54 protein-coding genes, 2 rRNA genes and 2 pseudogenes are annotated in these 57,231 nt (G+C 47.2%); 37 read left to right on the forward strand and 21 right to left on the reverse strand.

Going from position 1 to position 57,231, the window contains the following annotated elements; genetic code table 11:
* Positions 1–286: 286 nt before the first annotated feature.
* The 3 genes and pseudogenes from Q0101_RS09670 to Q0101_RS09680 all read left to right on the forward strand — a co-directional run.
* Positions 287–3,224, forward strand: a 23S ribosomal RNA gene (locus Q0101_RS09670).
* 410 nt (positions 3,225–3,634) lie between these two features.
* Positions 3,635–3,751 (forward strand): 5S ribosomal RNA (rrf, locus tag Q0101_RS09675).
* A gap of 1,136 nt (positions 3,752–4,887) precedes the next feature.
* A pseudogene (locus Q0101_RS09680) lies at positions 4,888–5,127 on the forward strand (helix-hairpin-helix domain-containing protein); the annotation flags it as partial.
* Positions 5,128–5,912: 785 nt separating this feature from the next.
* Here Q0101_RS09680 and Q0101_RS09685 read toward each other — a convergent pair.
* A pseudogene (locus tag Q0101_RS09685) lies at positions 5,913–6,335 on the reverse strand (EamA family transporter); the annotation flags it as partial.
* Positions 6,336–6,807: 472 nt separating this feature from the next.
* Between Q0101_RS09685 and Q0101_RS09690 the strand changes: the two are divergent.
* Both Q0101_RS09690 and Q0101_RS09695 read left to right on the forward strand, forming a co-directional pair.
* Positions 6,808–7,191 (forward strand): DUF4878 domain-containing protein, encoded by a 384-nt coding sequence (locus Q0101_RS09690; RefSeq protein ID WP_297944937.1) that lies wholly within the window; start codon positions 6,808–6,810, stop codon positions 7,189–7,191.
* Complete coding sequence (locus tag Q0101_RS09695) at positions 7,173–7,784, forward strand: YiiX/YebB-like N1pC/P60 family cysteine hydrolase (protein WP_297944940.1); 612 nt, start codon at positions 7,173–7,175, stop codon at positions 7,782–7,784. Before Q0101_RS09690 ends, Q0101_RS09695 begins: the two co-directional genes overlap by 19 nt.
* 284 nt (positions 7,785–8,068) lie before the next feature.
* Here Q0101_RS09695 and nusA read toward each other — a convergent pair whose 3' ends face one another.
* On the reverse strand, positions 8,069–9,196 hold the full coding sequence (gene nusA / locus Q0101_RS09700) for a transcription termination factor NusA (RefSeq protein WP_297944943.1): 1,128 nt from the start codon (positions 9,194–9,196) through the stop codon (positions 8,069–8,071).
* Positions 9,197–9,355: 159 nt separating this feature from the next.
* On the opposite strand from nusA, the gene Q0101_RS09705 reads away from it, so the two are divergent.
* The 4 genes from Q0101_RS09705 to Q0101_RS09720 are packed head-to-tail and all read left to right on the forward strand — an operon-like array spanning position 9,356 to position 12,326.
* Positions 9,356–9,598 (forward strand): HP0268 family nuclease, encoded by a 243-nt coding sequence (locus tag Q0101_RS09705; RefSeq protein WP_005870077.1) that lies wholly within the window; start codon positions 9,356–9,358, stop codon positions 9,596–9,598.
* Positions 9,595–10,890, forward strand: coding sequence for a tRNA (N6-isopentenyl adenosine(37)-C2)-methylthiotransferase MiaB (gene miaB, locus Q0101_RS09710; RefSeq protein ID WP_297944946.1), 1,296 nt, complete (start codon positions 9,595–9,597; stop codon positions 10,888–10,890). Before Q0101_RS09705 ends, miaB begins: the two co-directional genes overlap by 4 nt.
* Entirely contained in the window at positions 10,871–11,524 is a 654-nt protein-coding gene (locus Q0101_RS09715; RefSeq protein ID WP_297944948.1) for a lysophospholipid acyltransferase family protein, read from the forward strand. The genes miaB and Q0101_RS09715 overlap by 20 nt, the downstream gene beginning before the upstream one ends.
* Positions 11,525–11,570: 46 nt before the next feature.
* Positions 11,571–12,326, forward strand: coding sequence for a hypothetical protein (locus tag Q0101_RS09720; protein ID WP_297944950.1), 756 nt, complete (start codon positions 11,571–11,573; stop codon positions 12,324–12,326).
* A gap of 227 nt (positions 12,327–12,553) precedes the next feature.
* Here the strand turns inward: Q0101_RS09720 and Q0101_RS09725 are convergent, their stop codons facing one another.
* Genes Q0101_RS09725 through panC form a run of 4 tightly spaced genes read right to left on the reverse strand, consistent with a single transcriptional unit; the run spans position 12,554 to position 16,542 of the window.
* A complete protein-coding gene (locus Q0101_RS09725; RefSeq protein WP_297944952.1) occupies positions 12,554–13,210 on the reverse strand; it encodes a metallophosphoesterase in 657 nt (218 codons plus the stop codon).
* Positions 13,207–14,208, reverse strand: a complete 1,002-nt coding sequence (gene tilS, locus Q0101_RS09730; RefSeq protein WP_297944955.1) for a tRNA lysidine(34) synthetase TilS — start codon at positions 14,206–14,208, stop codon at positions 13,207–13,209. The genes Q0101_RS09725 and tilS overlap by 4 nt, the downstream gene beginning before the upstream one ends.
* The gene (locus Q0101_RS09735) at positions 14,205–15,719 is read right to left on the reverse strand and encodes a MiaB/RimO family radical SAM methylthiotransferase (RefSeq protein ID WP_297944958.1); all 1,515 of its coding nucleotides are present in this window, start codon (positions 15,717–15,719) and stop codon (positions 14,205–14,207) included. Before Q0101_RS09735 ends, tilS begins: the two co-directional genes overlap by 4 nt.
* Before the next feature lies 1 nt (position 15,720).
* Entirely contained in the window at positions 15,721–16,542 is an 822-nt protein-coding gene (panC, locus tag Q0101_RS09740; protein ID WP_297944961.1) for a pantoate--beta-alanine ligase, read from the reverse strand.
* A gap of 164 nt (positions 16,543–16,706) precedes the next feature.
* Here panC and Q0101_RS09745 point away from each other — a divergent pair, with 164 nt between their 5' ends.
* The 5 genes from Q0101_RS09745 to Q0101_RS09765 all read left to right on the forward strand — a co-directional run bounded on the left by Q0101_RS09745 (position 16,707) and on the right by Q0101_RS09765 (position 19,462).
* Positions 16,707–17,006 carry a DUF883 domain-containing protein gene (locus tag Q0101_RS09745; RefSeq protein WP_297944964.1) on the forward strand — a complete coding sequence of 100 codons (300 nt, stop codon included), beginning with the start codon at positions 16,707–16,709 and terminating at the stop codon, positions 17,004–17,006.
* Between the two features lie 259 nt (positions 17,007–17,265).
* Positions 17,266–17,502: a hypothetical protein gene (locus Q0101_RS09750; protein WP_297944967.1), complete on the forward strand. Its 237-nt coding sequence runs from the start codon at positions 17,266–17,268 to the stop codon at positions 17,500–17,502.
* Positions 17,503–17,560: 58 nt separating this feature from the next.
* Entirely contained in the window at positions 17,561–18,658 is a 1,098-nt protein-coding gene (gene prfB / locus Q0101_RS09755; protein ID WP_297944969.1) for a peptide chain release factor 2, read from the forward strand.
* Between the two features lie 20 nt (positions 18,659–18,678).
* Positions 18,679–19,014: a type II secretion system protein gene (locus Q0101_RS09760; protein ID WP_297944972.1), complete on the forward strand. Its 336-nt coding sequence runs from the start codon at positions 18,679–18,681 to the stop codon at positions 19,012–19,014.
* A 10-nt stretch (positions 19,015–19,024) separates the two neighbouring features.
* The gene (locus Q0101_RS09765; protein ID WP_297901918.1) at positions 19,025–19,462 is read left to right on the forward strand and encodes a hypothetical protein; all 438 of its coding nucleotides are present in this window, start codon (positions 19,025–19,027) and stop codon (positions 19,460–19,462) included.
* 176 nt (positions 19,463–19,638) lie between these two features.
* On the opposite strand, the gene Q0101_RS09770 is transcribed toward Q0101_RS09765, so the two are convergent.
* Together Q0101_RS09770 and uvrA are read right to left on the reverse strand one after the other, a co-directional pair.
* Positions 19,639–20,664, reverse strand: coding sequence for a hypothetical protein (locus Q0101_RS09770; protein ID WP_297944975.1), 1,026 nt, complete (start codon positions 20,662–20,664; stop codon positions 19,639–19,641).
* A 23-nt stretch (positions 20,665–20,687) separates the two neighbouring features.
* The gene (gene uvrA / locus Q0101_RS09775; protein WP_297944978.1) at positions 20,688–23,534 is read right to left on the reverse strand and encodes an excinuclease ABC subunit UvrA; all 2,847 of its coding nucleotides are present in this window, start codon (positions 23,532–23,534) and stop codon (positions 20,688–20,690) included.
* Positions 23,535–23,609: 75 nt separating this feature from the next.
* Between uvrA and Q0101_RS09780 the strand changes: the two genes are divergently transcribed.
* The 10 genes from Q0101_RS09780 (at position 23,610) to Q0101_RS09825 (ending at position 32,283) form a co-directional block, all read left to right on the forward strand.
* Positions 23,610–24,794 (forward strand): hypothetical protein, encoded by a 1,185-nt coding sequence (locus Q0101_RS09780; protein ID WP_297944983.1) that lies wholly within the window; start codon positions 23,610–23,612, stop codon positions 24,792–24,794.
* Between the two features lie 104 nt (positions 24,795–24,898).
* Complete coding sequence (locus Q0101_RS09785; RefSeq protein WP_297944986.1) at positions 24,899–25,372, forward strand: hypothetical protein; 474 nt, start codon at positions 24,899–24,901, stop codon at positions 25,370–25,372.
* 73 nt (positions 25,373–25,445) lie between these two features.
* On the forward strand, positions 25,446–26,705 hold the full coding sequence (locus Q0101_RS09790; RefSeq protein WP_297944989.1) for a spore photoproduct lyase family protein: 1,260 nt from the start codon (positions 25,446–25,448) through the stop codon (positions 26,703–26,705).
* Between the two features lie 342 nt (positions 26,706–27,047).
* The gene (locus Q0101_RS09795) at positions 27,048–27,716 is read left to right on the forward strand and encodes an SDR family oxidoreductase (RefSeq protein ID WP_297944991.1); all 669 of its coding nucleotides are present in this window, start codon (positions 27,048–27,050) and stop codon (positions 27,714–27,716) included.
* Positions 27,703–28,185, forward strand: coding sequence for a hypothetical protein (locus tag Q0101_RS09800; RefSeq protein ID WP_297944993.1), 483 nt, complete (start codon positions 27,703–27,705; stop codon positions 28,183–28,185). The genes Q0101_RS09795 and Q0101_RS09800 overlap by 14 nt, the downstream gene beginning before the upstream one ends.
* 34 nt (positions 28,186–28,219) lie before the next feature.
* Positions 28,220–28,711 (forward strand): hypothetical protein, encoded by a 492-nt coding sequence (locus tag Q0101_RS09805; protein ID WP_297944996.1) that lies wholly within the window; start codon positions 28,220–28,222, stop codon positions 28,709–28,711.
* A gap of 88 nt (positions 28,712–28,799) precedes the next feature.
* Positions 28,800–29,315, forward strand: a complete 516-nt coding sequence (locus Q0101_RS09810) for a hypothetical protein (protein ID WP_297944999.1) — start codon at positions 28,800–28,802, stop codon at positions 29,313–29,315.
* A complete protein-coding gene (locus Q0101_RS09815) occupies positions 29,302–30,297 on the forward strand; it encodes a hypothetical protein (RefSeq protein WP_297945002.1) in 996 nt (331 codons plus the stop codon). The genes Q0101_RS09810 and Q0101_RS09815 overlap by 14 nt, the downstream gene beginning before the upstream one ends.
* A gap of 100 nt (positions 30,298–30,397) precedes the next feature.
* Positions 30,398–31,444 (forward strand): hypothetical protein, encoded by a 1,047-nt coding sequence (locus Q0101_RS09820; protein WP_297945004.1) that lies wholly within the window; start codon positions 30,398–30,400, stop codon positions 31,442–31,444.
* Positions 31,445–31,566: 122 nt separating this feature from the next.
* On the forward strand, positions 31,567–32,283 hold the full coding sequence (locus Q0101_RS09825) for a hypothetical protein (protein WP_297945007.1): 717 nt from the start codon (positions 31,567–31,569) through the stop codon (positions 32,281–32,283).
* A 161-nt stretch (positions 32,284–32,444) separates the two neighbouring features.
* Here the strand turns inward: Q0101_RS09825 and Q0101_RS09830 are convergent, their stop codons facing one another.
* The 3 genes from Q0101_RS09830 to galU form a co-directional block, all read right to left on the reverse strand.
* Positions 32,445–32,837 (reverse strand): VOC family protein, encoded by a 393-nt coding sequence (locus Q0101_RS09830; RefSeq protein ID WP_297945010.1) that lies wholly within the window; start codon positions 32,835–32,837, stop codon positions 32,445–32,447.
* A 234-nt stretch (positions 32,838–33,071) separates the two neighbouring features.
* The gene (locus Q0101_RS09835; RefSeq protein WP_297945013.1) at positions 33,072–34,334 is read right to left on the reverse strand and encodes a glucose-6-phosphate isomerase; all 1,263 of its coding nucleotides are present in this window, start codon (positions 34,332–34,334) and stop codon (positions 33,072–33,074) included.
* Positions 34,321–35,157, reverse strand: coding sequence for a UTP--glucose-1-phosphate uridylyltransferase GalU (galU, locus tag Q0101_RS09840; protein WP_297945016.1), 837 nt, complete (start codon positions 35,155–35,157; stop codon positions 34,321–34,323). The genes Q0101_RS09835 and galU overlap by 14 nt, the downstream gene beginning before the upstream one ends.
* Positions 35,158–35,227: 70 nt before the next feature.
* Between galU and Q0101_RS09845 the strand changes: the two genes are divergently transcribed.
* A complete protein-coding gene (locus Q0101_RS09845) occupies positions 35,228–35,836 on the forward strand; it encodes a YigZ family protein (protein ID WP_297945019.1) in 609 nt (202 codons plus the stop codon).
* 229 nt (positions 35,837–36,065) lie between these two features.
* Here the strand turns inward: Q0101_RS09845 and Q0101_RS09850 are convergent, their stop codons facing one another.
* A complete protein-coding gene (locus tag Q0101_RS09850) occupies positions 36,066–37,274 on the reverse strand; it encodes an MFS transporter (protein WP_297905081.1) in 1,209 nt (402 codons plus the stop codon).
* Between the two features lie 162 nt (positions 37,275–37,436).
* Here Q0101_RS09850 and Q0101_RS09855 point away from each other — a divergent pair, with 162 nt between their 5' ends.
* The 3 genes from Q0101_RS09855 to Q0101_RS09865 all read left to right on the forward strand — a co-directional run bounded on the left by Q0101_RS09855 (position 37,437) and on the right by Q0101_RS09865 (position 39,510).
* Entirely contained in the window at positions 37,437–37,808 is a 372-nt protein-coding gene (locus Q0101_RS09855) for an HIT family protein (protein ID WP_297881567.1), read from the forward strand.
* Positions 37,805–38,623 (forward strand): cache domain-containing protein, encoded by an 819-nt coding sequence (locus Q0101_RS09860; RefSeq protein ID WP_297894242.1) that lies wholly within the window; start codon positions 37,805–37,807, stop codon positions 38,621–38,623. Before Q0101_RS09855 ends, Q0101_RS09860 begins: the two co-directional genes overlap by 4 nt.
* A 125-nt stretch (positions 38,624–38,748) precedes the next feature.
* Entirely contained in the window at positions 38,749–39,510 is a 762-nt protein-coding gene (locus tag Q0101_RS09865) for a hypothetical protein (protein WP_297945023.1), read from the forward strand.
* A 90-nt stretch (positions 39,511–39,600) separates the two neighbouring features.
* On the opposite strand, the gene Q0101_RS09870 is transcribed toward Q0101_RS09865, so the two are convergent.
* The 6 genes from Q0101_RS09870 to Q0101_RS09895 all read right to left on the reverse strand — a co-directional run bounded on the left by Q0101_RS09870 (position 39,601) and on the right by Q0101_RS09895 (position 46,528).
* A complete protein-coding gene (locus Q0101_RS09870) occupies positions 39,601–40,719 on the reverse strand; it encodes a HAMP domain-containing sensor histidine kinase (protein ID WP_297945025.1) in 1,119 nt (372 codons plus the stop codon).
* Positions 40,712–41,365, reverse strand: coding sequence for a response regulator transcription factor (locus Q0101_RS09875; protein WP_297945028.1), 654 nt, complete (start codon positions 41,363–41,365; stop codon positions 40,712–40,714). Before Q0101_RS09875 ends, Q0101_RS09870 begins: the two co-directional genes overlap by 8 nt.
* Before the next feature lie 26 nt (positions 41,366–41,391).
* Positions 41,392–42,375: an NrfD/PsrC family molybdoenzyme membrane anchor subunit gene (nrfD, locus tag Q0101_RS09880; protein ID WP_297945031.1), complete on the reverse strand. Its 984-nt coding sequence runs from the start codon at positions 42,373–42,375 to the stop codon at positions 41,392–41,394.
* Complete coding sequence (locus tag Q0101_RS09885; RefSeq protein WP_177387548.1) at positions 42,368–42,934, reverse strand: 4Fe-4S dicluster domain-containing protein; 567 nt, start codon at positions 42,932–42,934, stop codon at positions 42,368–42,370. Before Q0101_RS09885 ends, nrfD begins: the two co-directional genes overlap by 8 nt.
* Positions 42,935–42,945: 11 nt before the next feature.
* On the reverse strand, positions 42,946–45,210 hold the full coding sequence (gene phsA, locus Q0101_RS09890) for a thiosulfate reductase PhsA (RefSeq protein WP_297945034.1): 2,265 nt from the start codon (positions 45,208–45,210) through the stop codon (positions 42,946–42,948).
* 85 nt (positions 45,211–45,295) lie between these two features.
* Positions 45,296–46,528, reverse strand: coding sequence for an MFS transporter (locus tag Q0101_RS09895; RefSeq protein ID WP_297945037.1), 1,233 nt, complete (start codon positions 46,526–46,528; stop codon positions 45,296–45,298).
* 156 nt (positions 46,529–46,684) lie between these two features.
* On the opposite strand from Q0101_RS09895, the gene Q0101_RS09900 reads away from it, so the two are divergent.
* Entirely contained in the window at positions 46,685–47,251 is a 567-nt protein-coding gene (locus tag Q0101_RS09900; RefSeq protein WP_005870765.1) for a PAS domain-containing protein, read from the forward strand.
* Positions 47,252–47,419: 168 nt separating this feature from the next.
* On the opposite strand, the gene recO is transcribed toward Q0101_RS09900, so the two are convergent.
* Positions 47,420–48,034 (reverse strand): recombination protein RecO, encoded by a 615-nt coding sequence (recO, locus tag Q0101_RS09905; protein WP_297945040.1) that lies wholly within the window; start codon positions 48,032–48,034, stop codon positions 47,420–47,422.
* Positions 48,035–48,127: 93 nt separating this feature from the next.
* Between recO and accD the strand changes: the two genes are divergently transcribed.
* The 4 genes from accD to Q0101_RS09925 are packed head-to-tail and all read left to right on the forward strand — an operon-like array spanning position 48,128 to position 50,849.
* On the forward strand, positions 48,128–49,027 hold the full coding sequence (gene accD / locus Q0101_RS09910; RefSeq protein WP_297945043.1) for an acetyl-CoA carboxylase, carboxyltransferase subunit beta: 900 nt from the start codon (positions 48,128–48,130) through the stop codon (positions 49,025–49,027).
* Positions 49,027–49,479, forward strand: coding sequence for a 23S rRNA (pseudouridine(1915)-N(3))-methyltransferase RlmH (locus Q0101_RS09915; protein ID WP_297945046.1), 453 nt, complete (start codon positions 49,027–49,029; stop codon positions 49,477–49,479). The genes accD and Q0101_RS09915 overlap by 1 nt, the downstream gene beginning before the upstream one ends.
* A 9-nt stretch (positions 49,480–49,488) precedes the next feature.
* Complete coding sequence (gene dksA, locus Q0101_RS09920; protein ID WP_005872423.1) at positions 49,489–49,845, forward strand: RNA polymerase-binding protein DksA; 357 nt, start codon at positions 49,489–49,491, stop codon at positions 49,843–49,845.
* Positions 49,846–49,847: 2 nt separating this feature from the next.
* Positions 49,848–50,849: a LapA family protein gene (locus Q0101_RS09925; RefSeq protein WP_297945048.1), complete on the forward strand. Its 1,002-nt coding sequence runs from the start codon at positions 49,848–49,850 to the stop codon at positions 50,847–50,849.
* 150 nt (positions 50,850–50,999) lie between these two features.
* Here the strand turns inward: Q0101_RS09925 and Q0101_RS09930 are convergent, their stop codons facing one another.
* Positions 51,000–51,206: a hypothetical protein gene (locus Q0101_RS09930; RefSeq protein ID WP_297945052.1), complete on the reverse strand. Its 207-nt coding sequence runs from the start codon at positions 51,204–51,206 to the stop codon at positions 51,000–51,002.
* A gap of 180 nt (positions 51,207–51,386) precedes the next feature.
* Here Q0101_RS09930 and Q0101_RS09935 point away from each other — a divergent pair, with 180 nt between their 5' ends.
* The 3 genes from Q0101_RS09935 (at position 51,387) to Q0101_RS09945 (ending at position 53,603) form a co-directional block, all read left to right on the forward strand.
* The gene (locus tag Q0101_RS09935; RefSeq protein ID WP_297945054.1) at positions 51,387–52,313 is read left to right on the forward strand and encodes a tRNA-dihydrouridine synthase; all 927 of its coding nucleotides are present in this window, start codon (positions 51,387–51,389) and stop codon (positions 52,311–52,313) included.
* Positions 52,314–52,335: 22 nt separating this feature from the next.
* Positions 52,336–52,773, forward strand: coding sequence for a hypothetical protein (locus Q0101_RS09940; RefSeq protein ID WP_297945057.1), 438 nt, complete (start codon positions 52,336–52,338; stop codon positions 52,771–52,773).
* Between the two features lie 98 nt (positions 52,774–52,871).
* The gene (locus tag Q0101_RS09945; RefSeq protein WP_297945060.1) at positions 52,872–53,603 is read left to right on the forward strand and encodes a metallophosphoesterase; all 732 of its coding nucleotides are present in this window, start codon (positions 52,872–52,874) and stop codon (positions 53,601–53,603) included.
* 120 nt (positions 53,604–53,723) lie between these two features.
* Here Q0101_RS09945 and Q0101_RS09950 read toward each other — a convergent pair whose 3' ends face one another.
* On the reverse strand, positions 53,724–54,554 hold the full coding sequence (locus tag Q0101_RS09950; protein ID WP_297945063.1) for a prephenate dehydrogenase: 831 nt from the start codon (positions 54,552–54,554) through the stop codon (positions 53,724–53,726).
* A gap of 81 nt (positions 54,555–54,635) precedes the next feature.
* Here Q0101_RS09950 and bamA point away from each other — a divergent pair, with 81 nt between their 5' ends.
* The gene (gene bamA / locus Q0101_RS09955) at positions 54,636–56,891 is read left to right on the forward strand and encodes an outer membrane protein assembly factor BamA (protein ID WP_297881641.1); all 2,256 of its coding nucleotides are present in this window, start codon (positions 54,636–54,638) and stop codon (positions 56,889–56,891) included.
* Positions 56,892–57,231 lie beyond the last annotated feature (340 nt).

The following is a 57,231-nucleotide window of genomic DNA, read 5'->3' on the forward strand; positions in this document are numbered from 1 at the left end:
GTAACAAGGTAGCCGTACCGGAAGGTGCGGCTGGATCACCTCCTTTCTAGGGAGCACGCCCCCGCGGGGGCGATGGGGCGCGGGCGATCCCGCCCGACCCCGCTGAGGCTTGCCTCTCGCCGCGCCCGGCGCGCAGTGTCCGGTCCCGAGGGCTCGCCCTCGCCGTACCCTGAGAGCCGCATAGCGTGACAAAGACGAAAAGTTTTCTTTTTTCAAGAAGATCGCATCTGATCGCGCCGGGGGCGAAGGCCCCGGGCGCAACGTATGTGTACGTACGAGGCCATCGAAGAGAAGATGGTAAGCGCACACGGTGGATGCCTTGGCACAGGAAGCCGACGAAGGACGTGACAAGCTGCGATAAGCCGCGGTTAGGGGCACATGCCCGCCAGACCCGCGGATCTCCGAATGGGCGAACCCGCCGGGACCAGAGGCCCGGCACCCCGCGCCGAACACATAGGCGCGGAGGAGGCAACCTGGGGAACTGAAACATCTCAGTACCCAGAGGAAGAGAAATCAACCGAGATTCCCCCAGTAGTGGCGAGCGAACGGGGAAGAGGCCAAACCGGCGGGCGCTTCGGCCCCGCCGGGGTTGTAGGGCCGGTCGTCGCGCAGTGACAAATCCCCGCGGGAGCGGAACGGCCTGGGAAGGCCGGCGAGACAGGGTTAGAGCCCCGTACGCGAACCCGCAGGGACTGCCGACCGGTTCCTGAGTACCGCCGGACACGTGAAACCCGGTGGGAAGCTGGGGGGACCACCCTCCAAGCCTAAATACTCTCCTGTGACCGATAGCGGACGAGTACCGTGAGGGAAAGGTGAAAAGCACCCCGGGAGGGGAGTGAAACAGTACCTGAAACCGTGTGCGTACAAGCAGTCGGAGCGCCCCTCGGGGCGTGACGGCGTGCCTTTTGTAGAATGAGCCAGCGAGTTACGGTGTGCGGCGAGGTTAAGCTTTGAAGCGAGCCGCAGCGAGAGCGAGTCCCAACCGGGCGCTTGAGTCGCGCGCCGTAGACGCGAAGCCGGGTGAGCTATCCGTGGGCAGGCTGAAACGGGGGTAAGACCCCGCGGAGGGCCGAACCCACCTAGGTTGAAAACTGGGGGGATGACCTGCGGATAGGGGTGAAAGGCCAATCAAACCCGGAGATATCTCGTTCTCCCCGAAATAGCTTTAGGGCTAGCCCCGGGCGTTTGCCTGCGGAGGTAGAGCACTGAATGGGTGCGGGGGCCTCACCGCCTACCAAGTCCAATCAAACTCCGAATGCCGCAGGCCCAGAGCCCGGGAGTCAGAACATGTGGGCTAAGCCGTGTGTTCGAGAGGGAAACAGCCCAGACCGCCCGCTAAGGTCCCCAAGTCCGTGCTGAGTGGCAAAGGATGTGCGTTTGCTCAGACAACCAGGATGTTGGCTTAGAAGCAGCCACCCATTCAAAGAGTGCGTAACAGCTCACTGGTCGAGTGGACATGCGCCGACAATATACGGGGCTAAGCACGGTACCGAAGCGGCGGACCCGCGCGCGAGCGCGGGTGGTAGGGGAGCTTTCCGTCCGGGGCGAAGCGAGGGGGCGACCCCCCGTGGACCGGCCGGAAGTGAGAATGCTGGCATGAGTAGCGAGAGGGGCGTGAGAAACGCCCCCGCCGTAAACCCAAGGTTTCCTGGGCAAGGCTAATCCTCCCAGGGTCAGTCGGGTGCTAAGGCGAGGCCGGAAGGCGTAGCCGACGCGCAGCAGGCAGACATTCCTGCACCCCCGACGCGGCGCCATCACCGACGGGGTGACGGAGAAGGGTAGCTCAGCGGGGTTCTGGACGTCCCCGTGAGGCCACGTAGGCCGGGCGGCTGTGAAACGCGCCGCCCGCGAGGGCTGAGGTGGCTGACGAAGCGACTGGGTGAAGTGAGTGAGCCCATGCTCCCGAGAAAAACCCCTAGGGATGCCGCGCGGGGCCCGTACCGCAAACCGACACAGGTGGGTGGGTAGAACATACCAAGGCGATCGGGAGAACTATGGTTAAGGAACTCGGCAAAACTGCCCCGCAACTTCGGGAGAAGGGGTGCCGCCGCCGGTGGAGGGGCTTGCCCCCCGAGCTGGTGGCGGCCACAGTGAAGAGGTCCAAGCGACTGTTTATCAAAAACACAGGACTCTGCTGAAGTCGTAAGACGACGCATAGGGTCTGACGCCTGCCCGGTGCCGGAAGGTCACGAGGAGCCGTCAGCGAGAGCGAAGCGGCGAATCCAAGCCCCGGTAAACGGCGGCCGTAACTATAACGGTCCTAAGGTAGCGAAATTCCTTGTCGGGTAAGTTCCGACCTGCACGAAAGGCGTAACGATTTGGACGCTGTCTCAACCATAGACCCGGTGAAATTGCACTAGTCGTGAAGATGCGACTTACCCGCGGAAGGACGGGAAGACCCCGTGAACCTTTACTGCAGCTTGACATTGGCTGCCGGTTCGTCGTGTAGAGGATAGGTGGGAGACGCCGAACCAGGGACGCCAGTCCCTGGGGAGTCACCCTTGGAATACCACCCTCGACGTTCTGGCATCCTAACCCCGCGCCGTGATCCGGGCGGGGGACCGTGTCAGGTGGGTAGTTTGACTGGGGCGGTCGCCTCCTAAAGAGTAACGGAGGCGCACAAAGGTCTGCTCAGCCTGGTCGGCAACCAGGCCGCTGAGTGCAAGAGCGCAAGCAGGCTCGACTGCGAGGCCCACGAGCCGAGCAGGGACGAAAGTCGGTTCTAGTGATCCGGCGGCCCAGAGTGGAATGGCCGTCGCTCAACGGATAAAAGGTACTCCGGGGATAACAGGCTGATCTTCCCCAAGAGTCCACATCGACGGGAAGGTTTGGCACCTCGATGTCGGCTCATCGCATCCTGGGGCTGGAGCAGGTCCCAAGGGTATGGCTGTTCGCCATTTAAAGCGGTACGCGAGCTGGGTTCAGAACGTCGTGAGACAGTTCGGTCCCTATCTGCCGTGGGCGTAAGAAGATTGAGGAGAGTTGACCCTAGTACGAGAGGACCGGGTTGAACCGACCACTGGTGTACCGGTTGTTCTGCCAAGAGCACCGCCGGGTAGCTAAGTCGGGATGCGATAAGAGCTGAAAGCATCTAAGCTCGAAGCCGACTCCAAGATGAATCTTCTTTTAAGAGCTCTAGTAGACTACTAGTTTGATAGGCCGGATGTGTAATGGATGAAAGTCCTTTAGCTGACCGGTACTAATAGCTCGTTTGCTTATCTTTTAAGCATTACTTCCTTGTTAAGGATAAAATTGATTCCTAATTTTTCACTATGCTTCGTTAAACTTCGCTGCAGACTTCGGTCACATACCATACGTATGCTCCCTTGTCTTTGCTCGTTTGCCTCGCCTAGCAAAAAATTAGTTCTCAATTCGAAATAGTAAATTTTTACTATACCTTATCAACCTTTGTTTTTATAAAACAAGATCTGGCTTTAACGATGAACGCAGTGTTAAATAAGAGATTATAAAAGATATCCGTAATCTACGATTAATCTAAGTTTTAGATTACGACGAAGTATTTTTAAATATGAGGCGAATAGGTAAGAACGAGTAAAGCTTGTATGCTACAGGGCTAATTCGTAACTATTTCAGTACCGCTTCAAACAACAAAAGCAATCCCTTATTTAACACTGCCTGTGGCTATACAGACGAGGAAACGCCTTGCTCCATCTCGAACCAAGAAGCTAAGCTCGTCCTGGCTGATGATACTATCCGTTACTCGGACGGGGAAAGTAGGTCGCTGCAGGCTTTGTTAAAATTCCATAACTTTCCATACAATTTTCAATTTAAATTCTATTCCGGCATCTTTGGATTATCGCTTTTTTAGCCAATAAATATTGCTTGATAAATTTAAAATTCTATAGCCTTTTAGAATTTTAGAACCTTCTGCAAATACAAATTTTAAATCTAGCCCTCCATCATTACAAAATCTCAAAACTCTGCATTAAATTTGACTTATATTGAGTGAAAAATGATACGGATTGAAATTTTTCTATAATACTTGCTTGTTCGTATCGTTTTTAATACTATCTGTTGCGTTTACTTTTTAACTTCTATGGCGCGGCCGCCTTTCTAGCCTCTCCTAGCCTCATTTATATTAATTTATATTTATCCATTCGTTCGTTTTTAATACATTGCCGCGCTTTTATATCTAAATTATAAAGCCGCCGGCAACTTATAAGGCTTTCGTATGATTTAAACTATATGCCAAATAAAGCTTGGCAAGCGCTGTTACTTAGTATAATGAAGCGTCCCATAAGCAGATAAAACCCTATTAAAAATCAAGCCCAGAAAAGCATGTCCTACAAAAGCAAGCTTACGAATGCGGCTAAATTTTATGAAGATTGCTCGTCTAGCTTTGCACGTAAGGTATCCGTGCCCTTTCATAACACCAGTATCCCGTGTCGCCGTATGCGTCTAGTATTGCACGTAAAAAGTCTCCGTGCGCGGTAAGGTAGGGCTAAATTTCATAAGTACCGCCGCTTAGCTTTTTACATGATTTAAATCCAAATCCAGTTTCAATGCTTGCGGTATTAAATTTAATATATCTAGCTTTATCCTTTTCGGTCTCCAAAGAGAAGCAAAAAAAGCGCTGTTAAATTTAATCTATCTAGCTTTATCGCCTATCTGCTTTTTAAGATCAAGCTAAAATTTAACGTATTTATTTAATAAAACGATCGAAGCAGATAAAATTTCAATATATCTCTTAAATTTATCTCCCTTTAAGCCCTGCGTAAATATAATTCTTACCGTATTGCAAGGTAGCGTAATAGCATATGGGCGCATTCCTTTTCTAGCACTGGCGCGGGATAGGTATGCAATACGCTCAACTCTAATAGACGTTTTATTTGGCAATACAGATATCTTAACCTCAAAGGACTTTTAATGAAAAACCTATTTAAATCCGCACTATTTCTATCGCTTCCTGCATTTATGCTAGCAGCAGTAAATTTAAACACTGCAAGTAAAGAGGAGCTTATGGCGCTTCCGGGCATCGGAGAGGCAAAAGCTCAGGCTATTATAGATTACCGCAAGGATAATAAATTTAAAGATATCGAGGATATCAAAAACATTAAAGGCATAGGCGATAAGAGATTTGAGCTTATTAAAGATGATCTTGCCGTAAGCGGACAGACCGACATTAGTGATCTAAAATCTGCCAAGAAAAAAGCAAGTAAAAAAGCTAAAGATACCGCCAAATCTGCTAAGGCTAAAGCAAATACCAAATCAGAAAAGATGCAAGAGAGAATGGATGATAGCATGGATAAGGCTATGAATGAGGATGGTAAAGTAAAAAGCTCTACGGCTAAGTTGAAAGACGAAGCTAAAGAAGAGGGATCATCTAAGGCTAAAGGTAAGAGGGGTAAGAAGGGTAAGGGAGAGTAAAATTTCTCCCGATCTTAGCTTATTATTCTATATTGCGACAAATGTATGATCTACGTAGCAAGTATATAGATTTAGGCGGAGCTATGGAAGTGTGCAAGATTTTAATTCGAATCTTGCGTAATTAGCTTGTGATCGACTATACTGTAGATTTAGAAGTTTACAGTTCGATTTAAACTTGCGGATGCAATTTTATTTTATGGTACGGCGAGCCGATATTTTTTGGAATTTTAAGGTGTAAATTCTTGATTTTTCATAAATTTTAATCTCACTGCTTTTAAGCAGAACTAAAATTACCCTAAAGACCGCCTAACTATAGCAAGGTATCGGCAAATCGATTACCGACGCGTTTCAGCTAATGCCTAGAAATCGTGTAGGCTAAATGTCAAGCCATAAGAGATCATAGCGGTTTAGGGTGGCAATTTTGCAGAAGCGGCAGTGGGTTTATCTGACGACAAAGCGTATGGCGTAACGCGAGCGTGGCGGTTAAAAAGACTACAAGAGATAGGTTTAAAGCAAATTTTACCCTGTTTAAACGCCAACATCATCACGCCTGCGCCGATGAGTGCTAGTGCGAGCCATTCGCGAAGACTCGGGCGCTCGCCTAAAAATATCACGGCTATGATTACAACGAGTACCACGCTTAGTTTATCGATCGGTACTACTTGATAAGCTTTGCCGATTTGCAGAGCTTTGAAATACGCTAGCCATGATGCACCCGTAGCTAATCCGCTTAGTATCAAAAATACCCAGTTGCGAGGGCTCAGACTAGATAGCGGCTGCCAGGCTTTAGCGTAGCGCAGGAACACGGCGAGACACAGGGCGATGATGATCGTGCGAATAAAAGTCGCGAAGTGGGAGTTGATGCCTTCAAGCCCGATTTTTGCAAATATCGCAGTCAGCGCCGCAAATACCGCCGACGCGAGCGCCCAAGCCACCCAAGTTTCCATGGTCTTCCTCTGTGAAATAAATTGTTAGATTATAGCCCTATTTGGGTAAAATTTGCTTATAATTTTGTGGGCGTCGCGATAAAAAGCAAAATCACAAGCGATCGACACGACAAAGGCGACAATCAAAATTTTAAAATTTCACTGCAAAACGGGGCTTAAATTCCGGTTTCATTAGACTAAGATGCGATTTTGATGCGACTGGGGCGAGTTTCAACCGAATGCGATCCCTAGTGCTATAAAACACAGCGCGTAGATAGTTGGGTAAAATTTCGCTTTAGCGAGATAAAATTTTATTCGAGAGAGTAATCTTGTTCGTGAATGTGAAAATTCTATTCTAATACAGCAAAAGCGCCGTAAAATAGATTTTCTGAAAAATTCAGTGCGATGAAAATTTGCCAGAGCGGGCGGGCTCAAATTTAAAAAATATTTACTGCTCATATATAAAATTCCAAGATTTCTACAAGGAGAGCCTATGAAAAAATTTCTACTCGCGCTCATTGCGATATTCGTTCTAGCGGGCTGCGGCAGCGACCCGAAAGGCGTAGCCGAGGACTTCATCAGAGCCCTATACGAGGGCGATTCTAAGACTTTGGTGGATGCTATAGATATACCCGATAAGGACAGATCGGACGATGGCTCTATGCAGATGATAAACGGCAAACTGATGCAAATGGCGGGTGCCGGCAAGGAGGAGGCCTCCAAGCGCGACGGGTTAAAAGGCGTCTCGGGCGAGCTGCAAAATAGCGACGAGAAATCGGCGCTCGTAAAAGTCGTCGTGTCTTTTAAAAACGGCACGAACCGCACCGAGAGCGTTAAACTCGTCAAAAAAGACGGCAAGTGGAAAGTCTCGCTTTAGCGAAAAAGTTTCTCATCTGCTTGATATTTGCCACAAGCGGGCTTGGCGAGCTTTGGATGCTCACGCGCGCATCTGCCGCAAAAGAGCCGCTACGGGTACCGGATGAAATTTTATCAAACCTACGCACGGGCGATCTCGTCTTTCGCCTAGGCGACGTCACCGACAGCCGCATAATCGCGACCGCGACGGATTTTAAATACTCGCACGTAGGCATGATCGTGCGCGAGCGCCCGCTTTTGGTGGTGCACGCGGTAACGGGCGAGGGCGGGCTAGACGGCGTCGCGGCTGTTTCGATGCGCGAGTTCTTGGCGCATGCGCGAGACTTCGGCGCGGTGCGGATGAAATTTTTAAGCGAGGAGCAAAAGGCGCGCCTCGCTGTCTCTCTACTTAGGCGCGTCGGCGAGAGTTTTACGCTAAGACCTCGCGGCGAAGCGAATCTCTACTGCACAACGTTACTTGAGCAGGAAATTTCAAAAATAACGGAATTTTCGCCGCAGTATTTCAAACTCAACCTAGCCGTCCTAGGCGGCGAATACCTCGCGCCGAAGGCGTTTTGGCATTACGGCGGTGTTGAAATTTTATACGAGCGGTAGGCACGACCTAGCTTGGGCTGGAATTTTGCGCGCTATGTAAATTTAAATATCGCGTCAATTCGAGCACATATAAATGAAATTCCGTGCCGCAAAATTTCGGTCAGAATTTTGCTTTGACACTAAATTTTAAAATTCCGAACGACGTAAAATTCTATGTAATATATAATTTTGTAGAGCACTAAATTACAAAATTCCAATAATTACTGAATTTTCAAAATTTGGTGGGCATGAAATTTCATAGAGCGCGTAACTTACAAAATTTCAAAAAGCAAAGCGCGCGAGCTCTACAGCTCGCCGAAAAGCGCTTCGAGATTTTTAAGACCTTCCTCCGTGGAGACTTTTTTCTCACTCGCCGAACCGGTTTCGATAAGTTCGATCTCGCAGCCGCACAGCATCGAGGCGAGTCGGATATTTAGGCCGTTTTTGCCGATCGCTTTGCTTTTTTGATCGGGGTTTACATAGACGATCGCCTTGCCGTCCTGCGCTATTTTGACCGAGTTTACGATCGCGGGCGCCATCGCACGAGTGATCAAAATTTCGGGACTTGCGGAGTATTCAAACGCGTCGATGCTCTCACCGCCGCTTCCGTCTTGCAAATTTTTGCTTAAAAATCTACTCACCGCGTCGATGCGAGCGCCTCCTTTGCCGACGGTAGCACCCACCGGATCGACGTTTGGCGAGACGGCGCTAAGCGCGATTTTGGCGCGCCTGCCGGGGATTCTGGCGCAGGCTTGGATGATGACGCTGCCGTCTTTGATCTCGGGGACTTCGGCGGCGAGCAGGGCTTCTAGGAATTTCGGGCTGGTGCGCGAAAGTTCCAGCCTGATGCCGTGAGATTTGTCGATCGCTACGTTTTTGATGACGGCTTGCAGCACGTCGCCGATTTTGAAATTTTCACCCTTGATGCGGTTTTTAAGCGGCATAAAGGCCTTCGTATCCTCGATCTCTACGTAGGTCGTGCCGTCGTGATCGATCTTGGTGACCGTGCCGTGGGTGAAAGTGCCTACCTTGCTTTTATAGTTCTCAAAAATTTTCTCTTCGAGCAGCCTTTGGATATGAAAATTTAGCTCTCTAGCCAGCACGCCGGAAGCCGTGCGACCGAGGTTTTCGATATTTATTTCGTAGCTTAGCTCATCGCCGATCTCTGCGTTTTCGCCTATTTTTTTGGCTTCGCTTAGCGCGATGAAGTTGTGATCATTGAGTCGCTCGTCATCATCTGCGACGACGTGGACCTTTTGGTAGAGCTTGACGCGTTTGGTCTGCGGATCAACCTCGCTGTCGTAGAGATACTCCTCGCCGAAAAGTCTTTTTGCGGTCTGGATGAACGCCGTTTTGACGCGCTCTTTGACGTCCGCGAGCTCAAGCCCCTTTTCATTTGCAATCGACTCGATGATGTCGGTGATTTTTTCCATAAATTTTCCTTAAGATTTGATTTCGTGCTACTAAATTTGGATTTTAAATTTTGAAGTGCGATATTATATGGAATTTTGACTTTATTTTTATTTAAACGAATTATTATCTAAATTTCGCTAAACTCGCGGGTTTAATAAAGATAAATGAAAGGATAGATCATGCAGCTAAAACTTGCCAGAACGGAGCTTGCTTCTAAGCCAAAAAGCGTTAAGATCGAGGATTTGCAAGCCCAAGTAGAAAAGAGCGGACAGAAAATATTTTATCTGGATAGAGAAAATTCTCAAAAAGATTTAGCCGCTTTGGTGGATTTTTTCGACACTAAGGGTTTTAGCGTGTATCAACGCATAGTGCGATACGGGCTGAACGAAAACGAGTATATGTACGAGGTGCATATCCTTTGAGCAAACTCCTCTTCATCCAGACCCTAGGTTGCGCGATGAACGTGCGCGATAGCGAGCATATTATCGCGCAGCTAAAAGAGCAAGATTACGAGATTACCGATGACGTAAATATCGCGGATCTGATCTTAATAAACACCTGCTCCGTGCGTGAAAAGCCCGTGCATAAGCTTTTTAGCGAGATCGGAGCTTTTGATAAGGCGCGAAAAAAGGGCTCTAAAATCGGCGTTTGCGGCTGCACCGCAAGCCATCTGGGCGGAGAAATTTTTAAGCGCGCACCCTTTGTGGATTTCGTACTCGGCGCCAGAAACGTATCTAAAATTTCGCAAGCCGTTCTTACGCCAAAATTTATCAGCACGGACATAAACTACGACGAGAGCGAGTTTGCCTTCGGCGATTTTGCGAGCTCGCCATATAAATCCTTCATAAACATAATGATCGGCTGCGACAAAAAGTGCTCCTACTGCATCGTGCCGCAGACTAGAGGCGATGAAATTTCGATCCCCGCTCAAATCATCTTGCGCGAAGCCGAAAGATCCGCCTCTCGCGGTGCCAAAGAGATATTTTTGCTCGGCCAAAACGTCAATAATTACGGCAAGCGCTTTTCTAGCGCGCACGAAGAAATCGACTTCAGCGACCTGCTCGTGCGGCTTAGCGAGATAGAGGGCATCGAGCGCATCCGCTTTACTAGCCCGCATCCGCTGCATATGGACGATAAATTTTTGGACGTTTTTTGCAATAATCCTAAAATTTGCAAATCGATGCATATGCCGCTGCAAAGCGGCTCTAGCAAGGTTTTGCGCGATATGAAGCGCGGATATACCAAGCAGTGGTATCTGGACCGCGCACTTAAGCTACGCCAAGGCTGCCCGGGCGTGGCGATTAGCACCGACATCATCGTGGGCTATCCGAGCGAGAGCGAGGAGGATTTTGCCGAGACGATGGAGGTGTTAGAAGCGGTGAGATTTGAGCAGGTTTTTTCCTTTAAATTTAGCCCTAGACCGCTCACGCCAGCGGCAAGCTTAAAGCCGTTGGATGATGAAATTTCAAGCGAAAGATTAAGCAGGTTGCAAAGCGCTCACGCTAAAATTTTAGACGAGATCGCAGGGGCGCAAAAAGATAAAATTTTTGACGTATATTTCGAGGAGCTGCGCGAGGGCGGCACCGCGTACGGTAGAAGCTTTTCAAATTTTTTAATCTGCGCGCAAGGCGGCGAGGAGCTACTAGGAAAAACGCGCAGAGTACGTATCGAAAAGACCGCCAGAATGGCGCTTTATGGACAAGTTATCGCTTAAAAAGCGGTTGTTTTTCCGCGTCGCCGAATATCTCATTTTTATCCTGATTTGGTGTATTTTTTTAACGTGCAGGGTTAAATTTACCCCCACGAAGCTGCCCGAAAAGCCCTGCGTCGTCGTATTTTGGCATGGAAGATTAGCGATGATGAGCTTTGCTTATAGACGCTGGTGGTTGCGGGATTTCGACAGCAAAAGGCGCGCCAAGGTCATCATCTCGGATCACAAAGACGGCGAGATAATTACGCGTGTGATCTCGCATTTTGGCATCGGTGCGATCCGCGGCAGCAGTTTCAAAGGCGGCGCGCGCGCGCTTATGGGTGCGATCAAAGAGATAAAAAACGGCACAGACGTCATCATCACTCCAGACGGTCCGCGCGGTCCGCTTCACAGCGTCGCCGACGGTGCCGTGATCATTGCGCAGCGGCTAAACTTAGACCTTTACGCGCTAAATTACGAAGCGAGCAGTTTTTGGAAATTTCATAGCTGGGACGAGATGGTATTGCCAAAGCCGTTTTCACGCATAAATTACAGCCTCAGCGCGCCGTTAAATTTAACTGGGCTTAGCCTCGATGCGGGCAAAGAGGCGATCAGGCAACTGCTTTTTGCAAGCGCCGAGCAGGACGTTAAATTTTAGTTTGAAATAATAGTGTTTCGGTATAATTGCAATTTTAGGAGAAAAAATGGCACTATTTAAAGCAAAATCATTCCTCGGCGTCGCTAAAAGTGCCGACGCATGCGAGTTTTTTTATAGAAAATTGGGTTTTGGCAAAAGAATTTTGGATGAGAAATCCGATCGCTTTTCTATAGCGCAAGAAAACGATCTGGCTGCCTCGCTAGCGGGCTTTGCGGATCTGAGTGATAAAAATTTAATCTCCTGCGTACTGATTGACGATGAAAATCAAAGAGTGTATTTTAACGAGGATTATATGATTAAAGAAAATAGCATTTATCAAAAAGTTGATGATAGCTTCATCGTGGAATTTCCTCGCGCAAGTGCACAGGCGGCGGATGAGACTTTTGGAATAGAATTTAGCTCGCACGCTAGTTTATTTAAAATTTTATACTTCTTGCTAAAAAATCAAAGCGATTTTGAAAACATGGCGATGTTCGCACTGAAATTTAATAACCGCGCGTGTTTTGTCGTCGCCAACCAAGAGCGCGTACTCTATGCCGACATAATGCGTATCGATGAGGAGATGCAGGCAGCGATGAGCGATACTGACGAGCTATTTTACGAGCTTTTAAATTTTCAGATCGAGACCTTCTATAAATCCGAAAATAGCGAGTTTCTCACCAACGTTTTCATCTACTCAGACGGCACGCTTAGTAATGAGATCGGCTACGTGATTTTCACACGCATCTTCATCAAAACAAATCTGATAAATCTAAATTTAGCCGATTACATCAACAAAATCGCGATGCTGGAAGCTCGCTAGATCAAATATTTTTGCTCCGTACCTAGGCAGAATTTTAAAATTTTATCTTTGCAATTGCGCTTGCTTGATACGATTTAGTTGCCTGTTTGTGCCGCATTTTATTAAATTTTATCTCGCGTTACATAATGGATTTTGGCTAGATAAAATCATTCATATTCAAATCAGCTCGATTTTAAATTTAAGCTCATTTGCCGCAAAGAGCCGTCTTGCACCGCAAATTTTATTTTTTACGAACTCTGATTAATTTTACGTAAAAAATTTTCTATCAGAATCCGCCTTTGCTCCACATCGTCGTTCTCGCTAATGCCCTCTAGCTCGCTTGCGTGATGCGCCTTGGGCGGGATGTCCTTGAGGTACGACCACACCTCGTCCTCGCTTAAAATTTTGCCGTGCAGATCAAAACCTACGTTTAGCGCTCTGCCCGAAACCTCAGCGATATCTGCGTGCAGGTGACCATAGAGCATCAGCGCGCCATAATGGCAGTTTGCCCACTCGATCATCGGGTAGTGAGACAGAGCCGCTCTCTTATGCGATAGGAGCACAAAGGCGTAGCCCACGATCTGCTCAAACATAAAATTGCCGTCCGCCTTGCGTCCGCTTAGCAGTTCGTTTTTCATCGCGGCGATGCGCCCATCGTGGTTGCCGAGCACCAAAAAATGTCGCCCGTTTAGTCTGCGAAGTAACTCGCAAGTGTGCGCAAAATCCTTGTGAAAGGACACGTCGCCTAGATTATAGACGAGATCCTCGGGCGTAACGAGCGCATTCCAAGCGGCGATGAGATTTTCATCCATCTCGGCTACGTTTGTGCCTTTTCTAAAATTCGGATATTTTTTAAGCACCAGCTCGTGGCCGAAGTGTAGATCGGAGGTAAAATAAACGCTCATAAAAGCTCCTCAAATAGCGCAAGATCCGCTCCCATGACAAATAAAAATCCGCGGTTTATCGGTGGGATAGCAAGCCGCCTGCACGCTTCTTTAAATTTCTTTTCCATCGCCGCTTTGATATATGGCGTTACGAGAATAAAATTTTTGCTCGCGCCCACGGCTACCTTGCCGCCTAGCACGCAGTCAGCGCCGTTTTCTAGGCAGCGCGCACATTCGTTTCGCTGCGCCGAGCTTAGCACGAATCCTAGTCGCTTGCATGCCTGATCAACGCCGCGAAGCTCGCTTGTGCCTCGTTTTACAAGATAAATTTTAGGTGCGGGGTTAGAAATTTCGGGAGTTAAATTTAACGCGTCGGTCGCCAAAAATTTAAAGCTCTTTTTTACGCCGCTAAAGTATTTGTTTAAAAACGGCTCGCTAAATTTCGCGCGAATAAAGCCGCGTTTAAACCGGTTCGTCAAATTCGTTTCGTCGGTGAAGTATTTTAGGTTTCGCCCCTTTAAAAACCGCTCCAGTTCGCACTTTCGCACGCCTAGAAGCGGACGAGCGATCACGTAGTCATCGCGGGGCTCAAGCTCTTGCATGCCTAGTAGCTCGCTAAGCCCTGCACCGCGCCCAAGCTGCATCAAAAACCACTCGAATTTATCGTCAAACTGATGCGCCAAGATCAAATTTTCATATCCCCGCTCGCGGCAAATTTGGCCGAAAAACTCATATCTGGCCGCGCGTGCCTCGTGCTCGAAATTTGAAGCGCCCAGTCGCACGCTTTTTACGTAGATTTGTTTGTTAAATTTGGCTGCGAGCTGCTGCGCCGAATCGACTTCGTCCTTGCTCTGCGAGCGGACGTTATAGTCCACGATCGCAAGGTCAAATTTCACGCCAGCCTTGTCCAGAAGGTAAAAAAGCGCCGTGCTATCGACGCCGTGCGAAAAAGCAAGCAGATTTTTGCCAGCCCGCAGCAAGGCTAGAATTTTGCTTGGAATTTCGGGCGAGTTTTTCATTGTCCTTGCGAGCTTTTTAGTACTCGCGCAAGCAGTCTATCGCCAACAAATTCCGTGATTTCGCACTCGTATAGACCGCCTACTTTTAGATTTTGCACGTAGCTTTCGTTGATTAAAATTTCGCCGTCGATGTCCTTGTCCCATGCAAGAGGCTTGGCGCCGTAAAAAAACTCGCCCTCGCTGCTGGCACCTTCGATTATTAGGGGTATCTTTTTGCCTACGAGCGCACGCATGCTGCTATCTATCGCCTCGCGCGTGATTTTTTCGATTTTATTCAGACGGCGGCTAATTGTCCGTGCGGGGATTTGCGGCATCGCAAAGCTCGCCGTATCCTCCTCCTTGCTGTAAGCAAAAGCTGAAATTCTATCAAATTTAAACTCCTGCAAAAAGTCGCAAAGCTCGTCAAATTCTACGTCTGTTTCGCCTGGGTGTCCGACGATGACGCCCGTGCGCAGAAATGAATTAGGCGCTGCACGCATTAAGCTTAAAAGCTCTTTGATCCGCGCCGCGCTCGCGCCGCGCTTCATCAGGCTTAGCATTTTGTCGTTTATGTGCTGAATCGGCATGTCGAAGTAATTTGCGAAAACGGGTGAGTCCACGATCGTGCGGATGAGTCGCTCGTCGGTGCTGGTGGGGTAGAGATACAGCACGCGCGCGACCTTGACGCCCTTTATTTTTTCGATGCGTTTTATCAGCGCGACTAGATCTATGTCCTGCTCGTGGACTCTTTCGTCGTCCGCACTCTCGCCGCCAGAGCCCTTATCGCAGGAGAGCCTACTACTTTGAGTGGAAATTTTATCTGCCGCGCCGCCGCTTGAGTCATCGGAATTCTGCCCGTCGCGAAAGCTTGCAAAATTTAACTCGCCTTCGGAGCCTTTAAAATTCGATCCATCCTTTTTGCCGCGTCTTAGATCGCGACCGAAGCTGCTGGAATCCTGTGCTATAAAGCTAAAATCGTAAAATCCGCGCGCTACTAAGCCGCGTATCTCCGCTTCGATGTCCTCGATACTGCGGCTTTTTAGGCGACCTTTGAAGCTCGGAATGGCGCAGAAAGAGCATTTTTGATTACAGCCCTCTGAAATTTTAACGTAAGCGTGGTAGTTCGAGCCCGTTATCACGCGTGAAGAGGTAATCGCGGGACTTTGCAGATAGGTTTGTGGGCTGAATAAATTCTGCTTTTTTAAAATCATCTCATCGATTTTATCGTAGTCGCCAACGCCGCTGAAAATATCGACCTCGGGCAGCTCGCGCATGAGCTCATCCTTGTAGCGCTGCATCAGACAGCCCGTGACGACCAGCAGCGCGCCGCTTTTTTTCTGCTCGCTAAGCTTCAAAATCGTGCGGATACTCTCCTGTTTGGCGCTTGCGATGAAACCGCAGGTATTTACGATCATCACGTCCGCACTTGCAGGTTCATCCGTGAGCTCGTAGTTTTGCAGACGCCCGAGCATGATCTCGGAGTCGACTAAATTCTTATTGCAGCCTAGAGAAACGAGATGGAGTTTTGCCATTTTACAGCCAGATATTATCGATCAGGCGGGTTGTGCCAACCTTTGCGGCAAGCAGGATTATCGTATCGCCTTGCTTGATCTGCGAAATTTCATTAAATTTATAATCCACGAACGCTATGTAATCGACCGCCAGCGGCTCAAGCACGCTAAGCATCTTTTCGCGGACGATGTTTAGGCTGATCTCGCCTTTTTTAATAAGCGAGCTGGCATTTAGCAAGGAGCGTGAAAGCTTAAGCGCCATAAGCTTGCCCTCTTCGTCCAAATAGGCGTTGCGCGAGCTAAGCGCCAAGCCGTCGCTCTCGCGCACGATCTCACAAGGGATGATATTTATAGGCATAAAAAAGCTCTTTACCATCTTCTGCACGATGAAAAGCTGCTGGGTGTCCTTTTTGCCCATATAAACGTTGTTAGGACGAGTTAGATTAAAAAGCTTATTTAGCACCTTAAGTACGCCGTCGAAGTGCCCGGGACGCGTTTTGCCTTCTAAAATTTCACTTATCGGCTTAGGTGCTATGATCGCTGGCTCCTCCGTGCCGTAAATTTCATCCGCGCTCGGGATAAAAAGCGCGTTTACATCGAGGCTTTCGCAAATTTTAATATCGCCCGCTTCGTTTTTTGGGTAGCTGTTTAGATCCTCGCCGGGCAAAAACTGCGCCGGATTGAGGAATGCGGAGACGATTACGATGTTGTTTTCGTTTCGCGCTCTTTTTATGAGGCTCGCATGCCCCGCGTGCAAAGCCCCCATCGTAGGCACAAAGCCTATGCTGCCGCTTGCTGATGCTCTGAAGCTTTTTAGCTCCTCTACGCTTCTAATAATTTGCATTGTTCTCTCTTTTCAATATAAAATATTAGGCTGGCAATTATATCAAAAAATATTAAAGGTATAAATTAAGCGCGAAAGGGCGGTCTATTTAGCGAGCGTTAATCAATAAGTACTAAAATCTACCACGAGCTTTAGCTCTAAAATAAACTTCAAAAGGAGCGAAAATGGCTACTCAAGAGACAAATTTAGATTCTTTGAAAAAAGATATCGACTCTTTAAAAGCGGATTTTAAAGAGATTATGAAGTCTATCAAAAACATAGGCGTAGAGCGTGCGGAGTCTGCTAAAGATAAAATTTTGGATCAGCTAAACAGCAATGAGATCAAAAAATATATAGATGATCTAAGGCTCAAAGGCAAAGACGGCATAGAAAGCGTAAATGACACGATAAAACAAGACCCGATAAAAAGCGTCGCTATCGCTGCGGGCGTCGGATTTTTGCTCGCCTGGCTGCTGAAAAAATAATGGCCGGCATATCTGAATTTATAGTTTCGGTAGTAGAGCTCGTAGACGCTCAAGCTAGCGATATTAGGCGCTCTTTTTTAAAGAGCGCCAACTCGGTTTTACTAAATATAATTACGGGCGTAATTTGCATTATAGGCTTGGTATTCTTTTTGCTAGGGCTGCACGCGCTTCTTGAAAAAACTATCGGAGAAATTTGGGCGTATTTTGCTTGCTCTATTGCAGCTTTTTTATGTTCCATTATCGTGTATAAGGTACTTTCGTGCAAAGCGAAATGACAAAAGAAAAGCTAAGACTAGTGGTGTCTATGCTTGAAGACAGAAAAGCCGATTGCAAAAAGTTGAAGCTAGAAGAAGCAAAGCTAAAACTGCTACTAAACGACCCCTTGCCCGATCTATCGACGGAGCTTAAACTGATTAATCATGGCAATATCAAGCAGGTTTTGATATCCCTGATAGATAAATGCTTAATAATGCCCGCCTTAAATAAAATTTTATAAACAACCTTAATCCAAAATATGTTATAATCACGCCAAAAGCATAAAAAGGTCTTAAATTTTGGATAATTATGAATACACGGAACTTTTAAAAACCCTAAGTACTAAAGTCGAAAATATCGCTGGCGTCGTAAAACCAGAGAACATTAAAGCGCGCCTAAAAGAGATCGAGGAGCTTGAAAACGATCAAAATCTCTGGCAGGACGTCGCAAAAGCAGGCGCCATCGGCAAGGAAAAAACTAAAATTTCAAATATCTTAAATAAATTTCTAAACGCTAAAAATGCCGTAGACGATGCAAAAGCTCTATATGAGCTGGCAAACTCGGAAAACGACGAGGAGACGATAAACTCGCTTTTTGCCGAAGCGGACGAGCTAGAGGACAAGATCATAAATTTAGAAATTTCTATGATGCTTAGCGGCGAAAACGACGATAAAAACGCTATCGTCAGTATCCATCCGGGCGCGGGCGGTACGGAGAGCAACGACTGGGCGAGTATGCTATACCGCATGTATCTGCGCTTTTGCGAGCGAGAGGGCTTTAAGATCGAGGTTTTGGACTTTCAAGAGGGTGAGGAAGCGGGTCTTAAGGATGTCAGCTTCATCGTGCGCGGCGAGAACGCTTACGGATATCTGAAAGCCGAAAACGGTATCCATCGCCTGGTGCGCGTAAGCCCATTCGATAGTGCAGGGCGCAGACATACGAGCTTTTCAAGCGTAATGGTAAGCCCTGAGCTAAATGATGATATCGAGATAAATATCGAAGAGAAGGATATCCGCGTCGATGTGTTTCGCGCAAGCGGCGCAGGCGGGCAGCATATCAATAAAACCGAAAGCGCCGTGCGTATCACGCACATCCCAACGGGTATCGTAGTAAACTGCCAAAACGACAGAAGCCAGCACAAAAACAAAGAAACGGCGATGAAGGTGCTAAAGTCGCGCCTTTACGAGCTTGAGCTGATGAAGCAGCGCGAAAAGGACGAAAACGCGCCTAAGAGTGAGATTGGCTGGGGGCATCAGATCCGCTCCTACGTGCTTTTCCCGTATCAGCAGGTTAAGGACAACCGCAGCGGCGAGGCGTATAGCCAAACCGATGCGATTTTAGACGGCGATATAAAAAGCATAATCGAAGGCGTTTTGATTTCACAAGCGAACAAATAAATTTTTTTGAAAGGATGAGAATGAGTGAAGATGGAATTTTGCTAGCGCTAGGATATAGCGTAAACGACGCGACGGTAGCGCAGCTGCGAGGAATTTTATCGAAGTGTGATTTTGAGGATAACGAGCTTGATCGCATCGTGGGGCTGAACGATAAGCTTAAAATTTACGGTGCGCATGTGGCGATGTCGAATTCAAACCCATATTTTAAGATTAAAAACGACGCTACAAACGAGGAGCGCAAGACCGCTGTTGAGGAGATCATCAGGGCTTGGTCGGAAAAATTTAAGCTCAAACTACAGAAAGTCGCGGGCAAAGAGACCTATTATGTTTTGGGTCGCCAAATTTCAAAAAATTAAGGAGCAAAATATGAAAAAAATTCTAGCTTTGATCGCCGCCGGGGTGTTTTTAGCAGGCTGCGTAAGCAACGCACCAAAAAGCGCAGTCGATGCGCCAAAAAGCGGCAAGTATTCTTTCGCCGATGTCCAAGACGGAATCCGCCCGATGAACTTGCAAGGCAGCGTCGTGCAAAGCGATGCGTGCAAAAACGGCAATGGCGCGATGTGTTTAAATTTTGCGGATTCTATGTATTCCAAGCACGACTATGCTTCTGCCGCCAACGCCTACAATGCCGCATGCACGCTCTCCCAAAACTTCCCTGCTTGCCAGAAGCTCGCAGCGATGTTTGAAAAAGGTGAGGGCGTGGAGCAGAATAAATTCAACGCCATCGATCTATACCGCATCTCGTGCTATTACGGCTACAAGGACGCGTGCGCAAATATGCGCCGCTTAGGATACAACGGCTAGCGTCTTTGGGATTTAAATTTTAAAATTCTGTTTTAGATTTACTCGCTACGAATGAGCTGCTTTCAAATTCCATTCCGCCGTATCGCGGGATGGAATTTGTTGCGTGAAATTCTGTTATCTAGCCGCAATGGCTAAAATTTTCCTTGCCTTCTCAATTTGCTCCATAACATGCTCCTTTAAAATTTAAATTTTCTAAATTCTATCTTTTCATTAAAAATCGACATCGTGCGCTGAAGATTGTTTATATCTTTTTGCATCGTTTGCATAAAATAATCTCTCAGCTGCAGATACTCCTCTTTATTTGCCATCAGAATATTTAGTATCTCGACCTCAGCGTTTTCTTTATAAAGCACAAGCTGATCGTGAAGACCGAAAAAACTAAGGCTACCGTTAAGCAGATGCATATAGGCTTTGGTAGTTAAAATGGAAAAGCAAAAAGTAAAAATTATCGCCACGCCATTGATCGGCTCTCCCGTCGTATAGCAGCCGAGTAAAAACCAAAGAACAAGAAAGACCTTTATATAAATAGGTATTTTTTGTTTCCAGCTCCATCTCCAGTCAAAGCTTAAAGCCATAGCGCCGATTGTATTTATCTCGAACGTTTTACGAATCTTATTTTTATTGTAATATAAAATTTTATCGTTATAAAACACGAAGTATGCGCCGTCTCTATTCATAAAATTTGTTACGAATATTACCAAGACCAAAGGAAGGAGGCGAAACATTTTAATGTTTATGGGATTTACGATAGTGGCAAATGCAAGCGCTATTAACAAGCCTACCATAGTAGGAACTATAGAGTATTTCATATAGTCATAATAAGTATGATCTTTGATGATTAGCGGATTTTTGTCGTAATCTCTGGCTTTGGAATTTTGCTGCAAAGAGTCGCTATCATCCGAGATAAAATTTTGCTGCTCTGCGTTGTTTTCACAGGCAGAATTCTGCTCCGCTTTGGCCTCTAAATTTAAAGCATCATTAGCAGAATTTGGAGCTTTGGAATTCAAAGATTCCAAATTCGGAGGTTCAGAATTCCGGGCTTCAAAATTCGAAACTTCAAAATTTGAGACTTCAGAATTCTGGATTTCAGAATTTGGGGCTTTAGAATTTTTGCCGTTAGAATTTTGCTCCAAGCTCCGCTTCGGCTCTTGATGTCGCTTTTGTAGTAACCTTTTTAATTCCTCAAGCCTGCTTTGATCCATTCTTGCCCTCCGGATAAGGCGTTTTAACCTCGCTTATTTTTCCTCGCGCTCTTCATCGCCGTTAGCTCCTGCGCCAAAAATTCCCCCGTGTAGCTACCTGTCTTTTTAAAATCTTTCGCGAGCTTTTCTGGGGTGCCGCAAGCGACGATCTGTCCGCCGCCCTCGCCGCCTTCGGGCCCCATGTCGATGATATAATCGCAGTTTTTGATGACGTCCAGATTGTGCTCGATCACAAAGACGGAATTTCCCAGATCGACCAGATGATGCAGCACCGCTACCAGGCGATCTACGTCTGCAAAATGAAGCCCAGTCGTGGGCTCGTCTAGGATATAGAGCGTATTGCCCGTATCGGTGCGGCTTAGCTCCTTGGCGAGCTTGACGCGCTGTGCCTCGCCGCCGCTAAGCGTCGTGGCGGGCTGTCCGAGCGAAACGTAGCCGAGCCCGACGTCCGCGAGCGTTTTTAGCTTTTGATAAATTTTAGGCACTGCTTTAAAAAACTCGAGCGCCTCGTCGATACTCATCGCCAAAACGTCGGCTATGCTTTTGTTTTTGTATAAAATTTCAAGCGTCTGCGCGTTGTATCTCGTACCGTGACATACGTCGCAAACGACGCTGATATCGGGCAGGAAGTGCATCTCGATCGTGATCTCGCCCTCGCCCGCGCATTTTTCGCAGCGCCCGCCCTTGACGTTGAAGCTGAAGCGGCCGATCTTGTATCCGCGCAGCTGCGCTTCCTTCGTCGCGGCAAAAAGCGCGCGGATCTCGTCCATCACCCCCGTGTAGGTCGCGGGGTTGCTGCGCGGGGTGCGTCCGATCGGGGTTTGATCCAGATAGATCGCTTTATCCAGGCTCTCAAGCCCGGAAATTTTAGCGCCCTTTACCGCGTGCACTTTTCTGGCGCGATTTAGCTCCTCAAGCGCGGTAGGCAGTATGGTTTGCAGCACCAAGGAGCTCTTGCCGCTGCCGCTAACACCCGTGATGCCGACTAAATTTCGCAGCGGAAATTTTGCGCAAAGGCCGTGGATATTATTGATATTTACGTTTTTGATGCTAAGCCAAAGCTCCTGCTTGCGGTGCTTTTGGTAGTTTATCTCCTTTTGGTTATTCAGATACAGCGCGGTTTGCGTATTGCTTTTAAGCAGATGCGCGACGTCCCCAGCAAATACGACCTCGCCGCCTAGATTACCCGCTCCTGGGCCGATATCCACGACAAAATCCGCCGCCTCGATCGTCTTTTTATCGTGCTCGACGACGATTACGGAATTTCCCTTTTCCTGCAAGCTTCGCAATGTCTTGATGAGCTTTTGCGTATCGCGCTCGTGAAGCCCGATACTAGGCTCATCAAGCACGTACATCACGCCGCTAAGACCGGAGCCGATCTGGCTTGCGATACGGATACGCTGCGCTTCGCCGCCGCTGATGGTGCGCGCATCGCGCCCCAGCGTGAGGTATCCAAGCCCCACATCCTTTAAGAAAAACAGCCTCTCGTTGATCTCTTTTAGGATCGGCGCAGCGATCTGCGCGTCCTTTTCGCTTAAATTTGAAAACCGCTTTTCGTCGCTGAAAAATTCCACGCAGTCTGCGATACTCATATTTATCACGTCGCCGATGCCCTTATCTGCGACCTTTACGGCTAGGCTTTCGGGGCGTAGGCGCAACCCGCCGCAGTCTGGGCAGATTTTTTCGCTCATATAATCGTCCAGATCGCTTTCGTTTTTGAGCAGATCGTAGGCGTATTTGATCGCGCCCTCAAATTTACGCACGAGCTTGTGTTTTTTCCAGTAAAAATCGATCTCTTTGACGCTGCCGTAGAGAATCAGCTTTTTTTGCTCCTCGCTTAAGTTTGCATACGGGATTTTAACGTTTATGCCGTTTGCCTCGCAAAACCCGAGCAGAAATTTATAGTAATAACTCTTGTTAAATCCCGACATCACCTTGATCGCGCCGCCCTCGATCGAGGCATTTTCGTTGATGATTTTGCCCAGATCGAGGCTAAATTTTATCCCTAGCCCGTCGCAGCTCTCGCACGCGCCCTTTGGGGAGTTGAAACTAAACGCGAGCGGCTCGAGCGGCTTGAATGAAATTTTACAATCAAAGCACGCCATATGCTCGCTGTAGTGGATCAGGCTCTGCGCAAGCCCAAGCTCGGCGGCGTTTGCGATCTCCACCTCAAGCTCGCCGAAGCTGAGCTTGAGCGCCTTTTCGACGTCGCTTGCGATGCGAATGGAATTTTCCTCGTCGATGGTCGTGCGGTCGATGATGACCTTGATCGAGTGCTTTTTCGTCTTGCTTAGCTCGATCTCCTCGTCTAGTCGCACCAGCACGCCGTCGATCTGAGCGCGCACGTAGCCCTGCTCGCGCAAGCTTTGCAACATATCGGCAAAGCTGCCCTTTTTCTCGCGCACCAAGGGCGCGCCCAAGATCACCTTTGCACCGCGCGGCAGCTTCATAATCTCGGCGATGATGTCGCTGGAGCTCATCTTTGAGATCGGCTTGCCGCATTTGTGGCAGTGCTGCACCCCCACGCGCGCATATAAGAGGCGCAGATAGTCGTAAATTTCAGTGATCGTGCCGACCGTCGAGCGCGGGTTTTTCGACGTCGTTTTTTGATCGATCGCGATCGCAGGCGTCAGACCGTCGATCTTATCGACGTCAGGCTTGCCTACGCGATCTAAAAACTGCCTCGCGTAGCTGCTTAGGCTCTCGACGTATCTGCGCTGCCCCTCGGCATACAGCGTATCAAACGCCAGCGTGCTCTTGCCGCTGCCGCTAAGACCGGTAAAAACGACGAGTTTGTCCTTTGGAATTTGCAAATTTATATTTTTCAGATTGTGCTCGCGCGCGCCCGTGATGGTGATGAGATCGTTCATTTTCGCCCTTTTGTGCCAAATTAATCTTACATTATAGCTCAAATTGTTAAAATTGCGCTTTTGGAAGGGGCGGCGATGATACTAATCTGCACGGCTTTGCGCTGCGAAGCCCAAGCGATAATCGAGAGTTTTAAACTTACTCGCGGCGGCGATCTATTCGCAGGCGAGCAGATGCTTCTATACATCTGCGGCGTGAGGTTTGGGGCTAAATTTGAAGCGGGCGTTGCAGGCGGTATAAAAACAGAATTTAAGAGCAAACCCGGCGCAGAATTTGTTTGCAGTGCCGATACAGGTGCGGAATTTGGGCGCGAGCTCCGTGAGGATCGGCGCGGCGCGGACGCAAAATTTAAGTATCGTTTGGACGCGGGCGCGCTCTGCGGCGTCGATGCAGAAGCTGGCTTTGCGCAAAATGCGGCTGAAAATTTTAAAATTTTAAATTTTGATTCCGCGCAGAATTCAGAGCGCTTCGGTGAAATTTTACTTTCGCGGCGCGTGGACTTTGCGCTAAACATAGGCGTCTGCGGCTGCGAGGATACAAATGTGCAAATCAGCGAGGCGTTTTACTTTGACGGCACGGCAGTGCAGGAATTTTGCGGCGAGGACGGATCGGAGCTTTACAGCTCGCGGGCGATGGGGCACAGCGCGCAGGCTCTAAAATTTCAAAACGTTTGCGAGCAGAAATTCCACGATATGGGCTCGTTGGAATTTTACGGCGCGAGTTTGGACGGCAAGCTGCGGGCAAATTTAATCTGCGTGAGCGAGCCTAAAATTTTAAACGCGGCGGAGCAGGCGAGCGCAGCAAATATCGCAGCGATCGAAGTATGCGGCGAGATAAACGCACAAGCCGTAACGCAAGGAATGAACGATGCAGCAGATACAAAAAATTTCACGCACGACGCGGTGCGGGCCGCAACACAAAGCGCGACGCAGGTCGAGGCGCAAAATTTAGCGAGCGTAAAACTCTCACAAATCGCGGTAGGCGGGCACAGCGTCTCGATGAATACCGCAGCACGAGCAGCACAAAATGCGCCGTGCACGGCAAAAGGCGCTACCCGCGAGCGTGCAAATCGCGGTATCAGGCTTTACGATATGGAGAGCGCGCTTTTCGTGGGTGCTTGCGAGCGCGCGGGCGTGCCGTGGGCGATGATGAAGATCGTAAGCGATAATCTGCGCGACGAGCGGCTTTGTAAAAGCTTCGTCTATGAGCTCGTAAAGGCGCGCCTGCCGCAAATCCGCGCCGCAATAAAGAGCAAAATTTAACCACGAGAGCGTATGCAAAAAACCGAGCCGAGAGATGAAATTTTGGCTTCATACGCCAAATACGACGCGGAATTTGAAGGTATTGCGGAGGCGCAGGAGAAACGATGAAAATAAAAGACTCTTATCTGTATTTTGCCCTCTTGGCGTGCGCATGCATCGCGGCTTGCGCGTATGCCGCGGCGGATATGTTCGCGGATCCGCCCTTGTTGGTCTTTTTAGCTCTTTTGCTAGTATTTTTCTGTATCGGGCTATGGCTAAAAGACGCCCTAATAGGCGTGCGCTACCTATTTTACTGCGTCTGCGTGCAGCTACTTTTTGCAGCGGCCATATTCGCCATTCATAAATTCCCCGCCATGGCGCAGTTTGTGCGCAGTGCTGAGATAGGCGTCGGCGGCGTGCCGCTAGGTATCGCTCTGCTCGTGCTGCCCGCGTTTTTCTGCGCCCTGCCGTATTACTACCGAACGGGCGTCAAAAAAATCCCGCAAAAGCTCATACTCGGCGGAATTTTGATCCTAAACGTCGCTATTACGCTAGCTTACGCCTTCTATTTCGAGCGACTATTCTGCGGCGCGATCTGAAATTTCAACGATTTTCAGTGACGGCGCGCGAAATTTAAGTATAATTTGCAAAATTTAAACGAAGCGGAGCAAGATGACGGAGGCGAAAAAGGAGCTAGGCACGCAGTTTGGCGTGAATCTGAGCGAGCGATCAAGCGCGTTTTTGGGCGCGCTATTTGAGAAATTTCACTTTTCATTTCAGCAAAAAAAGCAGCTTGCGGAGTTTGCGAGCGATTTTGAGGCGTGGGGCGAGACGCCCGTTTATGAGCTACTTGCGAGCGAGCGGTGCGAGCTAAATTTTAATAAAGCAGGGAAAGTCCCAAACGGCGAGCAAATTTTTAATTTCGTGCGCGAGGCTTGGCTTGAGCTAAAGTCGCGCCCGCACTCGTATGCAAGCTTCAAAAGCGATTACACGCCAAAAAAATTTGAAATTTCATCCTTTCGCGCGGACCGCATCGCTTTGGGGCGCTGTCCGGTGGCGAGCGAAAACACGCGCTGCTGCAATCTGCTGACGCTCGATGCGGTCAATTCGTGCGGCTTTGACTGCTCGTATTGCGCGATCGGCTCCTTTTACAAGCACGGGAAAATCGGCTTTGACGAGAATTTTGCGGCAAATTTAGCGCGGCTGCGGCTCGATCCCGCGCGCAGCTACCACATCGGCACGGGTCAGAGCTCCGACTCGCTTATGTGGGGCGATCGCTTCGGCATTTTAAGCGCATTATGCGATTTTGCGGCGCGGCATGAAAACGTGATTTTGGAGCTTAAAAGTAAGTCGAACAATATTAAGTTTTTCCTGCAGCGCGAGATCCCGCGCAACCTCATCGTCACCTTTTCGCTAAATACGCCCGCGATCATTGCAAACGAGGAGCATCTAAGCGCAAGCCTGGATGCGCGGCTGGCGGCAGCCGAAGCGCTCGCGGCGCGCGGCATTTTGGTGGGCTTTCACCTTCACCCGATGGTTTGGTACGAGGGGTGGCGGAGTGATTACGGCGCGCTTTTTGAGCGGCTACTGCGCAGCTTTGATCCAAGCGGCGTCGCGATGATTTCGCTCGGCACGCTTACCTTCATCAAGCCCGTCGTCAAGAAGCTGCGCTCTCGCGGGCTGCGGAGCAAAATTCTGCAGATGCCCCTTGCGGACGCGAACGGCAAGCTGTCCTACCCGCTGCAGATCAAGCGCGAGCTTTTTAAATTTGCCGCGGACGCGCTTTCACCGTGGCGCGAGCGGGTGTTTTTCTACCTCTGTATGGAGGATGCGAGCCTATGGCACGAGGTTTTGGGCTGCGAGTACGAAAGCAACGACGCGTTTGAGGAGGCGATGAAGGCGGCGTATTTCGCAAAGATACGGCAGCCTTAGATGCGGCTGTTTGCCGCAGACGTCGCGGCCTATGCCGGCTCGCATGCGGCGACGAGAATACGGCGCGAAATTTAGCGGCATGCCCGGCTTTATAAAATTGAATTTTATAAATCGTGCGGGCGGGCACAGCGAGCGTCGATGAAATTTTACAAAGCGGCGGCGCAGCAAGAAGTCTGCGGGTTAAATTTAAAATTTTACCCAGCGCAGGTCGCGGCGCGGACTGTTTCAACCGCGCAAATTTAGCGGCAAATACAGCGCGTCATGTAAATTTAGCGTAGGGAAATTTACTCGGCGCGCTAAATTTAACGCGCCGAAGCGGCATTAAAATTTAAAGGAGAAAAGATGAAAGCATTGATCACGGGCGCAAGCGGCGGTATCGGCAGCGCGGTTGCGGAGCTTCTGCGACAAAACGGCTATGAAATTTTAACGCTGGCCTCGCGCTTTGAGGATACGGACGCGCTAGCGAAGGAGTGCCGCGCGCTGGCTGCGGCGCAAGGTATTGACGCGCTGATTTTATGCGCGGGTACGGCGAAATTTGCGCCGCTTGAGGCGATGAGCGAGAGTGAAATTTTAAAAATTTTAAACGTAAATCTTGCCGCAAACATCATCATCACGCGGGCGCTTTTGCCGAATTTAAAGCGCAACCGCGCCCATATCATCGGCATTAGCTCGATCGAGGCGCTGCGATCTAGCCGCTTTAGCGCGGTTTATAGCGCGAGCAAGGCGGGGCTGCGGGCGTTTCTGCTCTGCCTTTTCGAGGAGGCGCGCAAGCAGATCAGAGTAAGCTGCATCAACCCCGATGTCACCAAAACGCCGTTTTACGAGGATTTGAGCTTCGAGCCTACAGATGATGAGGCTAGCTTCGTGGATGCGGGGGAGATCGCAAATTTTACGCTGCAAATTCTGCGCACGAAGTCTAACGTGAGCGAGTTTACGATCCGCCCGCAAATCGTAAATCTGCGGAAAAAATCAAAATTTAATCGCGAAGGAGGCGAGCTTGAAAATCGGTAAAAGTCATGTTTTTGTGTTAGTTTTGGCGCTTATTATTATTTATGCCGCGTTTGTAAGCGGTAGCGGCGGGTATTGTAGCGCGAGAGAATTTTTTTCAGGCAGGCATGATGAGGAGGATGATGCCTGCATCGCTAAGCTGATAAAACGAGCGGACGCGGGTAATATATATGCGGCAAATCGGCTAAGATATCCGCAAGAGGCGTATATCAAGCGCACATGCAAAAAGGAAGTGGAGAGCTTGGGTGAGCGCGAAAGATATTATTTTGAGCTCTACATCCAAAATCGCTGCGAAGCTTGGGGCTTTGAAACGCCCAAATCAAAGGGCGGCGAAGCAAATACGACGAGCGGCGATACGAACGCAATGGACGACGGAAATTTAACGCGCGAAGGTGCGAATACAGTCCGCAATGAAACAGGCGTAATCAAACGCGATATAAATTCTGCGGGAGGGTCAAATGTCGGGCGATAAAGCGAAATTGAAAGCCAGTAAAAGTCAAATTTTTTTGCTAATTGTAGGAGTTATTATTCTGTGCGCCCTATATATAAAAATCAGCGGCTCGTGTTGCAATGTAAGAGAGGTATTTTTGGGCTATGGCGAAGAAGACGATGCTTGCATCGCTAAGTTAGTAAAGCAAGCGGATGCCGACGATATACTAGCGGCAAACAGACTAAGGTATCCGCATGAGTCGTATATTAAGCGAGTGTGCGAAAAAGGGGTGGAAAGTTTAGGCGAGCGCGAGAGATATTATTTCCAAGATTTTCGAGGAGATCGCTGTGAGAATTTTGGCTTTAAAACGCCCAAATCAAAGGGCGGAAAAGCAGGTACGATGAGCGGCGGCGGTAATTTAGCGCGAGGCGATACGAACGCAACGAGCGGCGAGGGAAATTTAACGCGCGCCGAGGCAAACAACGGCGAAGCCGATACTGTGGGCAGCGATGCGAGCTCGATAAAGCGCGAAGAAAATTCTACGGAAGAGCAAAATGCTGGGCAATAAGATTAGCCTTGAGGGCGATATCGTAAATTTTATGCCGTTGGTCAAATTTGTGAAAAAATGAGTTAAAATTTATTACTCAAGGAAAAACATGGTAAAAAAGAGATCTTTAAAAATAAAAGGAAGCATATCGATCGCCATAATCCTGCTTTGGGTTTATTTTTTGATTACGACGCTGGGCAGTGATAGATACTGTGGCGTATGGGATTATATCGCAAATAGTGAAGAGGACGATGCCTGCATCGCCAAGCTGATAAAGCGCGCAGACGCGGGTAGTGAATTGGCGCTCAATCGGCTTAGATACCCTAGCAAGGCGTATATCAAGCGCGTATGCGAAAGGGGAGTGGAAAACTTAGGTGAGCGAGAGAGATATTATTTCGAGCGTTTAGGTGTAGATCGTTGCGAAGCTCCAAATTTTAAAGGCGGCGAAACAAATACGACAAGTAGCGGCGGTAATTTAGTGCGAGGTGATACGAACACAACAGACGGCGAGAGAAATTTAACGCGCGCCAAGGCAAACAACGGCGAATCCGACACTATGGGCAACAAGGCGAGCTCGATAAAGCGCGAAGGAAATTCTACGGAAGAGCAAAATGCTGGGCGATGAAAATTTAGAAAAATTTTTCTCAAAAATCGACGCGGCGGAGTTTGGAATTTCGGCGGGCTCAAAGCTCGCTTCAAAAAATCATAAACTTGCAGGAAGCGCGAGAGACGGGAGCGGCGACAAGCCCTTAAAATTACAAGGCGGCGTGGAATTTTGCGGCAAACAGGCATATTTTAGCGGTGCGCAGCAAGCTGAAATTTTAAAATTTAATGCCGAGCCGCTGTTTAATGCCGAGCAAGCATACTTAAAATTTAACGTCCGTCCATCGCAGTCGGAGCCGGGCGTCAGACAAGCGCTTGCGTTCGGTGACGAGCCGCCGCAGGCGCAGTTCGACGCCGAGCGAGCGCAGACGAAGATCGAAAATTTCATGCGCGATCTGCTGCAAAACTATGTGCTTTGCGTAAGCGGCGCGGAATTCGCCTTTGCGGAGATCGAGGCGTATTTTACGGGCGCGGATCGCAACACCTACAAGCGCACGTCGCGGGCGGGCGAGATATTCTTTCACAATTTCGGCTTTGACATTTCGTTTCGCAGCGTCCCGCAAAGCGGCGGCGGGATTTTGGTGCGAAGCCTGCGCGTCCTAAGCGGCGCAGAGCTTTTGGCGGGCTGCTTACCCGGCTCGGCGGAGAGCGGCCAGCTCGGCTCTGCCGTCGCCCCGCTCATACAAAATGGCGATTTTATCGCGGGTCCGCGCAAATGCATGGGTAAAATTTTAAATCTGCAAACGCGAAATTTAAGCTTTTCTTTAAAGTATGCGCCGAAAATAGCGCATGCAGCGGGCTTTAGCAACCGAATCCGACGAGGCGAGATCGTAAATGAAGCGAATTTCGGTACAAGCGCTAGCTGTGCGACGGGTATAGCGGCTGCGGCGAGGCTTGCGAATGAGCCGCGCAGGCTTACTAGCGAGGAGTTCGAGGTATATCTGAGCGCGGGCTGCGCGGCGGCAAAAACATATAAAAAATCGCTGCAAAGATATGAAGGCTAAATTTTGATCAAACGGCGCATAGCGGGCGAGCGGTAAAATTTAATGAGCTTTAAGCGGTGGCGCTATAAAATGGCGCGTCCATCAAATTTAAAGGCGGCAAATGGATCAAAGCAGGCTTGAGGAATTAAGAAAGCTACTACAAAAGCGGCATCAAGAGTCTAAGCGGGGCTTGGAACAAAATTCTAACGGCGAAAATTTTAAAGCCCAAAATTCTGAAATCCAGAATTCCGAAACCTTTAATTTTGAAGTTTCGAATTCTAGAACCTTGAATTTCGAAGCCTCGAATTTTGAAATCCTGAATTCTGAACCTCCGAATTCCAAAGCACCGAATTCCGCTACTAACGATTTAAATTTAGAAGCCAAAGCGGCTCAGTATTCTGCCTTTGAAAACAACGCAGAGCCGCAAAATTTTATCTCGGATGATAGCGGCTCTTTGCAGCAGAATTCCAAGGCTAGAGATTACGACAAAGAGCCGATAGCAATCAAAAATTATGAAAAATTTTTTGTATATTCGTTTTTAGTCCTATTATTGCCGATCTCTACGCTACATGCGTTTTTAATTATAGATTTTATAAATCATGATGATATCGACATAGTTCAGTATTTTGCTATTTTATTCATTATTTTACTATCTACGGTTATAATATCCATATTTACCGTAATCTGCCCTAGACAAGAGATAAAATTTACAAACAATTATATAGAATTTATTAGCGACGACTTAGTTGAAAAACGCTGCGAAATTGACAAAAACGCTTTATCTTTAAATTTCTCTATCGGAATTTTGGCAAGTTTATATGAGATAGGAAAATCTGAAAAGATATTTTTATACTTTATCGCTATTTTTATGTGCGTAACATGGTGGAATATATTTTTTATAGCGGTATTCTTTACATATTTATTCGGATTTTTATTAAATTTAATACTTTATCTGTTTATAAATAGGAATTTAAAAGGGTTTAGAATTTTGCCGTTTATTAGGATCGCACGCCCCTCATACGGCAGATGGTTTAGGAGCAAACCCGTTTATCCAAGATATTATCTCGTTTATCTCTATAATCAAAAAATTTATGATGAAATTAAAGAATATTTTTTACGAAAAAGCGTAAATATAAATAACATTAAGAAAGATTATTTGTTTATCTAACGAGGAGGATAAAATGACGAGGAAAGAGGTCGCGAAGAAAGAGTCAGGCAACGTATATAAAAGTCTTTTGTCGATTAAGCTATTACAAATTTATATCTATTTTTAAAGAGGGGCTTGAAATAATGGAAAATTATAATAAACAAAAAGCCAGAGATTACGACAAATACCCGATAGTTATAAAAAAGCTAGATGATCTGTTTTGGCTGATAGCTCTTGGAATTTTATTAATTTGTTCTTTGATACAGAATTTTGACGGCGAGTATAAATTTAGGTTTTATATGAAAATATTGCTAGGTTATGGCACCGCATTTTTCTTTATATACGCAGCGAGCTTTATAAATAGCAAAAAAACGATAACCTTTATGAAGGACAAAATAGAATTTAAAAATAAAACCAGATGCGAAAAAGAGATATCGTTAAAAAATATCTCCGTTTACAGATATGCTTATATGATTCCCAATTTTGCGCCATTTGATGTGAAAATTAAATTTTGTGTTTTAGTTTTATTTATAATGATCGTCGTGGCATTATACAACTTTAAATTTTATATGTTTATTTTTATAATTATGGGCTTATTGCTGATGCCCATTATTAAATTTATCTACTATATTCTATTTGAGAAAACCGTTAGGTTCTTGCTTTGTGATAAATTATTGATATGCAATGGCTCCGATTCCGAAGTATTTACGATCAATAATAAAAAGGAGTTTGATGAGCTGCAAAAATATTTCTTGGATACGCTAAATATAGATATTACAGAGGGATATTTATTTTGGAAACCGCCTTATGATATTGCAAAAATAATAGTGAATAAAATGAACAAATTTATGAAATTCTAAAAACAAAAGATAAGGTTTAAAAAATATACAAACGATACATAATTAGCGTACCGCGGGATAAACAATTTAATCCGCAGAATATCGATCTTTAATGAAAAATAGAATTTAAAAAATTTAAATTCTAACGCTCCGCTTGAAATTTTGCCTTTAAAATTTACGCGCTAATCATCGCCGCTTTCATATACGCCGAGCTCTACGAGATTGCCGTCAGGATCGCGCAGATAGATACTTTGCATAGCGCCGCGCGCGCCCGTGCGAGGCACGACGCCAAGCTCTATTTGCACCCCTTTGCTTTCAAGCTCCGTTTTGAGCTGCTGCGCACTTTGATCTTCGCAGATGAGGCAAAAATCCGCCGAGCCTACACTAGGACGCGCTGCAAACGGCGCAAACTCGCCCGCGCAGGTGTGGATATTGATCTTTGAAGAGCCGAAACGCAGGCTGTGTTTGCCGCCCTCGCAAACATGCTCTAAGCCCAAAATCCCTTCGTAAAATTCCACGCATTTTTGCAGATCCTCCGTAACTAGGACGAAGTGATCGATCCCTTTGATTTTCATTTCATCTCCCTGTGCGCTTGCAAGTCGCAAAATTTTTACGCCTCGCGGTGCAATCTTGGAATTCTGCCGTGAAATTTTGCGACAAAATTCCAAATGCTCATAGCGCGAAATCAAAATTTCGCGGCGTAAATTTTAAAATTATAAAATTTAGCCTAAGTAAAATAGGGAGCGAGCAAAATCTTATTTTAGTAAAATTTGACCCGACGAAATTCCGTCTAGCTAGCGCCGCAAATTCTAATCTCGCGATTTCAAAACTAGCGATTTTAAAATTCTCTTGCCCACCTCGACACCCGGCTGATCGTAAGTGCTGACGCCCAGTATCGCTCCAGTAGCGCTGGTTAGCAGCTCGAAGTAGTAAAATAGCTCGCCCATGCTCTGTTCACAAAGCCGCGAAACCTCGATAAGATCGACGCTGATACCCTCGTTTAGCACGGCTTGCAGCGTAGCATCGCACTGAAGATTTAGCACCTCGCCCAGTCGCATGCCGTTTACGAAGTCACAGCCCTCAAGGCCTTGCAGACTGATACTAGGTACCGCGTCTGTAGTGCCGTTGTCCGTGAGCTTTAAGAAAGTCACGGTCTTATCCTTTACGCCGTCCATTATGAGCTGAAGGAAGCTGTGCTGATCGCGCGAGCCTACAAGCCCTACAGGAGTAAGTCCCTCGCGGCTAAAGCCGATCTTTTTACCTAGGCTTTCCGCCCAGAGCTGCACATACCACTCACCCAATGCGCGCAGCGCGTCGCCATAGCTAAAAAGGATGTTGATTTTCGCACTTTTGTGCGTGGCGTAGTGATGGGCTTTTCGTAAAATTTTATTCTCCGCGATTTTAGCGGGATCGCCTGCTAAAATTTCATCCAGATACCGCTCTTTTGCGACGGCAGCCCCGCGCAACATCGCGCTTGCATCAAGACCTAACCCAACTGCAGGCACTAGCCCTACCGCACTTAACACGCTAAAACGGCCGCCTACGTTAGCAGGCATATTTATCACGCAGGCGCTGTGCTCGCGCGCGAAGATATCAAGCGGCGAGCCCGCATCGGTGATAAAGATGAAATTTTTTGCTAGCGTCTTTAAATCTGAAATTCCAAAACGCTGCAAAACCACTTTAAAAAGCGAGATCGTCTCGATCGTACCGCCCGATTTGGAGGATACTATGAAAATCGTGCGAGCGAAATTTAACCCTTCAAGCGCGCGGTTTACACTGTGTCCGTCGAGATTATCCAAAATTTCAAAGCGCAAATTCTTTCTTACGCGCGGACGCAGCATCTCATAAAGCGCCCGCACGCCCACGCTGGAGCCACCGATGCCCAAAAGCACGACCCCGTCGTAGCTTCGTGCGCTAAAAAATTCCTCCGCCCGTGCTATTACGCCCGCGCCTTGCTGCGGCAAGCGGTAGTAGCCTATCTCGCCGCTTTCGTATTCGGCGCGGATCTTTGCCGCTACCTCCTCTAGCGCGCCCTCTTTTGCCGGTGGGAAAAACAGCTCATTTTTTACCATCGCCGAATTCTCGCTCGTAGAAATATTTGATCGCCTCCACGTAGCCTTTTACTGAGCCGCAGTCGAAGCGAGTACCTTTAAATTTATACGCGATCACCACGCCGTTTTGAGCCTGTTTTAAAAGCGCGTCGGTGATCTGCACCTCGCCGTTTTTACCGGGCGCCGTCTGCTCGATGAGATCGAAAATATTAGGCGTTAGGATGTAGCGCCCGATGATGGCTAAGCTCGACGGAGCCTCGCTAGCTTCGGGCTTTTCTATCATATCCGAGACCATTATCAGATCGTCGCTGATGCTCTTTCCTGCGATGATGCCGTATTTATTTACGTCCTGCGGCGGCACCTCCATTACTGCAACGACACTGCAACGGTATTTTTCGTAAATTTTAACCATCTGCGCAAGCACGCCCTCGCCCTTTTCGTTCACGCACAGATCATCTGCTAGCACCACGCCGAAAGGCTCGTCGCGGATTAAAATTTTACCCGTATAAATCGCGTTGCCGAGCCCCTTCATCTGTTCTTGGCGCGTGAAAGAGAAGGTGCAGCGCTTCATAAGCGCCCTGATCTCGTCGAGCAGATACTCCTTGCTGCTGCCTGAAATTTGATCCTCCAGCTCGTAGCTGCGGTCGAAATAATCCTCTAGCGCGCGCTTGCCGCGACCCGTGACGAATGCCATATTGTCCATGCCCGCTTCCAGCGCCTCGTCCACGCCGTAGTGAATCAGCGGCTTGGTAAGGATCGGAAGCATCTCTTTTGGTAGCGATTTGGTCGCGGGCAAAAAGCGCGTGCCGTAGCCCGCCGCGGGAAATAAACAGGTCTGGATCATGAAGCTCCTTTGATCTTTTTTTGAACTTTTATTATAATGCAAAAAAGATAAAATTCCGCAAAGGAAAGCCTTGAAAACGATTGAAAAAGAGATCAGCGCCACGCAGGAGATCAAAAAATCAAGCTTCATCACCTATCTCGCGCCGATAGCGAGCTTTGAGGCGCTGCGTGCGCAGTTGCGGCAACAGCATCCCAAGGCGCGGCATATCGTCTGGGCGTATCGCGCGCTGAATGAGCCCGGGCAGATCGTAGAAAACTCGAGCGACGACGGCGAGCCCAAATCGACCGCGGGTGCGCCGTGTCTAAACGCGCTTCGCGGCGCCGAGCTAATTAATGCCGCGGTGCTCGTGGTGCGCTACTTCGGCGGCATCAAGCTAGGCACGGGCGGGCTCGTGCGCGCATACGCTAGTAGCGCAAATGCCGCGATAGACGCGGCTACGGACGCCGCAGAGTTAGTGGAATTCGTGCTGCGTAAGAAGTGCGCGTTTTTCGTGCCGTTTGCGGCGGTGGCTAAATTTGAACATTTTTTTAAAAAATCGGGTTTTGTTTATGAGGCGAGTTTCGGCGCTGCGGGAGCGGAGTTTAGCGCGGAGCTTAGCGCGGAGGAATTTGAAAAATTTAAAGGCTTTGCAGATGCTCTCGCGCCGGCTCTTAAAATGCTGCACGAGCCGAAATTTTAAAATTTCAAAATTCTATAAAATTTAAAATCTCGTCTCAGCTAAATTTGAAAGCATAAACGGATTTTGCATTTTATCGTAGCGGAATTTTAAAGCTAAAGTGAAATTTCATAGTGCGAAACATAAAATCCGATAAATTTTAAAATTTTAAGAATTTCAAAATTTCGTCGTAATTTAGCTTGCAAAATTTTGCGAAAATTCCGTCCGTAAATTTCAAAATCCCATAAAATTTTTAAAATTTAACGTGCTTCATCTTAGCTTCACGCACAGGCAGGCTTAGCAGAGCTGCAATAGCCGCTAACGTCATATCCAAATACCACATATAATCATACGCGCCGTATGCCCGCACTGCAAGACCTCCGATATATGCGCCAAAAAATCCGCCGATTTGATGCGAAAGCATCGTAAATCCAAATAGGCTTGCTAAATATCGCGTCCCTAACAGCTTACCTACGGCAGCCGCAGTAGGCGGTACGGTCGCTAGCCAGGTAAATCCTAATCCCACGCTGAAGATATAAAACGTAAGGCTATCTTTGGGCGAGAGCACATAAGCACCAATAAGAGCGATACGCAGGGCATATATGCAAAATAAAATGACTTTACATCGCACTTTGGAAACACACCAGCCTACGAATAAGCTGCCTACGATGTTAGCGATACCAATCAGTGCGAGCGAAAAGGACGCTACCTGCGCGCCATGCCCGCTTAATGCTACTTCGCTAGGCAGGTGCGTCACTAAAAATGCTACGTGAAAACCGCACGTAGCAAAGCTTAAATTTATCAAAATATAGCTTTTATCGCGCAGTGCCAAACGCAGAACTTCGCCTAAGCTGCGCTTATCTTCTTCATGCAGGCTGGTTTGCTCGCCAAATAAAATTTTACCGCCTGCTAAAAGTCTCGCAAGCGGCAGAATTAGCAGACTTAGCCCTGCGAGCGTAAAAAATGCGCCGCCGTATCCCAAAGCAGGCGTTGCGATACAAAACCCAATCATCGGCGCAAATAAAAACTGCCCGAACGAGCCGCCTGCATTTAGCACTCCGCTAGCAACCGAGCGGATAGAAAATGGCAGGCGCTTTGCCATTAGGCTCATTAGAATCGGAAAACTACCCGCGCCAAGCCCCAGTGCAAGCCCAAAACCCATCGTTAATACAAGCGCGCTTTCACTACTAAATAACGGCACAAGAGTGCAACTAATCGCCAAAAGCACGCTGCCCCAAAACAGCACGACGTAGGCACCGAGCTTGTCTGCAAGTATCCCACTAAGAGGTTGCGAAAAGCCCCATACCAGCTGCGTAGTTGCCATCGCAAAGCTTACTTGCGCGATGGATAGGGAATTTGCTTGCATTATAGGTTGCACGAAAAGACCTAATGACATACGAATGCCCATCGTAATCATCAAAATCGCCGCGGCGCATAGGATCATTACCCAAACTGATTTCATATATATTCCTTTTAAAAAATAGAATTATAGCATAAAAATCACGAGTATATCGAGATTTTATAGATATATTTAATTAATGTATTTTAGTATATTATTTATGTAAGAGGAATTTACCGAGCTTTAATGGGCTTTGCATTAAAATTCCATTTTCAAGGAGAAGCGATGATTTACGAAGACGAGATGATTTACGTGGAGCGCGAGGAGCACGAAGTGCCGTGGGTAAAGGTCTTTACGAAGGCGAAATTTAAGGAACTTAGCGACTGCGACGAGGCGACGCTGGCGCATCTGTGGCGCGCTGTGCTTCAGTGCGAAAAGAGCCTGCGGGAGTTTTACGCGCCCGATAAGATCAACATCGCAAGCTTCGCCAACTACGTGCCGCGCGTGCATTTTCACGTCCAGGCGCGCTTCAAAAATGACAGCTTTTTCCCTGAGTCCGTCTGGGGAAAAAAGATGCGAAACGGCAAACTCGATCTGCCGGAATTTAGCGAATTTGCAGAAATTTTAGCGGCAAATTTAAAAATGGAATTTAGATGATAGGCGCGCGCTCCAAAAAATACCTAAGCCTTTTCGCGCTTGCTTGCTGCGTCGCCACCTTTGCGTTTTACCTGCGCTTTAAAAGCGAGGAAAACGAGATAAAAATCAAGCAGCAGTTCGATTTTAGCGCGAGTCTTTTTGAAAAGATCGTCGATGAAGAGAAGCTAAACGCCTTTGCGATCTCGCTGATTTTATCGCAGAACAGCGACGTGGTGCGCTGCTTTGAGAGCGGCAAACACGGCGAGTGTATGGATGTGACGAAAAAATACAAAGACATTTTGAGTGCGGTGCCCTTCTATACGGGCGTGAAGATACATTTTCATACGCAAAATACCAGAAGCCTGGCCAGAAGCTGGAGCGACGAATTTTACAACGACGATCTGAGCTCCTTTCGCCATTCGCTTTTGCAGATCCGCCAGAGCCTGCTTCCTAAAGCGCTTGTGGAGATGGGGCGATGCGGGGTTTTTATGCGCGGAATTTCGCCTGTTTTTAGCGACGGTAAATTTATCGGAAGCGCCGAGATAATGCTCGATTTCGAGCATGTCATCGCGCAGATCAACCGCATGGGAAACGATATTTTTATCCTCGTAGATAAGAGGTTCGAGACCGACTGCTTTTACGATAAAATAGGCGTTATCAAGGACTTTATCGTCGTAAATAGCGCGCCGGATTACGACGTTTTGTCGATTTTGGCGACGCTTGATTTTGGGGCGCAGAGCTTTATCAAAAAGGACGGCCACTATTTTTACGTGAGGGCGTTTTCGGACGAAAACGGCACGAAGCTGGGCTATATAATTCTGCACCGCGAAGGCTAGCGGCGGGATTTAAATTTAGGCGCCTGTCGCTTGCCTGCTTTATCGCAGTAGCGCAGCGTTTTAAATTTAATCGCAAGATCGCGGAAATTTGCGCTGAAATTTTAAATTTTAAAAGGAGCGTCGGTATGAAATTTTATAAATCCGTTAAATTTAAAGCGCTAGCAGGCGCGCTGCTTCTGTCGGCGCTACTTTGCGCCGTATTTATTCGCATAATTCCAGATTACTCCACCTCGCGAGGCTTCGCCGTAGTTTCCCTCCCCGATTACAACAAATACAAGCAAGGATATTGCCTAAAAGAGGATAGGATTTTACCCAAAGAGGAGCTGTATAAAAGAGCAATAGGGCAGTATTTGGATTATGAGTTAAAACTAGAACAAATGATCAATGATTATAGGACCTATGCCTATGGCAGTTCCTGGCGCAGCAAATATGAACTTACGTATTATGAATTGGAAGGTATAAATTTATCGAATTGGTTTGAAATATTAAAAACGCATCATGATAATAATGAGACGTTTGAGGAAATTTTTATGAATAAATTAAAGGCTAAAAAAACCGACCCAAAGAAATATATAAAGATAAATTTAAATGATATGAGTGCCGGGTTTGATAGACCGATAATTATTCTAGACGGCGCTTACAAAGGACCAAATATTCATATATTGTTAGATAAGTTTGTTTTAATTTATAAAAATTATATACAACGCAATCATTCCGAATACCTATTTGATAGAATGAATTTTTCTGAAAAAATCAAAGAATATTATCAGGAAAGAAACAGGGCGTCGTTTGATATAAAACAGGGTTTTGAGCTGGACAACTGCGGAAATCTAAATTATCCATTGAAAGAATATTATTTAGGTAGTAGAGAGGCAAAAGACGGCTGAAAAGCCGCGCTAAAACAAAATTTAAAAAGCCCTAGCCGCGAAATTTCACTTCTAAATTTTAAAATTTGCGCCCAAATTTAACGCACCGTTTTAGTCCAAAAGCTTCTGCTTAAACAGCGGGATTTTGTAGCAAAAGGTGCTGCCCTCGCCAAGCTTCGAGCTGACGCTTTTTGCGATGCCGTAGCGCTTGCAAATTTTATCGATTATGTTTAGCCCGAGACCGAATCCGCCAAGAGCTGCGTTTTCGCGCGAGTATCTCTCCCAGATCGCGCTCGTATCCTTTATGCCGATGCCGAAATCCTGCACGCTAAAGACCGCTATGCTCACCCTTTTTTCCAGCCCGATGATGATTTTGCCGCCAGGGCGAGAGTATTTTATGGCGTTGCTTAGAGTGTTGTCGATGAGGCGCATTAGCGAGGTTTCGTCCATAAAAACGCTCACATCTGGCGCTATTCGCGATTGCAAGCTTATGTTTTTGCTTTTTGCGACCAGATAGATGAAATTTATCCTAGCGCTCAAAAACTCGCTCATATCGATGCGGCGGCTTTTGAAGCTCATCTTGCCGCTTTTGATGAAGTATTCTACGTCCTCGTAAGTAATTACCATCTGCTTAAGCGCGGATTTTATTCGCGCCGTGTGTTTGTCGCGCAGCCCAAGCATCTCGGTGTTGATGAGCGCGACGCCCAGAGGGGTCTTTAGCTCGTGCATCGCGTCGTTGAAAAACGCCTTGATGAGGTTACTTTGCTGCGCGTAGAAATTTTTTATGATTTTGTAGTTAAACAGCGCGATGATGAGCGCTACGAAAATCGTGATAAAGATCGTGGAGATCGCGATAAATTCTATCTTGGCATAGCTTATCTTTTTTGAGATGACGAAAAAATATAGCTTGCCCTCATGTAGAAAATGGCGCTTAAAAAACACTCGCCCGCCGAATTTCAGCGTGATAAATGCAAAATCCGGCGGCTGCACGCTTAGGTTTGATCTTAAAATTTCGCCATTTGCATTTAGGATCGCGTAGTCGTAGATTAGCTCGTCTTTTAGATTCAGATCCGCGCCGGCTAGGGCTTCGCTGCTTTTTTGTATCAGCTCGGCGACGTCGGCGCTCTCCTCGATTTTGGAATTTAAATAGATGATATAAAGACTCTCGCTTATAAAGGCGCCGATGATGAAAATCGCGCTAAAAAGCGTAAATTTAAACCCTTTAAGCATTTATCTTATATCCGAGTCCGCGGCTGGAGAGGATGAAGTCGTTGCTCGTTTTGGAGCGGAGGTTGCTGATATGCACGCGCACATCGACGCTGCCCGCTTCGCCGTCCCATACGTCGGCGATGAGTTCATCTACGCTAACGAACCTTTTGATATTGGCGAGTAGAAATTCTATGATTTTGATCTCTTTGGCGCTTAGCGATATCTCTTCGTCCGCGCGCTTTAAAATTTTTAAATTTGCGAAGTAGTGAAATTTATCCGCGATCTTGACGGCGCCCTTTTCGTCGCCGAAATACTTTCGCATCAGCTCGCTTACTCTAAATTTAAGCTCGGCTAGGTGGAAGGGCTTTTTTAGATATTCGTTGCAACCAAGCTCGTAGCACTGGCTTAAATCGTCGATGTCGCCGAGCGAGGTCATCATCATTACGGGAGTATTAAGACCGAGGTTTCGCGCATATTTCAGCACCTCTTCGCCCGAAACCTCCGGCACCTTAATGTCTAAAATCAGCAAGTGGTAAGCATTTGCGGCGATTTTATCGCAGGCTGCGTCGCCGCTTTCGCATTCGTCCACCTCGTAGCCGAGCTCCGTGAGATACTCGCTTACGCTGCTTCTGTATTCAAAATCGTCCTCTAAAAGTAAAATTTTCAAACCCACTCCCTAAATCGGGAGCGAGACTACGCTCCCGTGCAAATTTGCCCCGCATATACAACGAAGTAGCGAAGCAGAATGACGCCGCAAAGCACGACGAAAGAATTTAAAACTATAAACGCAGGCTTGTAGGCGTGGTTTTTCAACGCCGTAAAGGCGATGATGATCGGAGCGATGAGCCCCGTGCCTAAAACACCGATCCAGAAAATTTTGCCGTAAACCTCGTGCGTCAAAGCCTGCTGTGCCGCGAGCGCGCTAGTGCCGCCCTCAAAATACATCCCGACAAATAGAATGAACAAAAGCGGAATCTCAAAGAGTATCGCGCGCAGATCAAGCACCAAAAGGTATTTTATGCTATCTTTGTTTAACGAGCCTTTAAAAAACAGAAGTCCAACTAAAATGCTCGCCGCGATGCCGCTGGAAAAGCCCGATAGCAAAAATAAAATCGGCAGCACCGGAGTATTCCAAAGCGGAATTTTCATCACCGCGCTTAGCAAAAAGCCAGTATATGCGCCCACGCAAAGAGCAAGGATAAATAAAGCCCGCTCGAAGAGTTTGGAAGCTTTGGCGAATGAGCTTAGTAAATTTACGATAGAGCGCAGGAATGCAAATAGCTTAAATTTGCAAATTTCTTTGCAAATTTCTTCGCCGAACACACACAGCGCAAATACAAAGCTGAGCGGCACGTAGATTAAAAGAGCCGCCACGCCGAGGCTCATTACAGAGCCGAAGTTAAATTTGATCAGCAAAAGATAGAAGGTAAGAGGCTTGCCCAGATCAAAGATCAAAAGCAAAAGCCCCGCGCAGATCGTAAGCGGTGCCGTGATCGCGCCCGCTCTAATCATCGCGTCCCAGATAGAATTTTGCTCGCTTTCGTGGCGGTTCCATTTGACTAAAAGCGCTACCATCGTCGCTCCCGCGCTAAGACCCGCCAAAAATAGATAGATCGCAATCGGCCAAGGCCAGTAAATTTCAGAATATTGGCTCATATCGCCCCACATATTATTCATAGCGTCCTCCTTTTTTGTTTTTGATATTCGCTAGGCGCGGTTTGGTGTTTAGATACGCTTTCGGATATTCTACGCTCGTTTTGGCTAGCAGCTTGTTTACCCCTGAGCCTGCGTCGTTTACGTCTCCAAAAACCAAAGCGTCGGTCGGACACACGCTTACGCAGGCAGGCTGCAAACCTTTGCTTGTGCGGTTCGTATAGCAAAAGGTGCATTTGCCGATAGCGTGAGTGATAGGATCGACAAATCTAGCGTCGTAAGGACAGGCCAGGATGCAGTATTTGCAGCTGACGCAAAGCCTCTCGTCTATGAGCGTTACGCCGTCTTTGGTTTTAAAGCTCGCTCCCGTAGGGCAGACGTCCACGCAGGGGCTATCCTCGCACATAACGCAGCTGGCGCGCGAATAATCGAGCTTTAAATTTGGAAAAACGCCGCTTGTTTTGCCGTGCACTTGCAGCCTATAAACGCCGCTCGGTACGCCGTTTTCGTTTCTGCACGCAACCGAACAGGCTTGGCAACCTATACATAAATTTTCGTCGTGAATCATTATGAGTTTTTTCATAACCGCCCCTTTCAAATTTTAACTATATCGACGCCGACGTTGGTTACCATCGTGCTTACCACAGGACCCGCAGCGGGATCGAGAAGGACGCTTTGGTTGGTGCCTATGCCGTTCGTGCGCTTTAACCCCGGGCTTACGTGCCCAAAGCCGTGGTATAAAAATAGGCAATCGTCCCTGATGCCTTGCGTGACGAAAATTTTAGCCTTTTGCTCGCCGAATTTATTTTTGAGCTTCACGATATCGCCCGTCTTTAGTCCCTCCGCTTTTGCAGAAGCAGGGCTGATCCAAACCGGCGATTCGCTCATCATATCGTTTAAAATTTTGACATTTTGAGTGTGGCCGTTGGTGTGAAGCGCGGTCTTACCGGTCATCAGGCAGTATTTGTGCCCGCCGAATACATCCATTCCCTCTGTGTTTAAGCAGCCGTATCCCGCGAAAAGCTCCTCCACTTTCGGCGCGAAAAGCTCGATCTTGCCGCTCGGGGTTTTAAATTTCATCTGAGAGCTCATTTCGCCGTTTTCGTCCACGAACTCCGCCGCGGCAGGATATTTATCGATAAATTTAGCCACGAGCTTCGGCTCTCGGTAGTATAGCTTCGGCACCTTGTAGCTTACGTAGCCGTTTTTGATTAAATTTGCGATTAGCTCGGCATTGCCTTTGGCTTGCTGCATGCGGTATTCGTCGATGTTGTTCCAGGTGTAGTCCTTATCGATCTTCATCACCCTCGCAAGCTCTCTAAAAATTTCATAGCCGCACTTCGTATCGCCCACCGGCTCGACGGCTTTGTTTCGCATCACAAATCCGGGCGCGGTGCCGCCTTTGTTTTGAATCGACTCGTCGCGCTCCAAATAGGTGGATTCGGGCAAGATCACGTCGGCTAAGCACGCGAAGTCGCTCATATACACGTCGATTGCAAGCACGAAGTCTAGCTTTTTGATCGCCTCTACGCTCTTATCCACGCCCGCAACGTTGATGAGGTGGTTAAAGCGCGTGCTGACCCAGCCTTTTACAGGATACGGTTTTTCGCTTAAAATCGTAGGTGCGATCTGCATCAAAACGCCGTGTTTACGCGGCACGAAGAAATTTTCGCTGCCTTCTTCGCCGCAGCCGTCGATGCGCGCGGTCTTTGGAATTTTAAAGCCTTTATCCGGGTTCGAGATGGTAGGGAATAGATCCTCTTTACAAAGCGTGTTGAAGGTTTTGGAATCTTTAGAGAAGTAAATTCCGCCCTTTTTTTCGACGTTTCCCATCAGCGCGTTTGCGATCGCGATGGCGCGCGTGCGGATATATTCAGCCTTAGCGGTCGTGGTTTTATGACCCCAATCGATTACGACTGCGGGAGCCGCGGCATAAATTTCATTTGCAATGCGCTCTACCTTGTCCGCTTTGATCCCCGTGATGGCCTCTTGCCAAAGCGGCGTCGTATCCTTTACGGATTGCCTTAGCTCCTCTAGCCCTACGGCGTATTGTTCGATAAATTTTTTGTCGTATTTGTTATCGCGTAGCCAGACGTGGATTAGCGCCATCAAAAACGCCGCGTCGGTTCCCGGTTTTATCGGCAGCCACTCGTCAGCTTTGGAAGCTACGACGCTAAAGCGCGGATCGAGCACCAAAAGCTTTACGTCCTCTCTACTCGCGGCTTTTGCGAGCTTTTTGGTTTTTGAGATGTCGATGCCCTCAAAAAGATTGTGGCCGAAATTTACGATATATTTTGCGTCGCCGTAGTCTCTTTGCATATTAGCGCCGAAGGTGTGCGGCACGGCGATATTGTAGGTGATCGGACAACAGGACCAGTGCGAGTAGATGTTCGGGCTGCCGTAGGCACAGGCGAAATTCATCATCTGAGTGTGGTGCTCGCCCGTTTTGGATGTAAAAACCACGCTCTGCGGGCCATATTTTTGCGAAATCTCGTCTAGCCTCTGCGCGCAAATTTTAAGCGCTTCGTCCCAGCTCGCCTCTCTAAATTTGCCCTCGCCGCGCTCGCCTACGCGAATGAGCGGCTTAATGAGCCTTTGATCGTCGTAGAGCTGATTGATGCCCGCTCCGCCGCGAGCGCAGACGGAGGTTTTGTTTGAAAAGCGATGGTTGCCCTCGATGAGAGCGCCGCGACCGTTTTTTACGGTCACTTCGATAGGACAGCGCGAGGAGCACATCTCGCAGACGCTGGCGACTTTCTTTTCCGTCCCGCCTGTAACCGCGCTAGCGTTTAAATTTAGATTTAACGTCGCTAGCGTGCCGATCGTGGCGGTGCTTTTTAAGAAATTTCGTCTATTCATAAAAACTCCTTACCTTTGAATTTTGGCGGAAATTCTAAAATCCCATCGTAAAAATAAGGTTAATTTTGATAATGCAGCTTTTGGCTTAGGCTTTATCTCGAAAGATAAAATGCGTCCTGCGCCGTATTTTAAAGCCATAAAATAGCGCCAGCAGTAGCAAAATGCTAATTGCACCGCAGATCGCAAGGGCTACGCGAGCGCCCAGTAGCTCTGTAAAAAAGCCCGATATGAGCGCTCCAAATGGCGTACTACCTATTAAAAATAGAGCGTATAAGCTAAGCACGCGTCCGCGAAATTCGTTGCTTATGTGCATTTGCACGGTGGAGTTGATGCTTGAGTTTGTGATTACGAAAAGAAATCCAGTTACGGCAAGCCCTGCCGCAGCCCATGCGAAGGAATTCGCAGCCCCGGTAAGAGCTAAGCTCACCCCCATAGCGATCGCGCACGATCTGATTTTGCGGATGCCGAGTTTATCAAAGACTGCTATGAAAAGCGCGCCGCAAAAGGCCCCCACGCCTAGAGCCGACATCAAATATCCAAAGCTTCGCTCATCCGCGTCTAGGCTAAGCTTAACAAGCGCCGAGATCGTTACGTTGTAATTTGGCACCAGCGTCGCTACGATAAGCACTATTATCATTAGCTCGCTTAGAATTTTTTTGTGCGATACATACGAAATTCCAGCACCGATCGAGGCAAAAACGCCTCCGCTTCTGCTAGATAGCGTAGTAACGGATGGCGGAATTTTTATGAAAAACAGCGAAACGATGATGCCTAAAAAGCTAAGTGCATTGAATAAAAAGCAAAAGCCCACGCCCCACAGCGCCATCACGATCCCCGCAAGTGCGGGTCCTGCAATACGAGCGACATTAAAGGACATAGAATTTAACGCTATGGCGTTGGCTAGATCGCGGGGCGAGTCGATGAGGTCTTTTACCATCGACTGACGGCTCGGGGCGTCCATGCTGGTAAAGATGCCGCTTGCAAAAGCGCAAAATAAAATTTTGCCGAAAGAATATAGCTCGCAAAAGCTCATAACCGCGAAAATTGAGGCAGTCACCGCCATGCCTATTTGAGCGAGCAGAAGGATCTTTTTGCGATTAAACTTATCGAGCAGTACACCGGAAAACGGCGTGAAAAGTAGCGCGGGCAAGAACCTCGCCGCGGCTACAAGGCTGACCTTAAAAGCGTCTGCGGTGATGCTTAGCACTAGCCACGGCAGCGCGACGCTTTGCATCCAAGAGCCGATCAGCGAGAGGTTCATCCCGATCCAATAAATTCTAAAATTTGAGTATTTAAGCGATAGGAAGGGATTTTTCAACGCGCTGCCTTTTGAAATTTTGATTTGAGATTATACATTAAATTTTAAAAATTCACTTAAAGATTTAACATTTATAAAAATTTAACGAAAATTTAATATTTCTGAAAAGAAAAATTTTATATACTCTGCAATAAATTTTTAAGCAAAGGATTAAAAATGCAAAGACCGACTCCGATTAATCAGGAAATCAAACTCGATGAGAAGCGCTATATCGTTTCCAAAACCGATCCGAAGGGCATTATCACGTTTGCAAATCCGTATTTTTGTATGATTTGTGGCTATAGTGAGCTTGAGCTTTTGGGGCAGCCGCATAACATCATACGGCATCCGGACATGCCGCGCATAGCGTTTAAGCTCATGTGGGATACGATACAACAAGGCAAGGATTTTACCGCCGTAGTTAAAAATTTAGCCAAAGACGGGCGCTTTTATTGGGTCATTACGGAATTTACTTCTAAAAAAGATCCCGTGACAGGGCAGATCACCGAATACACGGCATTTCGCAAGGCTCCGCCAAGATCTGCGATCGAAACTATAGAGCCAATTTATAGGGCATTGCTGGATGCTGAAAGAAACGGCGGTATGCAGGCTAGCCAAAAGGCGCTCGTGGACTTTTTAAAAAGCAAAGGCGAGACCTACGAGAGCTGGATCGCAAAGGTCTCAGGCAAATCAAATCCGCTCACCGCAATGTTTTTTAAGGCGATGAAAAAGCTTTTTAGCTAGTCCAGTTAAAATTTAATGCAAACCCCGCGCAATGCGGGATTATTCAGCCTTGTAGAGCAAAACAAATAAAGCACGAAGCCGCCCGTTCATAAAATTTTGAAATTCTACGAAATTTTAAAATTTAGCTTGAGTTTTGAAATTTCACGTCCATATCAAACGCGCTACAGATCAAAGCCCCTCAAGCGTTATGTCGTAGAGCCTCTCTGCCGTCTCGTCGTTTAAATTTAGCGTCTTTTTACTCTGCAAAAATTCTAAAATTTCATCCTGCGCAAAGCCCGTTCTTTGCGCGCAATGCTCGTGCGCAGGCAAAAAGCCGCGGCACAGTGCGATATTTTCTAAAATTTCTTCGTCGCATAAAAAACAATACGGCTCGTCGTGCAACCGCCCCTCAAATTTTAAAATTTCGGCGTAGCTTTCTACGATTATGCGGCGCGGATTTTGTTTGCCAAAGCACATAGCAGCTCGGTTTAGCAGCTCATAATAGAATTTATCCAGATGCTCGGCATCTTTTAGATGCGCGTGCAAAAGCCGCATAAATTGCTGCCAAAATAGCAGCTTCTCGCGGCTTGCGAGCCACGCGTATCCCAAATGCATCACGCCGCTAAGACGAGGGAGGAAGTTTGGATTTTGCGAGAGCTCGAAGTCGATCTTATAGCCCTGGATGATGTTTGAATGGCGCGCGCCGTAGAAGCGATACGCACGCACGAGCGCGCTTTCGCTCAGCACGTCCACGATGCAGTCCTCGTCCCTAACTTTGGTCGTTTTTAATATAAATCCTTGCATTTTCCTATTTTAGCGAAATTCACATATAAATTTAAATAAAGAATTTTAGGTTATAATCAGAAGTTTCATTTTATAGAATTTAAAGGAAATCATATGAATTTTGGAGATCTATTTTCAAAAATACGTAGAACGCAGCCCGCACCTAGCGAAGCTCCTACGCACTGGATAAAGTGCCCGGGATGCGGCGCACTGATGTATAGCAAAGAGGTCGAGCAAAATCATAGCGTTTGCCCGAAGTGCAACTACCATCTGCGTTTTGACGCGCAGGCTCGCATCGATCTGATCTGCGACGAAGGCTCTTTCGTGGAGTACGATCAAAATTTGCAGCCCGTCGATCCACTAAAATTCGTCGATAAAAAATCCTACAAAAAGCGCATCTCCGAGAGCAAGGAAAAAACAGGCAGGTTCAGCGCGGTGATCGCAGGCGAGGGCGCTATAAGTCGCCAAAAAATTCAGCTCGTGGTGTTTGATTTTAACTTCATGGGCGGAAGCCTGGGCTCCGTGGAGGGCGAAAAGATCGTGCGTGCCGTAAAGCGCAGCCTCGATAAAAACGAGCCGCTAATCATCGTAAGCGCAAGCGGTGGTGCTAGGATGCAAGAAAGCACCTTTTCGCTAATGCAGATGAGCAAAACCTCTGCCGCGCTTAAAATTTTATCCGAGCATAAAATTCCTTTCATATCCATTCTTACCGATCCTACGATGGGCGGCGTGAGCGCGTCCTTTGCGTGGCTGGGAGATATCATTATCGCAGAGCCCGGCGCTCTTATCGGCTTTGCCGGGCAGCGCGTCATCAAGCAAACCATCGGCGCGGATCTGCCGGAGGGCTTTCAGAGATCGGAATTTCTGCTCGAGCACGGATTAATTGATGCGATCGTGCCTAGAGCTGAGATGAGGCAGTATTTAAGCGATATAATCAACGTGCTGAGCAAAAACGCTGTGCAGATTGACGACACGAGCGATAAGTCGCTGCACGAAGATGGAAGCGAAGAGTAGTGCAGATAACGGTAAATTCCATCCAAAAGGGCGCGGACGAGTTCGCAGGCGCGATAAGCGATTATAAAAAAATGGCGGCTAAATTTGCCGCGGTGCGAGATGATATATTTTTTAACGCTAATATCGCTCGCGCACAAAGCACATCTGCCGAGCTAGCGCTTAAGGCGTATGATGAAGCTTATCTACCGCGCCTTAGCGGATACGTCGTAGCTTTGGATGAGCGCGGACAGGAGCTAGATAGCATGGAATTTGCGAGTATGCTAAAGGATAAAAGCAGTGTGTCGTTTTTCATCGGCGGCGCTTATGGGCTTAGTGAAAATTTTAAGGCAAAAGCCGATAAAATAATTAGTCTTAGCAGGCTTACGTTAGCGCACAAAATCGCTAAACTTTTGCTCTTTGAGCAAATTTTTCGCGCATTGTGCATTAACGCAAACCATCCATATCACAAATAAAGGGAAAGAATGAAAAAAAACGAGTTGAAATTTTACAAGAAAATTTTAGAAGAAAAAAGAGAGCAACTCATCGCCAATATTAATAGCTCTGTAAATGAAATTTCGGAATTGCGCGAAAATAAAGCTGCGGATGATTTTGACGTAGCGAGCATGAATACGGATTTAAGCATCGAATACTCGCTCAATGTTAATCAACAAAAGGCGTTTTTAGAGATTGAAAGCGCGCTTAAACGTATCGAAAACGGCACTTATGGGCTTTGCGAGAGCTGCGGCGAGCAGATAAGCTTAGAGCGCCTTAAGGTAAATCCAGAGGCGAGATTGTGCATTTCGTGCAAGGAACAGGCGGAAAAGCAAAATAGGAGTTAGCTATGAAAACCAAGCAATTCTTTTTATATTCGATCGTCTATATCGCAATCGTCGCGATTTTAGTTTTTACGCAGCAAAGCAGTAGCTATACACTGGGGCTTTTCGGTTTTACGCTTACGCTTCCTGTGGCGGTGTGGATCGTACTGCCGTTAATTTTATATATGATTTTGGCGATTTTTCATATCGTTTTTCATAGCTTTGCTTTTTACCGCACAAAAAGGGCGATCGCAAAGGATCTAAGCGCATACGATGCGATGAGTAAAGAGGTTTTGCTGGGTCTTGATACCAATAAAGACTTTAAAACCGAGTATTTTAAAGACCCGAGCGAGCTTACTAAAATTTTATCTCCGTGGTACGATAGCACCGGCATAGATGTCAAAAATGAGGATCTAAAGGAGGTCATAGGCGTTATCGAGAAGGTTAAAAACGGCGAAGTGGCGGATCTGCGAAAATATAAACTTCCTAAAGATAACGGACTATTTTTACAAAACGAACTCAACCGCCTCGACGCCGAGCCTGCGTATGCGTATGAAATTTTAAAAACTAAAGGCGTTTATAGTGAAAATATCACTAAAAAAGCCTATGCCGTAGCGCTTGCCAAAGGAAGCTACGATAAGATCAAGGCCTATAAAATTCCTCAAGACGTAGCCGAGGTAAATATTTTAGTGGATCGCGCGGTGAATGACGCGAGCTTTGAGATCAGCAGCGAGGAGCTTTTCGATCTCGTAAATAATGAAAAATTTAGCGAGCAGGATTTTATCGGCTTTGCCAAAAAGCTAAAAAATCATCTCGCTCCAGAGCAATACAAAGCCTTTTTCGAGCGGCTCAAAAACGAGAATCAAGAAGCGACCGAGGCATATCTGTACACGCTATATGAGCTTGGCATGATCGACGAGTTTAGAGAGCAGCTAAGTCTTGCCGACGGTGAGGAGTTTGAGAAGTTTAAAATTCTGCTATTTTTGCGCGACAACGGCAAAAACGTCCCTGCGTCGCTGTTATTTTAGCTCGGTAATTTTACGAGTTCGTTTTATGCGGGTAAGAGAGGCTGCCTTTAAGCTCTTTGCGTCTATTAAACACAGCCTGCGCGATAAATTTTAAAGTGCGGGTAAAATTCTAACTCGCGCAAATTTTAAATTTCAAAATTTATCGAAAAATCAATGCGCGTAAGCGGTAAAATTTAAAAGATTTGCTTGCGTAGTGCGCGTGTAAACGGATTTTGCATTTACGCGATGAAATTTAAAATTTAAAAGTAAAGCGCAAGACTTGCTAGCCGAATAAAGTGCTGAAATTTTAAAATCCGTGCGGCGTTTTGCAAACTGCTTGCCGGGTTTGCCGTGCAAATAAAATTTGGTGGCGATCATTCTTGCTGCCGTTTTGCCGCCACGTAAATTAGCTAAGCTTAAAAATAAAATTCGCGCCTAAATGCGAATACGTAGCCTATGAAATTTAAAATTTAAAGCTCGCGGCAAAACCCGCTGCAAGCGCTGCGGAGTTAAATTTAAAGGTTTAAATTCAAACGAAATCAAAATGAGAAATTTAAAATGACGAAAGATTTTTTTAAAAGGGACCCTTTATTTTTGGCGCCTTTGGCGGGCTTTTCGGATCCGCCGCTGCGGGGCGTAGTGAAAAAATTCGGCTGCGACGCGACCGTAAGCGAGATGATAAGCGCAAACGCCCTTGTTTTCGAGGGCGAAAAGACGCTAAAGATGCTCGAAAAAAATGCCGCCGAAACCCCATTTTTCGTGCAGATCGCAGGCAGCGATGCGGAAATTATCAAAAAGGCGGTTTTGCTCATCAATAAATTTGACGGCATCGACGGTATCGATCTAAACTGCGGCTGCCCCGTCCCCAAGGTCGTAAAGCAAGGCGCCGGCTCGGCGCTGCTGCTTGATCTGCCTCGCCTATCGCGCCTGGTTGAGACGATCAAAAAGTATTCGAATAAAAAATTTACGAGCGCGAAGGTGCGGCTGGGCTTCGGCGCCGTGGATATCGAAAATATCGCTCGCGCCGTACAAGGCGCAGGAGCCGATTTTATTGCTATTCACGGTCGCACCAGAGCGGGCGGATACAGCGCGGCGGTGGATTACAGCGCGATCGCAAGAGCCAAACACGAACTGCAAATCCCCGTGATCGCAAACGGCGACATAAACTCCGCCAATGCGCCTGCAGTGCGAGACCTTAGCGGCGCAGACGCGCTGATGATCGGTCGCGCGGTCATCGGCAGACCCTGGATCTTTCGCGAGATCAAAACGGGCGAACAGGCAAGTGACGAGCTAAAAAGGGAAGTCGTGCTCTATCATTTCTCCCAGATGTTAAGCCACTACGGCGTGCGCGGCGTGGCGATATTTCGCAAGCATCTGCACGAATACTCCAAGGGGCGCGAAAACGCCGCAAGCTTTCGCGAGCAGATCAACCACGTCGCTGCTGAGAGCGAAATGACTCGGCTAATCGAGGAATTTTTCGCCTAAATTTAGAATTTTAGGAACTCTGATGATTATTTTAAAAATTATAGCCTGCGCATTTTCGATGGGTTTTTGCTTGATGTGCATTTCAAGTTTAATGGGTTTTTTTATAGGGCAGATTTTTGACACATCTAGCGTCCGGTTTGACGATCCCTTAGAATGGCTACAGCAGAAGTGCGTATATTTCCTATTTTTGTGGATATTTTTCTGCGGGATTTGCGCGATACTTGCCGCAAAGTTAAAGGATTTTGGTAAGCTCACTGATTTTTTCGTAAATTTATTTTTGCCTACAGCAGCGGTTTGGATGCTATCGCCATTTTTAGGGATGATGATTGTGGCGCTGATTGTTTCAGATTTGCATCTTGCCAGGTTTTATTCCTCATTGCTTAGCGCATTAATATTTATCGTTCTTTTTATGATCGTCGTAGCCGAGGTCTTAAAGCAGATTTATCCGTCCAAGTCCTAGCGCGCGGAATTTTAAAATTTAGTGCAGAGCTTTTATCTACCGCTTATATCACAGCTCGCGCGTTAAAAGGCGAGGGCGTTAAAATTTAAGGAGAAATTATGGAAAATATCTACATCATCGGCGACGTGCACGGCTGCTACAGATCGCTTTTGGCGTTAATAGAGCAGCTGCCGCATAAATTTGATAGCAAAATTTGCTTTGTGGGCGATCTGATCGACCGAGGCCCTGCGAGCTCGGATGTGGTGGAGCTAGTGCGCACTCGCGGATATGACGCGGTGATGGGCAATCACGAAAAGCGCTTTGTAAGCAACGCAAAAACTGCACTAAGGTGCGCAAAGACGGGCAAATTTACGAGCTCAAATGACCTCTACGCATTTTTTAGCCTGGACGAAAGCTGGCTGTTTAATAACGGCGGTGAAGCGACGCTAGCGTCGTATTATCGTCACGGAGGCGTGAAACAATGCAAGGAGCATCTGCGGTTTGTCTCGCGGCTGCCGATTTACTTGGAGTATGATTTGCGTGATGAAAGCGGTCGCGCCCTCGTCGTATCGCACTCCGCAGTGGGTCGCGCGTGGGGGATTAGACACGATGCAGAGCGTGCGAAAAGCTTCGCCGCTCATGTGCTAAGCGGGCGCGGAGATGATAGCGCGAATGATGGAATTTTTAATGTCTACGGGCACACGCCGGTAAAAAAGCCCGTCATTACGGAATTTAGCGCAAATATCGATCTGGGCTGTGTTTATAAAAAGCACTGGGGCGAGAAGGCGAGGCTTTGCGCGCTGGAGTTTCCCTCAAAGAGAATTTTCACGCAGGAATGCATAGATTTTTGAGTTTGTGTCGGGATAGCGCGGATTAAAATTTAAATTTGCGTAGGCTATTTGAAGGCGAAATTTTAGAATTTAAAGACGCGTTCTTAAAGCGTCCGTCGCGCAGCCAGATCGCGTGAAATTTTAAATAATATCCCTTAGCTTACGCGCTTCATACATCCACGCCTCAAGCTCGTCCCAGTGCTCGCCCTCAATCATCTGTACGCAAATTTCAAGCTCATTTTTAAAAGCGTCGATCGCGCCCAGTAGGTTCGTGCGGTTTTGCTTAAAAATATCGACCCACATCTGCGGCGAGCTTTTGGCGATACGGCTCATGCCGGAGAAGCTGCCGCCAGCTAAATTTATGATATTGCGGCGATTTTCCTCTTTTAGTACGCTATTTACGAGCGAGTAGCTGATCGCATGCGGTAGGTGCGAGATGAGCGCTACGTGGTGATCGTGGCTTTTTGCGTCCATAAATACGATCTTCATCCCCGCGAACGAAAAAATTTCGACCGCTCGTTTGATATGCACTTCATCCGCACCATGATCGTCGCAGATAACGACTACTGCGCCGTTTAAAAGCTCTTTAAATGCCGCTTGCGGGCCGGAGTTTTCGGTACCAGCCATTGGGTGAGCTGCGATGAAATTTCGTCTGATCTGCGGAGGACAGTTTTGCAAAATTTTAAATTTCGTGCTTCCCAGATCAATGATCGTCGTTTCACTTCTGCAGTCGCTTAGTTTTTGCAACGTCTCAATAATTGCTTCCACGGGGATCGCGAGAAAGATCGCGTCGCAGCTTTGCTTCATCTGCTCCAGACTTAAAATTTCATGCACGAGCCCGAGCCTCAGAGCTTCTTTTTCATTTTCGCGGCTGATGTCGCAGCCGTAGACGGTGCTAATTATTTTGGTGCTTTTTAGACATAGCCCAAGAGAGCCGCCGATGAGACCCAAGCCGATAATTCCTATCTTCATAAAATTCCTTTTTGATATATGCAAGTTTTAATTTTAATGTGGTATTATACGCAAATTATTTTCGTTTTTAGGTAAAATTTTATGAAAAAAAGCGTTTTTTTACTCTTAGTAGGCGGGATTTCCGTGGCATGCGCCGCGCAGATAAAATCCATTAAATTTGAAGGGCTAAGGCATCTTTCTCCACAGGTCGCACAGCAAATTTCAGGACTTAAGGTGGGCGATGAGCTTAACGGCGAGAACACCAATGCTGCGATTTCAAAACTATTTGAGCAGGGCTATTTCAGCGACGTTTATATCAGCGAACAAGGCGGCGCGGTCACTATCAACGTAACCGAAAAACCGACCATCGCCAAGGTCGAGATCAAAAACGTAGTTACCAATGATCGCGACAAGATCAATGAGCTCATCGGCTTGCGTCCGGGCCAGGTTTACGATGAGGTGGCTGCTAAAAAAGCGGAGACCCGCATCAAGCAATACTACGAAGTCAAGGGCTTTTTCGACACCGTGGTGGAATTTTATCCAAAGCCGATAAACGACGATAAATCGGTCATCTTGCTAACGATCGAGGTAAATCGTGGCGAAAATATCATCATAGATAAGGTAAATTTAGTAGGCGCAGACAAGCTCGATTATGACGATATAGAGCCATCCGTCGCCAATAAAGAACGCGAGATGCTGGGCTGGATGTGGGGCTTTAACGACGGCAAGGTAAAAACCGCCGAGCTTCCTAACGACGCAAATAGAATTCAAGAAGAATATTATAAAAAAGGCTACTTAGACGCGCAGGTTTCGGCGCCACTACTTAATGCCGATATGGATAATTACACTGCTGATTTGACTTATTATATAAAAGAGGGCGAGCAATACACCGTAAGCTCCGTAGATATCGAGTATCCTGCAGATATAATCAAGCTTGATAAAGAAAAAGTTTTGGACGATTTCAAGCTTCAAAAGGGCGATACAATGAATTCCGAGCGTTTGCGCCGCGATATGAATACGCTAGAGACTTTAGTCGCGGATCAGGGATACGCCTATGTGCGCATTGTGCCTAAGACTAAGCAGGACAAAGAAGCTCGCACGGTCGCTATCACGTATCAAGTCATCCCTGAGGATAAAGTCTATATTAGAAACGTAACGATCTCGGGTAACGATAAGACCGAGGATAAGGTCATTCGCCGCGAGATGTATCTGACCGAGGGAAATTTATATAGCAAAACCGACTACAACGATTCGTTAAATTCTTTAAAACGCACGGGGTATTTCGATGAGGTGGAGATTAAAGAAAACCGCGTTTCTAACGATCAGATCGATCTTGAAGTCGCAGTTAAAGAAGCTCCTACGGGCTCTATCACGGGTGGTATCGGATATGGCAGCGAGGATGGAATTTTACTTAGCGGCGGTATCAGTGATCGTAACGTATTCGGCACCGGTCTTCACGGCGCATTCTCGGTCGAAAAAAGCGACGATCAGTTAAGCGGACGCTTGAGCTTAACCAATCCTAGAGTATTTGATTCTGAGTATAGCTTGGGCGGATCGATCTTTGCCAACGACTATGACTGGGACGATTACGATGAGAAATCTTACGGATTTTCAATCACGGGCGGTCGCAAGATCGGGCGTAATACCGATGTAAGCCTTACGTATTATCTCGAAAAAAGCGAGATTAAGGGCTTAAACGAATATTACGCCAAAGCGGGCTATTTAGATGGCAAGAATTTAAAAAGCTCGATTATCCCGTCTATTACATATAATAGCACAGATGATTATTACTTGCCAAGAAGCGGTATGATCGCAAGTGCCAGCTTAGAATACGCGGGTCTTGGCGGCGATATGGACTACACCAAGGCTCGAGGATCGTTTAACTACTACTTTGGCTTGCGAGATTATATCGATCACGACATTATCTTTAGATACAAAGCTGCAACGGGCTATATGTGGGAAGGTAATAAAAAGATCCCGATCAACGAAAAGCTATTCCTAGGCGGAATGAAAAGCATTAGAGGCTACGAAGGTCGCAGTATCCCGAAAAAAGAGATCTGCTTAAATGCAAATAATTGCCGCTATATTGAGACGGGCGGTATGCAGAGTTTCAATAACTCCTTTGAGCTAAGCTTTCCGGTGGTTGATAGGCTTAAAATGCGCTTTGTAACGTTTTTTGACTACGGAATGATCGGCGATCATGACTGGAATGAGGAGGAGCGCTATAGCACGGGTGCTGGTATCGAGTGGATGACGCCGATGGGGCCTTTGCAACTATACTTCGTTAAGCCGCTTAATAAAAAGCCGCACGACGACACAAATAGCTTCGAATTTAGCATCGGCGCTAGATTTAATTAAACGCGACGACTTGCGAACGCTGTGGCGTGCGTAGAATTTTCTACCGCACGCCTTAAAATTTAGTAACGCTGCAATTTTGGCTTTTCTTGTCGCACTAATTTACAGCCGAATTATTGTAGGCGGTTTGATCTAAAATTTAATTGGAATTCCGCTCGGCTTAGGATGAAATTTAAACGTATAGCTTGCTTTGAATTTTTTAGAATTTTATATCAAGATAGTTTAAAATTTCATTCGTATGGCAAAATTTTAAGTATAAGTGTTCTAAAAAAATCAATACAAGCCATTAGCATAATTTAAAGAAATTCTAATATTGAAATTTTAAAGATTACGATATAGACGA

Origin of the sequence: uncultured Campylobacter sp. (genome assembly GCF_937921625.1) — a bacterium.
In the GTDB taxonomy this organism is placed as follows: domain Bacteria; phylum Campylobacterota; class Campylobacteria; order Campylobacterales; family Campylobacteraceae; genus Campylobacter_B.

Excerpts from the sequence above, each read along its gene's own strand:
- Q0101_RS09690 (WP_297944937.1), top strand. The coding sequence starts at position 6,808 with ATGAAAAAATTTCTACTCGCGCTCATTGCGATATTCGTTCTAGCGGGC.
- nusA (WP_297944943.1), bottom strand. The coding sequence starts at position 9,196 with ATGGAAAAAATCACCGACATCATCGAGTCGATTGCAAATGAAAAGGGG.
- Q0101_RS09705 (WP_005870077.1), top strand. The coding sequence starts at position 9,356 with ATGCAGCTAAAACTTGCCAGAACGGAGCTTGCTTCTAAGCCAAAAAGC.
- Q0101_RS09715 (WP_297944948.1), top strand. The coding sequence starts at position 10,871 with ATGGACAAGTTATCGCTTAAAAAGCGGTTGTTTTTCCGCGTCGCCGAA.
- Q0101_RS09720 (WP_297944950.1), top strand. The coding sequence starts at position 11,571 with ATGGCACTATTTAAAGCAAAATCATTCCTCGGCGTCGCTAAAAGTGCC.
- Q0101_RS09725 (WP_297944952.1), bottom strand. The coding sequence starts at position 13,210 with ATGAGCGTTTATTTTACCTCCGATCTACACTTCGGCCACGAGCTGGTG.
- tilS (WP_297944955.1), bottom strand. The coding sequence starts at position 14,208 with ATGAAAAACTCGCCCGAAATTCCAAGCAAAATTCTAGCCTTGCTGCGG.
- Q0101_RS09735 (WP_297944958.1), bottom strand. The coding sequence starts at position 15,719 with ATGGCAAAACTCCATCTCGTTTCTCTAGGCTGCAATAAGAATTTAGTC.
- panC (WP_297944961.1), bottom strand. The coding sequence starts at position 16,542 with ATGCAAATTATTAGAAGCGTAGAGGAGCTAAAAAGCTTCAGAGCATCA.
- Q0101_RS09745 (WP_297944964.1), top strand. The coding sequence starts at position 16,707 with ATGGCTACTCAAGAGACAAATTTAGATTCTTTGAAAAAAGATATCGAC.
- Q0101_RS09760 (WP_297944972.1), top strand. The coding sequence starts at position 18,679 with ATGAGTGAAGATGGAATTTTGCTAGCGCTAGGATATAGCGTAAACGAC.
- Q0101_RS09765 (WP_297901918.1), top strand. The coding sequence starts at position 19,025 with ATGAAAAAAATTCTAGCTTTGATCGCCGCCGGGGTGTTTTTAGCAGGC.
- Q0101_RS09770 (WP_297944975.1), bottom strand. The coding sequence starts at position 20,664 with ATGGATCAAAGCAGGCTTGAGGAATTAAAAAGGTTACTACAAAAGCGA.
- uvrA (WP_297944978.1), bottom strand. The coding sequence starts at position 23,534 with ATGAACGATCTCATCACCATCACGGGCGCGCGCGAGCACAATCTGAAA.
- Q0101_RS09780 (WP_297944983.1), top strand. The coding sequence starts at position 23,610 with ATGATACTAATCTGCACGGCTTTGCGCTGCGAAGCCCAAGCGATAATC.
- Q0101_RS09785 (WP_297944986.1), top strand. The coding sequence starts at position 24,899 with ATGAAAATAAAAGACTCTTATCTGTATTTTGCCCTCTTGGCGTGCGCA.
- Q0101_RS09790 (WP_297944989.1), top strand. The coding sequence starts at position 25,446 with ATGACGGAGGCGAAAAAGGAGCTAGGCACGCAGTTTGGCGTGAATCTG.
- Q0101_RS09795 (WP_297944991.1), top strand. The coding sequence starts at position 27,048 with ATGAAAGCATTGATCACGGGCGCAAGCGGCGGTATCGGCAGCGCGGTT.
- Q0101_RS09810 (WP_297944999.1), top strand. The coding sequence starts at position 28,800 with ATGGTAAAAAAGAGATCTTTAAAAATAAAAGGAAGCATATCGATCGCC.
- Q0101_RS09815 (WP_297945002.1), top strand. The coding sequence starts at position 29,302 with ATGCTGGGCGATGAAAATTTAGAAAAATTTTTCTCAAAAATCGACGCG.
- Q0101_RS09820 (WP_297945004.1), top strand. The coding sequence starts at position 30,398 with ATGGATCAAAGCAGGCTTGAGGAATTAAGAAAGCTACTACAAAAGCGG.
- Q0101_RS09825 (WP_297945007.1), top strand. The coding sequence starts at position 31,567 with ATGGAAAATTATAATAAACAAAAAGCCAGAGATTACGACAAATACCCG.
- Q0101_RS09830 (WP_297945010.1), bottom strand. The coding sequence starts at position 32,837 with ATGAAAATCAAAGGGATCGATCACTTCGTCCTAGTTACGGAGGATCTG.
- Q0101_RS09835 (WP_297945013.1), bottom strand. The coding sequence starts at position 34,334 with ATGGTAAAAAATGAGCTGTTTTTCCCACCGGCAAAAGAGGGCGCGCTA.
- galU (WP_297945016.1), bottom strand. The coding sequence starts at position 35,157 with ATGATCCAGACCTGTTTATTTCCCGCGGCGGGCTACGGCACGCGCTTT.
- Q0101_RS09850 (WP_297905081.1), bottom strand. The coding sequence starts at position 37,274 with ATGAAATCAGTTTGGGTAATGATCCTATGCGCCGCGGCGATTTTGATG.
- Q0101_RS09855 (WP_297881567.1), top strand. The coding sequence starts at position 37,437 with ATGATTTACGAAGACGAGATGATTTACGTGGAGCGCGAGGAGCACGAA.
- Q0101_RS09860 (WP_297894242.1), top strand. The coding sequence starts at position 37,805 with ATGATAGGCGCGCGCTCCAAAAAATACCTAAGCCTTTTCGCGCTTGCT.
- Q0101_RS09865 (WP_297945023.1), top strand. The coding sequence starts at position 38,749 with ATGAAATTTTATAAATCCGTTAAATTTAAAGCGCTAGCAGGCGCGCTG.
- Q0101_RS09870 (WP_297945025.1), bottom strand. The coding sequence starts at position 40,719 with ATGCTTAAAGGGTTTAAATTTACGCTTTTTAGCGCGATTTTCATCATC.
- nrfD (WP_297945031.1), bottom strand. The coding sequence starts at position 42,375 with ATGAATAATATGTGGGGCGATATGAGCCAATATTCTGAAATTTACTGG.
- Q0101_RS09885 (WP_177387548.1), bottom strand. The coding sequence starts at position 42,934 with ATGAAAAAACTCATAATGATTCACGACGAAAATTTATGTATAGGTTGC.
- phsA (WP_297945034.1), bottom strand. The coding sequence starts at position 45,210 with ATGAATAGACGAAATTTCTTAAAAAGCACCGCCACGATCGGCACGCTA.
- Q0101_RS09900 (WP_005870765.1), top strand. The coding sequence starts at position 46,685 with ATGCAAAGACCGACTCCGATTAATCAGGAAATCAAACTCGATGAGAAG.
- recO (WP_297945040.1), bottom strand. The coding sequence starts at position 48,034 with ATGCAAGGATTTATATTAAAAACGACCAAAGTTAGGGACGAGGACTGC.
- accD (WP_297945043.1), top strand. The coding sequence starts at position 48,128 with ATGAATTTTGGAGATCTATTTTCAAAAATACGTAGAACGCAGCCCGCA.
- dksA (WP_005872423.1), top strand. The coding sequence starts at position 49,489 with ATGAAAAAAAACGAGTTGAAATTTTACAAGAAAATTTTAGAAGAAAAA.
- Q0101_RS09925 (WP_297945048.1), top strand. The coding sequence starts at position 49,848 with ATGAAAACCAAGCAATTCTTTTTATATTCGATCGTCTATATCGCAATC.
- Q0101_RS09930 (WP_297945052.1), bottom strand. The coding sequence starts at position 51,206 with ATGATCGCCACCAAATTTTATTTGCACGGCAAACCCGGCAAGCAGTTT.
- Q0101_RS09935 (WP_297945054.1), top strand. The coding sequence starts at position 51,387 with ATGACGAAAGATTTTTTTAAAAGGGACCCTTTATTTTTGGCGCCTTTG.
- Q0101_RS09940 (WP_297945057.1), top strand. The coding sequence starts at position 52,336 with ATGATTATTTTAAAAATTATAGCCTGCGCATTTTCGATGGGTTTTTGC.
- Q0101_RS09945 (WP_297945060.1), top strand. The coding sequence starts at position 52,872 with ATGGAAAATATCTACATCATCGGCGACGTGCACGGCTGCTACAGATCG.
- Q0101_RS09950 (WP_297945063.1), bottom strand. The coding sequence starts at position 54,554 with ATGAAGATAGGAATTATCGGCTTGGGTCTCATCGGCGGCTCTCTTGGG.
- bamA (WP_297881641.1), top strand. The coding sequence starts at position 54,636 with ATGAAAAAAAGCGTTTTTTTACTCTTAGTAGGCGGGATTTCCGTGGCA.